At 53.2% G+C, this 57,671-nt stretch carries 49 protein-coding genes and 1 other annotated feature; of the genes, 44 read left to right on the top strand and 5 right to left on the bottom strand.

The window, feature by feature from the left end; translation table 11 throughout:
- The first annotated feature begins 304 nt into the window (after positions 1–304).
- The 12 genes from CHH67_RS11315 (at position 305) to CHH67_RS11260 (ending at position 19,402) form a co-directional block, all read left to right on the top strand.
- Positions 305–769 (top strand): type 2 periplasmic-binding domain-containing protein, encoded by a 465-nt coding sequence (locus CHH67_RS11315; RefSeq protein ID WP_244908161.1) that lies wholly within the window; start codon positions 305–307, stop codon positions 767–769.
- 157 nt (positions 770–926) lie between these two features.
- On the top strand, positions 927–1,733 hold the full coding sequence (locus CHH67_RS11310; protein ID WP_095265289.1) for a Nif3-like dinuclear metal center hexameric protein: 807 nt from the start codon (positions 927–929) through the stop codon (positions 1,731–1,733).
- 74 nt (positions 1,734–1,807) lie between these two features.
- On the top strand, positions 1,808–2,482 hold the full coding sequence (locus CHH67_RS11305) for a GntR family transcriptional regulator (protein WP_095265288.1): 675 nt from the start codon (positions 1,808–1,810) through the stop codon (positions 2,480–2,482).
- A gap of 121 nt (positions 2,483–2,603) precedes the next feature.
- Positions 2,604–4,676 (top strand): alpha-glucuronidase family glycosyl hydrolase, encoded by a 2,073-nt coding sequence (locus tag CHH67_RS11300; protein WP_095265301.1) that lies wholly within the window; start codon positions 2,604–2,606, stop codon positions 4,674–4,676.
- A gap of 424 nt (positions 4,677–5,100) precedes the next feature.
- Positions 5,101–7,401, top strand: coding sequence for a glycoside hydrolase family 3 N-terminal domain-containing protein (locus CHH67_RS11295; protein WP_095265300.1), 2,301 nt, complete (start codon positions 5,101–5,103; stop codon positions 7,399–7,401).
- Between the two features lie 18 nt (positions 7,402–7,419).
- The gene (locus CHH67_RS11290; protein ID WP_095265287.1) at positions 7,420–10,587 is read left to right on the top strand and encodes an alpha-mannosidase; all 3,168 of its coding nucleotides are present in this window, start codon (positions 7,420–7,422) and stop codon (positions 10,585–10,587) included.
- On the top strand, positions 10,580–11,899 hold the full coding sequence (locus CHH67_RS11285) for a glycoside hydrolase family 125 protein (protein ID WP_095265286.1): 1,320 nt from the start codon (positions 10,580–10,582) through the stop codon (positions 11,897–11,899). The genes CHH67_RS11290 and CHH67_RS11285 overlap by 8 nt, the downstream gene beginning before the upstream one ends.
- A gap of 72 nt (positions 11,900–11,971) precedes the next feature.
- Complete coding sequence (locus CHH67_RS11280) at positions 11,972–13,939, top strand: sensor histidine kinase (protein ID WP_230875845.1); 1,968 nt, start codon at positions 11,972–11,974, stop codon at positions 13,937–13,939.
- A complete protein-coding gene (locus CHH67_RS11275; RefSeq protein WP_095265285.1) occupies positions 13,939–15,630 on the top strand; it encodes a response regulator transcription factor in 1,692 nt (563 codons plus the stop codon). The genes CHH67_RS11280 and CHH67_RS11275 overlap by 1 nt, the downstream gene beginning before the upstream one ends.
- A gap of 161 nt (positions 15,631–15,791) precedes the next feature.
- On the top strand, positions 15,792–17,477 hold the full coding sequence (locus CHH67_RS11270) for an extracellular solute-binding protein (RefSeq protein WP_095265284.1): 1,686 nt from the start codon (positions 15,792–15,794) through the stop codon (positions 17,475–17,477).
- Positions 17,478–17,599: 122 nt separating this feature from the next.
- Positions 17,600–18,499, top strand: coding sequence for an ABC transporter permease (locus tag CHH67_RS11265; RefSeq protein WP_095265283.1), 900 nt, complete (start codon positions 17,600–17,602; stop codon positions 18,497–18,499).
- Positions 18,500–18,517: 18 nt separating this feature from the next.
- Entirely contained in the window at positions 18,518–19,402 is an 885-nt protein-coding gene (locus CHH67_RS11260) for a carbohydrate ABC transporter permease (RefSeq protein WP_095265282.1), read from the top strand.
- Positions 19,403–19,605: 203 nt separating this feature from the next.
- Here the strand turns inward: CHH67_RS11260 and CHH67_RS11255 are convergent, their stop codons facing one another.
- Positions 19,606–20,658, bottom strand: coding sequence for a LacI family DNA-binding transcriptional regulator (locus CHH67_RS11255; RefSeq protein WP_095265281.1), 1,053 nt, complete (start codon positions 20,656–20,658; stop codon positions 19,606–19,608).
- Positions 20,659–20,796: 138 nt separating this feature from the next.
- On the opposite strand from CHH67_RS11255, the gene CHH67_RS11250 reads away from it, so the two are divergent.
- The 12 genes from CHH67_RS11250 (at position 20,797) to CHH67_RS11195 (ending at position 32,837) form a co-directional block, all read left to right on the top strand.
- The gene (locus CHH67_RS11250; protein WP_144029258.1) at positions 20,797–21,036 is read left to right on the top strand and encodes a hypothetical protein; all 240 of its coding nucleotides are present in this window, start codon (positions 20,797–20,799) and stop codon (positions 21,034–21,036) included.
- Between the two features lie 23 nt (positions 21,037–21,059).
- Positions 21,060–21,515, top strand: coding sequence for a hypothetical protein (locus CHH67_RS11245; protein WP_095265279.1), 456 nt, complete (start codon positions 21,060–21,062; stop codon positions 21,513–21,515).
- 362 nt (positions 21,516–21,877) lie between these two features.
- Entirely contained in the window at positions 21,878–22,870 is a 993-nt protein-coding gene (locus CHH67_RS11240) for an ABC transporter ATP-binding protein (protein ID WP_095265278.1), read from the top strand.
- On the top strand, positions 22,867–23,868 hold the full coding sequence (locus CHH67_RS11235) for an ABC transporter ATP-binding protein (RefSeq protein ID WP_095265277.1): 1,002 nt from the start codon (positions 22,867–22,869) through the stop codon (positions 23,866–23,868). Before CHH67_RS11240 ends, CHH67_RS11235 begins: the two co-directional genes overlap by 4 nt.
- A gap of 145 nt (positions 23,869–24,013) precedes the next feature.
- Positions 24,014–25,675 (top strand): ABC transporter substrate-binding protein, encoded by a 1,662-nt coding sequence (locus CHH67_RS11230; RefSeq protein WP_095265276.1) that lies wholly within the window; start codon positions 24,014–24,016, stop codon positions 25,673–25,675.
- 39 nt (positions 25,676–25,714) lie between these two features.
- Positions 25,715–26,719: an ABC transporter permease gene (locus CHH67_RS11225; protein ID WP_095265275.1), complete on the top strand. Its 1,005-nt coding sequence runs from the start codon at positions 25,715–25,717 to the stop codon at positions 26,717–26,719.
- Between the two features lie 12 nt (positions 26,720–26,731).
- Positions 26,732–27,628 carry a nickel transporter permease gene (gene nikC, locus CHH67_RS11220; RefSeq protein ID WP_095265274.1) on the top strand — a complete coding sequence of 299 codons (897 nt, stop codon included), beginning with the start codon at positions 26,732–26,734 and terminating at the stop codon, positions 27,626–27,628.
- Between the two features lie 241 nt (positions 27,629–27,869).
- Entirely contained in the window at positions 27,870–28,844 is a 975-nt protein-coding gene (locus tag CHH67_RS11215; protein WP_095265273.1) for an L-lactate dehydrogenase, read from the top strand.
- A 198-nt stretch (positions 28,845–29,042) separates the two neighbouring features.
- Positions 29,043–29,825 (top strand): SDR family NAD(P)-dependent oxidoreductase, encoded by a 783-nt coding sequence (locus CHH67_RS11210; protein WP_095265272.1) that lies wholly within the window; start codon positions 29,043–29,045, stop codon positions 29,823–29,825.
- A 183-nt stretch (positions 29,826–30,008) separates the two neighbouring features.
- The gene (locus CHH67_RS11205) at positions 30,009–30,458 is read left to right on the top strand and encodes an Rrf2 family transcriptional regulator (protein WP_095265271.1); all 450 of its coding nucleotides are present in this window, start codon (positions 30,009–30,011) and stop codon (positions 30,456–30,458) included.
- A gap of 247 nt (positions 30,459–30,705) precedes the next feature.
- Complete coding sequence (locus CHH67_RS11200; RefSeq protein WP_095265270.1) at positions 30,706–31,563, top strand: SDR family oxidoreductase; 858 nt, start codon at positions 30,706–30,708, stop codon at positions 31,561–31,563.
- 398 nt (positions 31,564–31,961) lie between these two features.
- Complete coding sequence (locus CHH67_RS11195) at positions 31,962–32,837, top strand: sugar phosphate isomerase/epimerase family protein (RefSeq protein WP_095265269.1); 876 nt, start codon at positions 31,962–31,964, stop codon at positions 32,835–32,837.
- A 118-nt stretch (positions 32,838–32,955) separates the two neighbouring features.
- Here the strand turns inward: CHH67_RS11195 and CHH67_RS11190 are convergent, their stop codons facing one another.
- Positions 32,956–33,840 carry a LysR family transcriptional regulator gene (locus CHH67_RS11190; RefSeq protein WP_095265268.1) on the bottom strand — a complete coding sequence of 295 codons (885 nt, stop codon included), beginning with the start codon at positions 33,838–33,840 and terminating at the stop codon, positions 32,956–32,958.
- Between the two features lie 185 nt (positions 33,841–34,025).
- Here CHH67_RS11190 and zwf point away from each other — a divergent pair, with 185 nt between their 5' ends.
- From zwf to CHH67_RS11165, 6 genes are all read left to right on the top strand, one after another.
- On the top strand, positions 34,026–35,525 hold the full coding sequence (gene zwf, locus CHH67_RS11185) for a glucose-6-phosphate dehydrogenase (protein WP_095265267.1): 1,500 nt from the start codon (positions 34,026–34,028) through the stop codon (positions 35,523–35,525).
- Between the two features lie 146 nt (positions 35,526–35,671).
- Positions 35,672–37,018, top strand: a complete 1,347-nt coding sequence (locus CHH67_RS11180; protein ID WP_095265266.1) for a glucose-6-phosphate isomerase — start codon at positions 35,672–35,674, stop codon at positions 37,016–37,018.
- 76 nt (positions 37,019–37,094) lie between these two features.
- Positions 37,095–38,507, top strand: a complete 1,413-nt coding sequence (gene gndA / locus CHH67_RS11175; RefSeq protein WP_095265265.1) for an NADP-dependent phosphogluconate dehydrogenase — start codon at positions 37,095–37,097, stop codon at positions 38,505–38,507.
- A 141-nt stretch (positions 38,508–38,648) separates the two neighbouring features.
- Positions 38,649–38,693, top strand: coding sequence for an erythromycin resistance leader peptide (locus CHH67_RS27210; RefSeq protein ID WP_141235798.1), 45 nt, complete (start codon positions 38,649–38,651; stop codon positions 38,691–38,693).
- A gap of 297 nt (positions 38,694–38,990) precedes the next feature.
- On the top strand, positions 38,991–39,857 hold the full coding sequence (gene erm, locus CHH67_RS11170; protein WP_095265264.1) for a 23S ribosomal RNA methyltransferase Erm: 867 nt from the start codon (positions 38,991–38,993) through the stop codon (positions 39,855–39,857).
- A 35-nt stretch (positions 39,858–39,892) separates the two neighbouring features.
- Complete coding sequence (locus CHH67_RS11165) at positions 39,893–40,792, top strand: GNAT family N-acetyltransferase (RefSeq protein WP_095265263.1); 900 nt, start codon at positions 39,893–39,895, stop codon at positions 40,790–40,792.
- A gap of 55 nt (positions 40,793–40,847) precedes the next feature.
- On the opposite strand, the gene CHH67_RS11160 is transcribed toward CHH67_RS11165, so the two are convergent.
- Together CHH67_RS11160 and CHH67_RS11155 are read right to left on the bottom strand one after the other, a co-directional pair.
- Positions 40,848–41,942, bottom strand: a complete 1,095-nt coding sequence (locus tag CHH67_RS11160) for a glycerol dehydrogenase (protein ID WP_095265262.1) — start codon at positions 41,940–41,942, stop codon at positions 40,848–40,850.
- A gap of 138 nt (positions 41,943–42,080) precedes the next feature.
- On the bottom strand, positions 42,081–42,635 hold the full coding sequence (locus CHH67_RS11155; protein WP_095265261.1) for a recombinase family protein: 555 nt from the start codon (positions 42,633–42,635) through the stop codon (positions 42,081–42,083).
- A 172-nt stretch (positions 42,636–42,807) separates the two neighbouring features.
- Here CHH67_RS11155 and CHH67_RS11150 point away from each other — a divergent pair, with 172 nt between their 5' ends.
- The 5 genes from CHH67_RS11150 (at position 42,808) to CHH67_RS11130 (ending at position 47,632) form a co-directional block, all read left to right on the top strand.
- Complete coding sequence (locus CHH67_RS11150) at positions 42,808–44,271, top strand: SulP family inorganic anion transporter (protein WP_095265260.1); 1,464 nt, start codon at positions 42,808–42,810, stop codon at positions 44,269–44,271.
- A gap of 79 nt (positions 44,272–44,350) precedes the next feature.
- Positions 44,351–44,580: a binding site (T-box leader), on the top strand.
- A gap of 60 nt (positions 44,581–44,640) precedes the next feature.
- On the top strand, positions 44,641–45,093 hold the full coding sequence (locus CHH67_RS11145; protein ID WP_244908159.1) for an HIT family protein: 453 nt from the start codon (positions 44,641–44,643) through the stop codon (positions 45,091–45,093).
- Positions 45,080–45,868: a PP2C family serine/threonine-protein phosphatase gene (locus CHH67_RS11140; protein ID WP_095265258.1), complete on the top strand. Its 789-nt coding sequence runs from the start codon at positions 45,080–45,082 to the stop codon at positions 45,866–45,868. The genes CHH67_RS11145 and CHH67_RS11140 overlap by 14 nt, the downstream gene beginning before the upstream one ends.
- A gap of 55 nt (positions 45,869–45,923) precedes the next feature.
- The gene (locus tag CHH67_RS11135) at positions 45,924–46,451 is read left to right on the top strand and encodes a DinB family protein (RefSeq protein ID WP_095265257.1); all 528 of its coding nucleotides are present in this window, start codon (positions 45,924–45,926) and stop codon (positions 46,449–46,451) included.
- Between the two features lie 59 nt (positions 46,452–46,510).
- Complete coding sequence (locus CHH67_RS11130) at positions 46,511–47,632, top strand: NAD(P)/FAD-dependent oxidoreductase (RefSeq protein ID WP_095265256.1); 1,122 nt, start codon at positions 46,511–46,513, stop codon at positions 47,630–47,632.
- 336 nt (positions 47,633–47,968) lie between these two features.
- Here the strand turns inward: CHH67_RS11130 and CHH67_RS11125 are convergent, their stop codons facing one another.
- On the bottom strand, positions 47,969–48,574 hold the full coding sequence (locus CHH67_RS11125) for a TetR/AcrR family transcriptional regulator (RefSeq protein WP_179292100.1): 606 nt from the start codon (positions 48,572–48,574) through the stop codon (positions 47,969–47,971).
- A gap of 210 nt (positions 48,575–48,784) precedes the next feature.
- Between CHH67_RS11125 and CHH67_RS11120 the strand changes: the two genes are divergently transcribed.
- The 9 genes from CHH67_RS11120 to CHH67_RS11075 all read left to right on the top strand — a co-directional run.
- Positions 48,785–49,843, top strand: coding sequence for an NADH:flavin oxidoreductase (locus CHH67_RS11120; RefSeq protein ID WP_095265254.1), 1,059 nt, complete (start codon positions 48,785–48,787; stop codon positions 49,841–49,843).
- 193 nt (positions 49,844–50,036) lie between these two features.
- Entirely contained in the window at positions 50,037–50,636 is a 600-nt protein-coding gene (locus CHH67_RS11115; protein WP_095265253.1) for a TetR/AcrR family transcriptional regulator, read from the top strand.
- 170 nt (positions 50,637–50,806) lie between these two features.
- Positions 50,807–51,685, top strand: coding sequence for an alpha/beta hydrolase (locus tag CHH67_RS11110; protein WP_095265252.1), 879 nt, complete (start codon positions 50,807–50,809; stop codon positions 51,683–51,685).
- Between the two features lie 228 nt (positions 51,686–51,913).
- Positions 51,914–54,049: an ADP-ribosylglycohydrolase family protein gene (locus CHH67_RS11100; RefSeq protein ID WP_095265250.1), complete on the top strand. Its 2,136-nt coding sequence runs from the start codon at positions 51,914–51,916 to the stop codon at positions 54,047–54,049.
- Between the two features lie 178 nt (positions 54,050–54,227).
- Positions 54,228–54,872: an SDR family oxidoreductase gene (locus tag CHH67_RS11095; RefSeq protein WP_095265249.1), complete on the top strand. Its 645-nt coding sequence runs from the start codon at positions 54,228–54,230 to the stop codon at positions 54,870–54,872.
- A gap of 212 nt (positions 54,873–55,084) precedes the next feature.
- The gene (locus CHH67_RS11090; RefSeq protein ID WP_095265248.1) at positions 55,085–56,242 is read left to right on the top strand and encodes an AI-2E family transporter; all 1,158 of its coding nucleotides are present in this window, start codon (positions 55,085–55,087) and stop codon (positions 56,240–56,242) included.
- A gap of 188 nt (positions 56,243–56,430) precedes the next feature.
- Positions 56,431–56,766: an Imm32 family immunity protein gene (locus tag CHH67_RS11085; RefSeq protein ID WP_095265247.1), complete on the top strand. Its 336-nt coding sequence runs from the start codon at positions 56,431–56,433 to the stop codon at positions 56,764–56,766.
- A 322-nt stretch (positions 56,767–57,088) separates the two neighbouring features.
- Positions 57,089–57,310 (top strand): hypothetical protein, encoded by a 222-nt coding sequence (locus tag CHH67_RS11080; protein WP_144029257.1) that lies wholly within the window; start codon positions 57,089–57,091, stop codon positions 57,308–57,310.
- A 142-nt stretch (positions 57,311–57,452) separates the two neighbouring features.
- A partial coding sequence (locus CHH67_RS11075) for a hypothetical protein (protein WP_144029256.1) occupies positions 57,453–57,671 on the top strand: 219 nt, incomplete at its 3' end.

Raw genomic sequence — 57,671 nt, 5'->3', positions numbered from 1 at the left:
TGTCAGGAAGCTCGGCGCTGTTATTGCCGAGCTTCCTGCTTGTTGTCGCGGATATCTTTTGGACGTCAGGGAGTCGGGCCTGCCTTATCTGCCGGTATCTCACCTTTGTAAGCAAGCTGATTCACGGTTTTTCTGTGGAGATGCTTGTTTTTTTGTATTGGAGGGAGCATCGACTTCAACGGCGCAATTGTTAAAAAATGAGAACAAAACAAAAAACATATTGAAATCATGGAACATGTCAATTACAATAAATTCAACGAAACTACCATACTAGTTATACTAGTATTGCAGAAACGAGTCCAAGGTGAAGGACGGCGAGCATTTCAAAGCCATCCTGCAATTCATCGACAGGTTCTATTACAGTGACGAAGGTCAAGATTTCGCCAAATGGGGCGTGGAAGGTGAAACCTATACCAAGGCGAACGGGGTTCGCAAGCTGCTCGATGACATTAACTATAACGGACTGAATCCTACGGGCACCAAGGATCTTCGCATTGAATACGGCTTCTCCGGCGGCGTATTTGCTTATGGCGGCACAACGGAGCTGCTGCATTCCATGTTCACGGAAGAAGAGATTCGATTCCAGGAAGATATAAAAAAGACAAAGACCGTGCTTCCTCCGGATCCGCCGATTCCATACTCTGTGGAAGAGCGTAAGCGGGCGACGCTGCTCAGCACGCCGCTGAAAGACTATACGGATCAGAATACATTCAAATTTATACTGGGCAAGCGCAGCTTGTCCGAGTTCGATAATTTGTGGAGGAGCTGAGGAATCAGGGCATGGACACCTATGTAGAGCTTGCAAACCAAAAATATAAAGCGTACAAGGAGAGCAAGGACAACCAGTGATTAATAGGTTGCCGTGTAGCACTAGAAACGGCAGCCTGCTTTACTCAGGGCGAGTATATGTAAAGGGGCGGTGTCCATTGAACTATACGGTAGCACATATCATCCGCAGGCTGACGGAACCAGCGGATATAAGTCAATTGGAAGTAGACCGGCTTCTGTTCGGCCATTCGGATATGGTTGTCCACGGCGTCGCGGTCACCTTCATGGCTTCTTATGGCGCGATACGTGAAGCCCGGAATGCCGGGGCCAATTTAATACTGTCGCACGAGGGACCGTTCTACAGCCATCGGCATGCAGAACCGATAGAGGAGGAAAGCGGGTATAACAGTGTTCGCGACATGAAGCTGGAGCTGATCAGCGGCGGGGAAATAGCTATCTTCCGATTTCATGACATCCCGCATCGCTACAACCCGGATCTGATCACGCAGGCATTGCTTCAAGCTGTGCAGTGGGATCACTATTCGGTACGATACTCCCCCTATGCTGCCATCGTTCGGCTCCCGGAGCCGCTGACCGTTCAAGCTATCGGGGAAGAGGTCAAGCAGAAACTGAATCTCCCTTATGTGCGGCTTGTCGGCCGCAGACCGATGCGATGCAGCACAATTGCTGTTTCTGTCGGCTACAGGGGCGGGAGCGATCAGACCATTCCGCTGTATGAACAGAATCAAGTTGATCTGGTCATCACCGGGGAAGGGCCGGAATGGGAGACGCCCGAGTATATTCGTGATGCCCTGGACCAGGGGAAGGAACGGGCACTGCTGCTGCTCGGGCATTGCGCAAGTGAAGAACCGGGGATGCGAAGGACGGCGGCGCTAATTCGGGATGCCTTTCCAGAGCTGCCGGTGCATTTTATCGCGATGAGACCTTTGATTGAAATTATTTAAGGTCAACTATATAGTGAAGGTGGTCATAATCATAGAGAGAGAAGAAAATAGATTTTCGAAAGAAGAGGTACTGTATGTCGACAGAACAATTAATTAAAGGCTCAACCCGGGCCTACTCATATCATGTGCTGAAGGAGCAGATCCTTCAGCTGAAGCTGGAGCCGGGAACGAAAATATCCGAGAAGGAAATTGCGGAGCAGTTGAATGTTAGCCGGACGCCGGTTCGCGAAGCTTTCATGAAGCTGGCCGAGGAAGAGCTGCTGGATATCATTCCGCAGAGCGGGACCGTTGTGTCGCGAATCAATCTGGCGCATGTGGAGGAAGGTCGGTTCATTCGCGAGAAGATTGAGAAGGAAATCGTGGCGCTGGCTTGCGATTCTTTTGGCGAGGATTTTCGCTTTCGGATGGAGACGAACATCTATATGCAGGATGTGTGTTCCACCCAAAAAAACTTCAACAAGCTGTTTGAGCTGGACGAGGAGTTCCACCAAATCCTGTTTGATGCTACTGGCAAAGAACGCACCTGGAAGATGCTGCAGCAGCTGAACATTCACTTCAACCGTCTGCGGCTGCTTCGGCTTGCGAAGGATTCCAATTGGGAGGATATCATCCAGCAGCATAAGGAGCTGTACAGATTGATTGTGAATCAGGAGAAGGACCAGGCGATGAGGATTATGGAGAATCACTTGCGGCTCGTGGTATTTGACCAGGATATATTGAAGGAGAAGTTTCCTCATTATTTTATTTAAGGCAAGCGCGAGCGCAGTTAAGTTGTGGATTGAACGACCTAGGGCAGCGTGTGCGATGGTTCGCGCTCCACTCGCGTGAGCTCGGGTTTAACTTTCACAGCAGGAGAGGGGATTGAGGATGATGAGTCAAGGGGTTAGACTTCCTTATTCAACAGCAGACCGGTGCTGGCTGAGATACTCGCATCAAGCTCTACGGACCGGAATGGAGCTGTTGTCCAGCATCGTGGTGCAGCATTCGTCTGCAGTGATGGATTCAGCATTGCAGGAGCTAGTATACGGAATCAAGGAGATGAGGGGTGCAGAGCCGAATATCTGCCGCGATCCGGCGTCAGTGTCCGGAAGCTTCGTCAGACTCGCTGTACTGGACGAGGCGCTGCCGGAGGCATGGTCGCAAGCCGGACAGATTCAGGGCCTGAACGATGAAGGCTACGGCATTCATGCTGTACAGCAGGATGGGGCAGTGCAGCTCTATGTCGTGGGGCGGACGGATAGAGGCGTGCTGTACGGGGTGTTTCATCTGCTGCGCCTGCTCCAGAGCGGGGCGGACCCGGCCGCACTGCATGTCCTGGAGCAGCCGCGTAACCGGCTGCGGATGCTGAATCATTGGGACAATATGGACGGCTCGATTGAGCGGGGATATGCGGGAAACTCGATATTTTTCGAAGAGGGCCGCTTTGTCCGGGATGACAGCAGAATACGGGATTATGCAAGAATGCTTGCCTCGATCGGGATCAATAGCGTTTCCATTAACAACGTCAATGTGCACCGCACGGAGACGATGCTGATTACACCGGAATTTCTGCCTGATGTGGCACGGGTGGCGGATATCTTTCGCAGCTATGGGATTACGACCTATCTGAGCATCAATTATGCCAGTCCGATCACCATCGGGGACCTGGATACAGCCGATCCGCTGGACGATCGCGTGCGGGCATGGTGGAAGGAGAGGGCGAGTGACATTTACAGCTATATTCCGGATTTTGGCGGATTTGTCGTGAAGGCGGATTCGGAGCATCGTCCGGGGCCGTTTACGTACAATCGGACGCATGCGGAAGGGGCGAACATGCTGGGCGAGGCGCTCCGGCCGTACGGAGGTGTCGTCATCTGGAGATGCTTCGTATACAACTGCCTGCAGGACTGGCGGGATCGGAAGACCGACCGGGCACGGGCAGCTTACGATCACTTCAAGCCGCTTGACGGGCAATTTATGGAGAATGTCATTTTGCAAATTAAAAACGGTCCGATGGACTTCCAGGTGCGCGAGGCGGTATCTCCGCTGCTTGGGGCGATGCCCAAGACCAATCAGATGCTGGAGTTCCAGATCACGCAGGAATATACCGGGCAGCAGAAGCATCTGTGTTACCTGGTTCCGCAATGGAAGGAGATTCTCGACTTTGATACGTATGCCGCAGGCGAAGGTGCAACCGTCAAACGTGCGGTATCCGGGGAGCTGTATCGATACGCTTACAGCGGCATCACCGCAGTTGTGAATGTGGGCAGCGATGATAATTGGACCGGTCACACGCTGGCACAGGCCAATCTGTATGGCTATGGACGCCTGACCTGGAATCCGGATCTGACCGAGGAGGAGATCACATCGGAATGGATCCATCTGACCTTCGGGGCAAGTGCAGACATCCACCGTGAGCTCGGAGCGATGCTGGCTGAATCCTGGCGAATCTATGAGAGCTACACGTCGCCGCTCGGTGTTGGATGGATGGTGAATCCCGGGCATCATTATGGGCCGAATGTGGACGGGTATGAGTATTCGGTATGGGGCACGTATCATTATGCCGACTGTCACGGAATTGGGGTAAACCGGACGGTAAAAGACGGAACCGGCTATACCGCCCAATACTTTCCAGAGAATGCGGATCTGTACGAGTCGCTGGATGCCTGCCCGGATGAACTGCTGTTATTTTTCCACCATGTGCCGTATACGCATGTGCTTCGTTCCGGCCAAACGGTGATTCAGCATATTTACGATTCCCATTTTGAAGGCGTGGAGAAGGTGCAGGAGCTGATATCGCGCTGGAGCAAGCTGGAAGGACAGATGGATCACGAACGTTACGCCGGGGTGATGAGCCGGCTTGAGCATCAGCTCGAGCATGCGAAGGAATGGCGGGATGTGATCAACACGTATTTTTACCGCAAATCCGGCATACCGGATCAGCAGGGGCGCACAATCTATTGAGCTGCTGTGCTGAGGGCATCCTAACAACATAACAAAATGCAAGACCGACAGACCTGAGCACACCTGTGGATCATAAGGGGACGTGCTTGTCATTCAGACAGGTGAACGCTTTGTCCGGCAATCCATTAGAATACCTAAGTGGGAGCGACATCCCGATCATTCCAATCCCTGGAATGATCGGGATGTTTTTGTGTGCATAATGGCCGCTTGCGATGTTGCGCGGGGCAGCCAAAATTGTGCATTGACGATGGATTTAAAAGAAAGTAGACTAGTTCGTAATAACGTTATTATATTTAACATAACGAAAATAACATCATTCCAGCTTCATCCTGCAAGCTCCAGAATGAGTGACCCGATGCGCAATGCCTGCAACAAGCTTGCTGACATGATTTCATTGAAAATAAGTGAAAAGGAAGGGTATGCCATGGATTACAAAAACGCCTCACTCTCACCCAAACAGCGCACGGAGGACCTGCTCAAGCGCATGACCGCTGAAGAGAAGATCGGTCAGCTGGTGCAGCCTTTCGGCTGGAAGACGTATACGAAAAATGAAGACAACACGATTGAAGTTACCGATGAATTCAAGGCGCAGATCGCTCAAGGCGGAATCGGCTCCCTGTACGGCACGTTGCGGGCCGATCCGTGGACGGAGGTGACGCTGGAGAACGGTCTGTCTCCGAAAGAAGGAGCCGAGGCCATCAACACGATTCAGCGTTATGTCCTTGAAAACTCCAGGCTCGGCATTCCGATTCTGTTCGGCGAAGAATGCTCTCACGGGCATATGGCGATCGGGGCAACGGTGTTCCCGGTGCCGCTGACAATCGGCAGCACATGGAACACCGAGCTGTACCGCGAGATGTGCCGCGCTGTTGCAGCCGAAACCCGGAGCCAGGGCGGGGCGGCGACTTATTCGCCGGTGCTGGACGTTGTGCGCGATCCGCGCTGGGGCCGGACGGAGGAGACGTTCGGCGAGGATCCTCATCTGGTGGCCGAATTCGCAGTCGCCTCGATTCAAGGCCTGCAAGGCGAGCGCCTTGACGGGGAGGACAGCCTTCTCGCTACGCTGAAGCATTTTGTAGCTTATGGCGCTTCGGAAGGCGGACGCAACGGCGCACCTGTCCATATGGGCCTGCGAGAATTGCATGAGGTGGACCTGCATCCGTTCAAGAAAGCGGTGGAGGCCGGCGCAATGTCGGTCATGCCTGCCTATAACGAGATTGACGGCGTCCCGTGCACGAATAACAAATATTTGCTCCATGACGTGCTGCGTGAGCAATGGGGCTTCGACGGATTCATCATTACCGACTGCGGAGCTATTAACATGCTGGTTAGCGGTCACAATACCGCGGCAACCGGGGAAGAGGCCGCAGCCCAAGCGCTTAAAGCGGGAATCGACATGGAGATGTCCGGAACGATGTTCCGCACTTATCTGTTAAAGGCGCTGGAAGCGGGGCTTGTAACTGAAGAAGAGCTGGATCTGGCGGCAGGCCGAGTGCTTGAAATGAAATTCCGCCTCGGGCTGTTTGACCGTCCATACACGGATCCAGAGCGCGCCGAACAGATCATTGGCAGCCAGGCACATGCTGATCTTGCCCGTCAGGTGGCAGCTGAAGGGGTGATCCTGCTTAAAAATGAAGGCGCAACCCTTCCGCTCCGCGCGGACATGGGCAAAATCGCGGTCATTGGCCCGAATGCGAATACGCCGTACAATCAGCTCGGCGATTACACGTCTCCGCAAGCACCAGGACAAATCGTCACCGTGCTGGAGGGCATTCGCAGTCGGTTTGGAGACGATGCGGATCACCGCGTCCTGTATGCGCCGGGCTGCCGGATCAAAGGCGATTCCCGCGAAGGCTTTGCCTACGCGCTGGAGTGTGCTTCCCAGGCCGATGTGGTGGTGATGGCCATCGGCGGCTCGAGCGCCAGAGACTTTGGCGAAGGCACGATTGACTTACGGACCGGAGCCTCGGTCGTTACCGAGCATTCCTGGAGCGATATGGAATGCGGGGAAGGTATTGACCGCGCTACCCTGCAGCTGATGGGCGTGCAGCTGGAACTCGTACAGGAGATCCACAAGCTAGGCAAGCCGGTGGTCGTAGTGTACATCAACGGCCGGCCGATTACAGAGCCGTGGATTGACGAGCATGCGCATGCCATCGTAGAGGCCTGGTACCCGGGACAGGAGGGCGGCCATGCGATTGCCGATATTCTGTTCGGGGATGTGAATCCGTCCGGGCGGCTGACGGTGTCCATTCCGAAGGAAGTCGGCCAGCTGCCGGTCAATTATAATGCCAAGCGGACGCGCGGCAAACGTTACCTGGAGACCGATCTTGAGCCAAGATATCCGTTTGGGTACGGGCTGAGCTATACCCGCTTCGAATACAGCAATCTGACCGTAGAGCCGGCAGTCATTCCGGTTGACGGCGAAACGACCGTCCGCATTGATGTCACGAATGCCGGGGACCGGGAAGGTGCGGAGGTCGTGCAGCTGTACATTTCCGATCTGGCAGCTTCCGTTACGCGTCCGGAGAAGGCGCTCAAGGGCTTCAGGAAAATCCGGCTTGGGGCCGGTGAAACCAGGACGGTGTCATTCACCATCGGCCGTGAGCAGCTGGAATTGATCGGAATGGACTTGAAGCCGGTCGTGGAACCAGGCGAATTCCGCATCATGGTCGGTCCGGACTCGACAAGAGGCGAGACGGCAAGCCTGCGGGTTCAAGAATAGAGAGGACGGTGGCCGAGCTTGAGCAGAATTCAACGATTTATTAAATTTTTGGCGCAGTATGAATGGCGGGAAGAGATTCCGCTGCCCGAATGGGAAGTCCAGAGAGCTGAGTATATCCAGCCTGGCGAATATCGGTATGAAACGGAGAGCTCCAGCGTGGAAAATGTAGAGCGTCTCCGCAGCACGTACGGCACGACCTATTTCCTTCGCTTGCAGCCGGAAATTCCGGCGGCGTGGGGAGCCGATGAAACGGCGCTTGTATTCGAAGCGGGGGGAGAAGGCCTGCTTCGATTGAACGGCGAGGCGTATCACGGACTGGATCGCAATCATACGTATGTGCCATTGCCCATAGCTGCGGCAGGCAGAACCCCGCTGCTCGAAATCGAGCTGTATGATCCGATCCCTGAGCCTTGGGACCCGCTGAATCGCCAGGCGGTGATCAACCCGCCGATCAGCGGGATCAGCAGTAAGCTGGTTCGTGTGAACTACCCGGTGCAGCGGCTTAAGCACAGCGTGACGGTCGCGGCCATGGCCGCCCGGCTGCTGCCGGAAGGAGATATGCGCCGCATCCGCACAGAGCAGGCGCTGGAACAAGCGATGGACGCGCTGTACGGCTCGGACCCTTCACGGCTGGAATCCGAAGAGCTCGTAAGCGGCGTGGAGCAGCAGCTGTCCGAGGCCGTTGCGAGCCAGATGCCAGCAGATGCAATTCCAGGCACGATGCACATGGTGGGACAGTCGCATATCGACATCGCCTGGCTGTGGCCAGTAAGGGAAACCGTACGCAAAGTGAGCCGCACCTTCTCGACGGTGTGCGCGTTAATGGACCGATACCCGGACTTCAAGTATTCTCAGAGCCAGCCGATCCTGTATGCCTTTGTGAAAGACAACAATCCGGAGCTGTATGAGCGGATCAAGCAGAGAATTGCCGAAGGCCGCTGGGAGCTGGTTGGCGGCATGTGGGTTGAGCCTGACCTGAATATTCCGAGCGGGGAGTCGCTCGTTCGTCAGATGCTGTATGGGCAAAGGTTCTTCGAGCGAGAGTTCGGCAAGCGCTCCGCGATTGAGTGGCTGCCGGATACGTTCGGTTACTGCGCATCGCTGCCGCAGCTGCTCAAGCTGGCCGGCATTGACTATTTCATGACAACCAAGCTCGGATGGAATGACACGAACAAGTTCCCTTATGATCTGTTCCACTGGGTCGGGATCGACGGAACCTCCATCGTGGCCTATCAGAATCATGGTGTAAACGAGCATACGCATCCGAAGGATGTGCACGAACACTGGGCCTCGTTCCGTCAGAAGGACGAGATCAATGAACTGATGCTGCTGTACGGACATGGCGACGGCGGCGGCGGTGTGACCCATGAGATGGTGGAGTATGTGGAGCGCGCGCATCTGATGCCTGGACAGCCGCTGAGCCGGTTTGCTACCGCCGCGGATTTCTTCGGCGCGATCGCTAAGCGCAATCCCGATCTGCCGCAGTGGCACGGGGATCTGTACTTGGAGCTGCATCGCGGAACCTATACGACCCATGCGCGGAACAAGCGGAATAACCGCAAGGCCGAGGCGCTGTATCGCGAAGCGGAAATATGGAGCGCCCTTGCCATCGGGGATGAGCAGCAAGGAATGCGGACCAAACAGGCGCTCGACAAGGGCTGGGAGCTGATGCTGCTCAATCAGTTCCACGACATAATTCCGGGCACCTCGATTCCTGAAGTGTACTTCACTTCGGCCAAGGAATATGAGCGGATCTTCGACATTGGACAAGCCGAGCTGGATCAAACGCTCAGCGCTGTGGTGACGAAGATGACCGGCGGACAGCATGAAGGCGAGCCCTATGTCGTGTTCAACAGCCTCGGCTGGGAACGCGAGGAGATTGTTATATTGGATGCTGAGCAGTGGAGAGGGCGGGCGCCTTACGATGCTGCCGGGCCGATGCAGTATGATCTGCTGCCGCCCGAGACGGAGGATGGCGCCGGGCGGCTTGCTGTTCGCGTCACCGGCATTCCGGCGTTTGGCAGCAAGACCTTCTGGCTCAGAGAGACTGAAGAAGTAACGGAGAAGGCTTTGACGGGCGCTGAGGGCACGATCTCCGCGAATGCCCCGGTTCCAGAACAATGGGAGACGGCGCATTATCTCCTGAAATTCAACGCGTGGGGAGAAATCACAAGCTGGTACGACAAGGCCGCAGGGCGTGAGCTGATTGCGCCTGGTGGCAAAGGGAATGAGCTTCAATTCTTCCATGACACGCCGACCTACTGGGATGCGTGGGATATCGATCCGCGCTACGAGAGCCAGCCGGCCGGGACCGCGGAATTGCTGGAAAGCGAAGTGATGCAGCGCGGCTCGGTCATGGATGTGCTCCGTTTTCGCTGGAAGCTGAACGCGTCCATCATTGACCAGGAAATTATGCTGTACCATCATCGGCGCCGCGTGGACTTCCGCACCAAGGTCGACTGGCACGAGAGTCACAAGCTGCTTAAAGTGGCGTTTCCGGTTGACATCGTGGCCTCGAAGGCCACGTATGAGATTCCGTTTGGCGCTTTGGAGCGTCCGACGCACCGCAATACAAGCTGGGATCAGGCTCAATTCGAGGTGTGCGGCCATCGCTGGGCAGATCTGTCCGAGGGCGGCTACGGGGTCAGTCTGCTGAATGATTGCAAGTACGGGTATGACATCAAAGACGGCGTCATGCGCCTGTCCCTGCTCCGGGCTCCGAAATGGCCGGATCAAGGAGCCGATCAAGGGAAGCACGAGTTCGCCTATTCGCTGCTGCCGCATGAGAAGGATTGGCGGGAAGCCCATGTCGTAAGGGAAGCGGCCGAGCTGAATCAGGCGGTGGTTGCCGTGCAGGCACCGTCCGGGCAATCAGGCCGATTGCCAGCCGAGCACAGCTGGCTTCATCTGGAGAGCACGCATGTCATTTTGGACACGATCAAGAGAGCGGAGGACGGCAGCGGGACCATCCTGCGGTTGTATGAGTCCTCCGGCGGACGGGAGACCGTGACAATCAAGTGGCCGACACATCCGATCGACGTATCGGTTGTCAATCTGCTGGAGGACGAGATGGAGGACATCGCCACCGTGAACGGTGAAATCAGCCTGTCTTTCCGGCCTTATGAAGTGAAATCCATCAAAATCAAACCGCAAGATCAGCATAAGGAGGTTTCATCAATTGGATAATTTCAAGCTGCCCCAAATCCCGATTCCCGACTTTGAGCTGCCGCAAGCGGTGCGCGAGGTGCTGGAAGAAGCAAAAGTAAAGCTGGCGCATCGCCCGAAGCTGCTGCAGCAGTTTCTGAACTGTTTCCCCAATACCCTTGAGACAACAACAAAGCTGATGGACGACGGCACCACCTTTGTCATCACCGGGGATATCCCGGCGATGTGGCTTCGTGACTCGGTGGAGCAGGTGATTCACTATGTGCCGCTGGCAGAGAAGGATGCGGATTTGCAGCGCATCATCGGCGGGCTCGTGAAACGGCATATGATGTATGCCAGCCTTGATCTGTATGCCAATGCGTTCAACGAAACCGCGAACGGCTGGCATTGGGACGCCAATGACGAGACCGACATGTCGGCATGGGTATGGGAGCGCAAGTTCGAGCTGGATTCGCTCTGCTTTACGATTCGGCTGGCCTATGCCTACTGGAAGGCAACCGGACGGAGCGACATATTTGACGAGCGGTTCAAAGGGGTACTGGAGGGCATCATCCGGCTGTGGCAGACCGAACAGCGGCATGCCGAGCAATCGGATTACCGGTTCCAGCGCCGGAATTGCCCTGCGATCGACACGCTTCGGAATCAAGGCCTCGGGATGCCGGTTAACTACACCGGCATGATCTGGTCCGGGTTTAGGCCAAGTGATGATGCCTGCGAGCTTCACTATAATATCCCGGCGAACATGTTTGCAGTCGTCAGTCTGCGTCAGATGAAGGAAATCGCCAAATGGGTGTTCCGGGATGAAGCGCTGGTGCGCACGATCGGTCAGCTGGAGGATGAGGTGCAGCACGGCATCCAGCTGTACGGAACGTATCGCCATCCGGAATTCGGGGTGATCTATGCCTATGAGACGGACGGCTATGGCAACTACTGCCTGATGGATGATGCGGGAACGCCAAGTCTGCTCTCGATTCCGTACCTCGGATATGTTGACAAGGATGATGAGATTTACCAGAACACGCGCCGGTTTATTCTGAGTAAACACAACCCGTACTACTACGAGGGTGCGGTGGCGAAGGGAATCGGAAGCCCGCATACGCCGCCAGGCTACATCTGGCATATGGCATTGTCGATGCAGGGGCTGACGGCCTCTACGGACGAGGAAAAACGCGAGATGATCGATCTGTTGGAAGCGACGGATGCAGGAACCGGGTTCATGCACGAAGGCTTCCATGCTGATAATCCGGAGATATACACGCGCCCTTGGTTCGCCTGGTCCAACAGCTTGTTTTCCCAGCTTGTCTATGAAGGCATGAAGAAAGGCATCGTCTGATCCGCCTCAATCCAGGTGGGGAAGAAGCAGAGATAAGATGAGCCTGAGAACGAGGACGGGGAAAGGTCGCACATGGATCGTAAAGTGATTTTCGGGCGGCCTGACGCTGTCCGTCATGGTGCTGGCTCAACCTTAGATAACAGATTTGGCTTGAAGCGGACACGCCCAGGCTTCCTTCCTATTCGGCAGCAGTACCGAATAAGGACGGGGGCAGCGGGACTGTCCGCTTTACCTGTATTTGAGAAGATCATCGCGCAGGAGGAGATGAAAGTGGGGGCAAGAAGCATGAAGAAGCGGCTATGGGTCAAGTCGATCTATCCGAAAATCGTGATCGGTTTTCTGCTGGCGATTGTGCCTGTATACGCCGCTGCCTTATACATGAACGAATCCGGCTCGGAAAGTGTGGAGCAGGAAATTACACAATCGCTGAATGCGCGCACCAACTTTTTTGTCCGCACACTGGAGCAGGAATTGCGGACAACCGTGCTGCTGATGAACGATCTGTCCCAGGATTCCGATCTGCAGAAGCTAAGCACTATCGCCCCGGCCATGACCAGGTACGAGTACTTTCAGTCCATCAATCGCCTGCAGGGCAAAATGCGGCTGCTGCAAAGCTCCAATCAATATATCCAGGAAGCTAAGGCTTATGTCCCGCTCATTGACAAGACGATCCAGCAGGTATCGTATGAGACAGCGATGCCGGTTGATCAGATGGAGGTGATGCTGAGAAAGCCGGATCGTGTCATCTACAAATGGGGGGATAAGCTTCAGCTCGGCATGGTGTATCCCGATCATCTTCGGGCAGGAAAACAGCCTAACTTTGTCATTGTGACCGAGCTGTCCATGCCCAGAATGCAGAAGGCGCTGGAGCAGCTGGCGACCGGCAACGGCAGCTCGGTACTTATCGGCTCGGATGGCAGCTGGTCTGTCATGCCGGAGGGGGCGGGGAATATCGGTCACAGACTGATGGAGAACATCGATGTGGAAGCGCTGTCAAAGTCGGAGTTCTACAAGGAGCCTTACAACACAAAGGTCACGGTGGATGGCAGCAATTATTGGGTTAGCGTGGAGCGCTCGTCATTTCTGAATGCCGATCTGGTTGTTTATGTGCCGGAGGCGGAGTTTTTGGGGCCGCTGGCGAAATACCGGCTGCTGTTTTTCGGCCTTTCCGGCTTCTCGCTGCTGGTGGTCATTCTGTTCTCGGGCTGGATCTATCGACGGATTCATCAGCCGCTGCATCGGATGGTCCGGGCCTTTCGCAAGATGGACGTATCCAGTCCCCAGGCGGAGCTGCGCCACCGGCATAATGACGAGTTTCATTACCTGTATGAGCATTTCAACCTGATGGTGAAGCGGCTGCAGCTGCTCATTCAGGAGGTGTTTGAGCAGAAGATCCGATCCCAGCGCTCCGAGCTGAAGCAGCTGCAGTCGCAGATCAATCCGCATTTTTTATATAACAGCTTTTTCACGCTGCATCAGATGGGCCAGATGCAGGACTATGATAACATTGTGCGTTTCACCAAGCATCTGGGCGACTACTTCCGGTTCATCACGCGCAACAGTGCAGATGAGGTGCCGCTCGAAGCTGAGGTTGGACATGCCAAAGCTTACGTTGAAATTCAGAGCATCCGCTTCCATAACCGGATTTCGGCGCAGTGGGATGAGATCCCCACTTCCTGGAAGGGCTTGGCGGTGCCGCTGCTCATATTGCAGCCGCTGATTGAGAATGCGTATGAGCACGGACTTGAAGACAAGGAAGCGGATGGCCGGATTCGAATTCGAATGGACGGCAGTGAAGCGGATATGCTGCGCATCATAGTGGAGGATAACGGGGAACAGCTGACGGACGAGAAGCTGCTGGAGCTTCAGTCCATCACGTCGAGCCCGGATAACAAAGGCGAGATTACCGGCTTGTCCAACGTCCACCGCAGATTGCAACTGAAATTTGGTTCTGACAGCGGACTGGTATTCACAAGAAGCCATCTGGGCGGATTGAAAATCGAAATGAGATTGCCTCGAATGAGAAAGGAGCAACCGTGATGAACAGTATGTATCGCATCTTAATTGTGGATGATGAGCCTTTTATTGTGAACGGTCTGGCAGACCTGTGCGAGCGCTCGGAGCATCTCAATCTGGAAATTCACAAGGCATACTCCGCGAGTGAGGCGCTGAGCTGGCTGAAGCGGACGAAGATGGACATCGTGCTGTCGGATATTAAAATGCCCGGCATGAGCGGGCTTGCGCTGCAGAAGGAAATCGTCAAACTATGGCCGCACTGCAAAGTCATCTTTTTGACCGGATACGATGATTTCAGTTACATCCAGGAAGCGATTCGGGAAGGCAGCGTCGACTATATTCTGAAGACGGAGGGAAATGACGCGGTTCTGAAAGCTATTGAGAAGACGATGGTGCTGCTTGATCAGGAGCTGGCGGCGGACAGCCTGATTGCGCGGGCGCGGGAAAATCTGCGGATGGCGCTGCCGTTCCTGCAGCAGCAATATATGCTGGAGCTGTTGCAGCGAGCGCCTGGACGCACCCGGAGAGAGGAGCTGGAGCAGCGATTTCGGGAGCTGGATATGAAGCTTGTGGCCGACAAGCCTTGCCTGGTGCTGCTGTGCCGGGTCGACAGCTGGAGTCACCTCGGCGGCCCAGCTGCGCAGCCGCTCCTGCTGTACGCCGTGCAAAATATTACGAGTGAGCTGCTGGCTCCGATGACAGTGAGCATGTCCGTGGAGTACGGGCGATCCAAATTGATCTGGATGCTGCAGTACAAAGGGGATCAGAGCGCACATCGCCTTACGCGCGAGAACGAGCCGATTGAGGACCGGGTAAAGCGGTTCGTACACGGCATGCTGGAGCAGATCCAGGAGACCTGCAAATCGCTGCTGAAACTGAAAACCTCTTTCGCTCTCGCCGGGGAATGGACGCCATGGGAGCATCTCTCCGATAAATTTGAGGATCTGAAATATTTGATGGACAGCGGGCTTGGCATCGGCCATGAGGTGCTGTTGACGGAGACGATGACGATCAATCGTCCGGAAAGTCAGCGGGATATCGGACGCTCGCGCATGCATTTGAAGCGAATGGACCTTCTACGCGGGTGTCTGGAGAACGGAGACAAGGAGGAATTTCTGAAGCTGTTTCGGGAGGTGACGGATGCCTCTTGTTTTCCGCCAGAATATGAGCATCTGCTCAAGATGGAGGTCTATTACGGTCTCGTGTCTGTGTTCATGCCGCCCATCGTGGAGCTGGAATCGATCTGCCAGGTTGTGGAGGGAGGAGAAACCGTGGATTATATCCGGCTCACGCATCTGGAGGAGCATGATTCCTGGACAGAGGCGATCAGCTATTTCACCCGCCTGGCTGAAGTGATCTTCGGACAGAAGGAGCAGGGCAAGCAGGATCAGCAGCATGAGGTGATTGCCAAGGTCAAGGCCTATATCGAGGAGCATCTGGCGGGGGACTTGTCCTTGACACAGATCGGGGAGGCTGTTGGACATAACCCGTCCTACCTGTCTCGATTGTACAAGCAGGTGACCGGCGAGGGGTTGTCGGAGTCCATTAACGCAGCCAGATTGGCGAAGGCGAAGCAGCTGCTGGCAGAAACATCGGAGAAGATCCATGTCATCGCAGCAGCGGTAGGGTTCAGTTCACCGCCGTATTTTTATCGTTTTTTCAAAAAAACAACGCATCTGACCCCTCAGGAATACAGGGAACTGCAAAACAGGTAAAGAGAAGATACTAAAGTAAAAACCTTAAAGTAGATAGCCTTTTTCGCCTCACTTATACTGATTTCAAAGCAGCAGCAGCTTGCAGCACTCAGCAAAGACTGCTTGGGATAAACACCTGATGATCAGCAGAAATACGAAATGTATTCGAGGAGGTCGCAAACGTGAAACAAAGAAAGAGCATGTCCAAATGGTTGTTAAGTGTGATGATGCTGGCGCTTGTGCTCAGTGCGTGCAGCACCGGAAACAACGGAAGCGGCGGGGACAGCCCATCCAATGCCGACAATCCGGGTGCCGCCGTCAGCGAGCCGGGGGATCCGTTCGGAACGTATGATCCGCCGATTACGATTGACGCTGTCCGCTATGTCGGTGAGGAAGTGAAATTCCCGGCGGGGCAAGACATTAAAGACAATGTGTGGACGGAGCTCTACAAAGAGATGGGCATCAATCTGAACTACAAATGGATTGTGACGGGCTCAGAGCAGTATGAGTCCAAGCTGAATATTGCGATTGCTTCCAACGATCTGCCTGACATTATGCAGGTGAACGCGACCCAGCTGAGACAGCTGGCGGACGCGGGACAGCTGGAAGACCTGACCGCAGCCTTCGATAATTACGCAAGCGAAGATTTGAAGATGGTCATGGACATCGAGAAGAATGCGCTTCCGTCAGCGACATTTGACGGCAAGCTGTTGGCCATTCCTTCCACACAGCCGGTCATCGGCGGCTCGGCGCCGCTCGTGTGGGTTCGGGAGGATTGGATGGAGAAGCTGAATCTTCCGGAGCCGAGCTCCATGGATGATCTGATTGCGATCGCCGAGGCGTTTGCGAAGCAGGATCCGGATGGCAACGGCAAGGCGGACACCTACGGGCTGGCGCTGACCAAGGATATCGGATTGAACGCTTCCTCGGTCGGATTCTTTAACGGGTTTGGCGGGTTTCCGCAGATCTGGGTAGAGGATGCAGCAGGCAATCTGCAATTTGGCAGCATCCAGCCGGAGATGAAGGAAGCGTTGGGCAAGCTTCAGGAGATGTTCCAGAACAAACTGATTGATCCGGAATTTGGGGTCAAGGACACGGTCAAAGTGTTCGAATCGGTTACCACGAATAAAATCGGCATGATCATCGGACCGAGCTGGTATCCGGCATGGCCGTTATGGGACATGGTGAAAGAGGATGAAAATGTGAAATGGAAGTCGTATCCTGTTCCTTCAGTGGATGGCGGGGCAGCGACGGTGCAAATGCCGTTTGCCGTATCGCAATACTACGTTGTGAAGAAGGGATACAGCAATCCGGAAGTGATCGTGAAGCTGGCCAACCTGTATTATGAGAAGCTGTACAGTGAGAATGCGGAGTTTGACAAGTACGGTCAGGTGGTTGAAGGAGATACGTCCATCGGTGTCAATAAATATTCCCTTGTGGAAGTCGTGAACCCGAACAAGGACCTGATCCGTCAGGAGGAGCTGGAGAAAGCGCTCGAGAGCGGCAGCGATGCGGAGATTTCAAGCGCTGAGACGGTCATTATGTACAAGGAGTTCCAGGAATATCTGGCGGGCAACAATCCGCTTGGCTGGTCGGGGTATGCGGCTAACGGGCCTGACGGTTCCATGAAGCAGCTGCGTCTGCTGAACGACGAAGGCAAAGTGACGACAAACGCCTATGTCGGCGCGCCAACCGAAACGATGGCGGACCGTAAAGCGACGCTGGATCGGCTGGAACAGGAAACGTTCATCAAAATCATTCTCGGCGAGGCAAGCCTAGACAGCTTCGATGAGTTCGTGGCCAACTGGAAAAAGCTTGGCGGCGACCAAATTACGGAAGAGGTCAACGCGTGGAAAGCAGCTAGATAATGGAAACGAACAGCTAACGCGTCAACTCGGGTCAAAGGAGGAGGGCACGGGCATCGACCGGCCCTCTTTCCTATTCATGGCTGCGGCCAGGCGGATGTTATATGAAAGACAGGAGGATCGCCATGTTAGACAAAAAATTTCGGCGGCAATGGCCGCTTCATCTGATGATCTTGCCCGGCGTCATCATTGTGCTGATCTACAGCTATTGGCCGATGGTCGGAATTGCCATGGCTTTTCAGAAATTTGTTCCCTTCAAAGGATTGTTTGGTTCCGAGTGGATCGGTCTGGATAACTTCCGCTACGTGTTTGACCTGCCGGAGACCGGACAGATTATATGGAACACCGTGTTTATTGCGTTTATGAAAATTATCGGGGGCCTGATCGTTCCGATCGTCGTCTCGCTGCTGCTGAACGAGCTGCGCAATGAGCTGATCAAGCGCGGCGTGCAGACGCTCGTGTATTTGCCGCATTTTCTGTCCTGGGTTATTCTCGGCGGGATTTTTATCGATATCCTGTCGCCGACCAGCGGCATTGTCAATCAGGTGCTGGGGCTGTTCGGCATAGAACCGATCTTTTTCCTAGGCAGCAATAAATGGTTCCCGTACACGCTTGTCATTACGGATATATGGAAGGAGTTCGGCTTCAGCACAATCGTTTACCTGGCAGCGCTCACGTCGATCAATCCGGCACTGTATGAAGCGGCGACGGTGGACGGGGCGAACCGGTGGAAGCAGACATGGCATATTACGCTTCCGGGCATGCTGCCGATCATTATCCTGCTGGCGACTTTGTCCCTTGGCAACGTGCTGAACGCAGGCTTTGACCAGGTATTCAACCTGTACAGCCCGCAGGTGTATGAGAGCGGGGACATTCTGGACACCTTCATTTACCGGATCGGGATGCAGGGCGCGCAGTACGGGGTCGCTACCGCAATCGGATTGTTCAAGTCCATCATTTCATTTGTGTTTATCGTGGTGTCCTATTCGCTCGCCTCGAAATTTGCCAATTATCGAATATTCTAGGAAGGAGTTGTGCCGATCATGCTGCATAAACCGTCACTCAGTCGCAAAATATTTCTGGGCTTCAACTATGTGATTCTGATTGGTTTGGGGCTGCTGTGCTTCCTTCCTATCGTTCATATTCTGGCAGTATCACTCAGCTCCAAATGGGCGGCAACGGCCGGGGTGGTCAAGCTGTGGCCAGTAGACTTTACACTGGCATCCTATCAATATGTACTGAACAAGCCGCAATTTATGGTGGCAATGTGGATCACGGTTCAGCGGGTGGTACTTGGAACGGCCATCAGCATGCTGCTGACGCTGCTTATTGCCTACCCGCTGTCCAAGGAGCCGAAGGACTTCAAATTCCGGACGCAGTATGCCTGGTTCTTCGTATTCACCACTTTGTTCTCCGGCGGGCTGATCCCGAGGTATATGACGATTCGCGATACCGGTCTGATCGATACGCTCTGGGCGCTGATCATTCCGGGAGCGGTCGCGGTGTTCAACGTCATCCTGCTGTTGAACTTCTTCCGCGGCCTGCCTAAAGAGCTGGAGGAATCCTGCTTTATCGACGGCGGCGGTTATATCACAAGCTTGTGGAACATATACGCGCCGCTGTCGCTGCCGGCGATGGCTACGGTGACGCTGTTCACGATTGTCGGACAGTGGAACGAGTGGTTTGACGGGCTGCTGCTTATGAACTCGCCGGAGAAATATCCGCTATCGAGTTACTTGCAGACGATTATCGTACAGACCAATCTGACCAACATTACGGCCGACGATGCCGCCGCGCTGGCGGATGTCTCCAACCGGACCTTTAAGGCTGCACAGATCTTTATCGGCTCATTGCCGATTCTGCTGCTGTACCCGTTTCTGCAGCGGTTCTTCGTCAAGGGAATTGTGCTTGGCAGTGTGAAGGAATAAGGGGATGTGGCGGTTGCCGAACAGGGCAACCGGGAGCGGGCATGTCTGAGAAAGGCCGAATCGATTGCTGAAGAGGAAGCGCAGCAAGGTGAACACGTAAAGAGGGATTATCCCCATGTAAAGGGATGAATCACCTTGTTATTAGCGGTACGGCTATTCGATGAGCATCGACGGAGGGGGAGGGCCATAGCGGCCCATCCCCCTTACGTGCTGGCTCTAGGAATTAAGCGGGTGGAGAGATGGATGGATTCCATCGGCGCGCCCGGCCGTTCAATCCGGCGCAGCAGCGCTTCGATCGCCCGTCCGCCCAGCTCTTCCTTGCACAGGTTGACCGTTGTGAGCTGCGGTGAAACGAGTGTTGAAGCCTCCACATTATCGATGCCCGCAATGCGGGCAGATTCCGGGATGCTGATGCCTTCGGTCTGAAGCTTTCGCATCCAGCGGATAGCAATATCGTCATTGGCTCCGATCCAGGCATCCGGACGCTTGTCCGGCTCGGTATGGACAAATTGCTGGTACAAGGCGTTCTCCCAGCCCGGTTCGCCATAAGGAATTCGCCATTCGGTCAGTCTGGCCTCTGTCCCGTGAGGGCTGTCCATGGCAGACCTCGCGCCGGCCAGGCGGTCGGCGAAGCTGGCAGACCAGGCCTTGTCGGTAATAAAGCCAAGATGTGTACAGTGCAATGACAATAGATGTCGGGTGATAATGGACCCGGCCTCAATATTGTCATTATTTATTTTGTCACAGGATATGAGCGGATCGACATGATCTACGAGCACATACGGGCGTTCCGCACGGGCGACAAGACCCAAGATCGAATGGGGAAAAGTGCCCATGACCACGATTCCGCCACAGCGAGTCCAATCCAGATGCGGAGCCAGCATATGCTGCGGGGATTCCGGCTCGCCAGTGAGTTTCGCAGCTTCCAGCTCCGGCGATACAATGACATAGGGCAGCCCCTGCTGGTCACAGCTCATCAGCATGCCATTTAAGACCCGCTGCCAATAGGAGTGGTTGCCTGAATGGATATGGCGCATGCAGATCAGGATGAACGGAGAGGGGGCGTCCGGCTCCCGCCCGGTTTCCGAAGGCTGTGAGAATGAAGCCTTCTGATAGCCAAGTGATTTGGCCAGTTCAATCACGCGCTGCCGCGTCGCTTCACTTACCCCCGATTTCCCGCTTAACGCGCGAGAAACCGCATATTTGGACAGGCCCAGCTCGTCGGCCAGTACTTGAATTGATACTTTTCGTGCCATAGCAGCTCCTTCTTGGATCGATCACGCATCCTAATGTGTTATCCTAATAAAAATAACATGTTGATCCTCGAATCACAAGCATTGAAGGATCGGGGACGCTGCTTCATAATGGATTTAGGAAGGAGGGATTTGGCAATCGTGAGAAGATATGCAAAAGTAATGCTGGCTTTGACGGTGTTAGTGCTCCTCGTGCTCATGATTCATACGGGGCTGGATATTCAGGCCAGGGATAGTGCGTATTTGGTGTTCACGGAACACGCAGATGAGTCTCTTCTACAGCGATTGGAAGAGAGCCGCATTCCTTATGTCATAGATGAAGCTGGAAGATTGATGATCAAAGCCAAGGATAGTGAACAGGTGCTTGGATGCTGCACATGACACCGGATTCAGGGGAGGGCCGAATGAAGAGTAAGCATTGGAACATGTTATGGATTGTAGTAGCGGGGATTATTGTTACCGGTATGATTGCCGCGGCTGTTCAATCCAGGACGACGTTTAAAGCGCTTGTTCATGATGCCATAGGGGACCCGGAGAATACCTATTCAATCGTCATGCATAAGTACGCTTTCGGGAAGCTGGAACCAGGGATAGAAATCACGGACAGGGAACGGATCAACCAGGTCTTTGAGCAGCTGTCTGATCTGGAATTAAGAGCTGCCGAGAGCCGGGGGATTGACGAACGATACGTTCTGTGGTTCAGACCTAGTAGCGGTCCGACCATTCATGTGACGTTTCACGAGAATAGGGTGCAAATCAGCAACAGCTTAAGCAGGCATAAAAAATATGCTTCAACCTATGAAATCGTAAATGAATTTGATTTTAACGAGGTAAAAGCGTTGTTTGAGAACAGTCAATAGAATCGAACAATCGTATAAGCCGCATGACAGCTTCCCCATAGGGACGCTGTTTTTTTGTGCTTCCAAAAGAGACTGAGCTATAGCACCTCTGGCCCTTCATTACGCTGGTTTGGTAATTTTATATAGGTTACATAATAATCCCATAAATATAACATAAAAGAAATTATGTCTTGTCTACCCATTCAAAATATTGTAAAGTAACTTATCAAACAGGGAATTATTCTCTCAATTGTTAGGAAATATAACAAATTAATGATTGGTTCGAGGGAGGTTGTCGGACATTGACGAAATTCGAGAGAAGAAGCAGAAGTCTGGCGAATAACGGCATGAATCTATCCTTCATATGAAAAGGGGCCTGTACTATGACTCAACCCATTCTGCAGATCGAAGATTTACGCACCCATTTCTTCACCGATCGCGGGGAAATTCCTGCTGTGGATGGTGTGAGCCTCCATGTGCATGCCGGTGAGGTCCTCGGCGTTGTCGGGGAATCAGGCTGTGGCAAAAGCGTCACCTCGCTTTCGGTGCTAAGGCTTATCCCTTCGCCGCCAGGCAAAATTGTAGGCGGAGCCATTCGCTTCAAAGAGCGGGATATTCTCCGCTTAAAGGAACGGGAGATGCGCGGAATCCGCGGCAATGCAATATCCATGATCTTTCAGGAGCCGATGACCTCGCTGAATCCGCTGTTCACAGTCGGTCAGCAAATAAGGGAAGCGGTTTCTGCCCATCGGGGACTTGGCAAAAAGGAAGCGAGAGCCCACACGGTGGACATGCTGAGGAAAGTCGGCATCCCAAGGCCGGAGTCCATCATTGATGAATATCCTCATCAATTGTCCGGGGGCATGCGGCAGCGGGTCATGATTGCGATGGCGATATCCTGCGGCCCGGAGCTGCTGATTGCAGATGAGCCGACGACGGCGCTGGATGTCACCATTCAAGCGCAGATTCTTGATTTGATTCGTCGTCTGAACGAAGAGAATGGCACGGCGGTCATGATGATTACGCATGATCTTGGCGTTGTCGCCGAGATGTGCGACCGCGTCGCGGTCATGTATGCCGGGAAGGTTGTGGAAGAGGGAACGGTGCGGCATATATTCAAAAATCCGCTGCATCCCTATACCCAAGGGCTGATCCAGTCGGTGCCGAGAATGAACGAGCAGCGCCGCCGCCTGTTCTCGATTCCTGGCCATGTGCCGATTCTGCATACGCAGATGAGGGGCTGCCGATTCGCGGATCGCTGCCAGCATGTGATGCCGGCATGCTATGAGCAGCTTCCCGAGCTCGTGGAGCTTGAAGCAGGTCATCGTTCCCGGTGCCTGCTCCACGAAGTCAAGTTCAAGGAGGACGTCGTATGAGTGAGCCGCTGCTCCAGGTCGAGCATCTGAAGAAATATTATCCGATCGAACGCAAGTGGTTCGGAAAGCAGGGGGCCGTGGTCAAGGCGGTGGACGACATTTCTTTTTCCGTGATGCAAGGAGAGACATTCGGCCTTGTCGGGGAGAGCGGCTGCGGCAAATCGACGACAGGCCGGGCGCTGCTGCGGCTGATCGAGCCGACAGGAGGCCAGGTGCGGTTTGACGGAACGGAGCTGACAGCACTGTCTGCGAAGGAGCTCCGAATGAAGCGCAGGGATATGCAGATCGTGTTCCAGGACCCGTTCTCTTCGCTGGACCCGCGGCATACGGTGCAGCGAATCCTGGAGGAACCGCTGATCGTCCATGGAATTGGGGACCGGCAAGAACGGCAGCGGATGATCCGCGAGCTTACCGATGTGGTCGGACTTGCGCAAAGTCATCTGCAGCGATATCCGCATCAGTTCTCCGGCGGGCAGCGACAGCGGATCGGCATTGCGCGGGCGCTGTCGCTGCGTCCGAAGCTGATCGTAGCCGACGAGCCGGTGTCGGCGCTGGATGTGTCGATTCAGTCGCAGGTGATCAACCTGCTGCAGGATCTGCAGGAGGAATTCGGATTAACGTATCTTTTTATCGCGCATGACCTCAGTGTCGTCAAGCATATTTCTGATCGGATAGCGGTGATGTATCTCGGCCGCATCGTCGAGATTGCGGAGAAGGACAAGCTGTACTCTGCTCCCCGCCACCCGTATACCCAGGCGCTGCTGTCGGCGGTGCCGGAGCCTGATCCGGATATGAGGCGGGCGCGCATCCTTTTGCAAGGAGAGGTGCCGAGCCCGGCCGACGCGCCGGTCGGCTGTGCGTTTCATACGCGCTGCCCGAAGGTGATGGACATCTGCCGGGCCCGTAGGCCGGAGCTGGCCGAAACCGGGGAAGGGCATCTGGCGGCATGCCATCTGTATCCGGATACGTTGCAGGAAGATGAACGAATTCATTCTTGAAGCATTGATTCAGTTTCTCTTAACAACGAATAATCACCATTTTATGAAGAGGTCTAGAGACTTCGGATTGCGGTTTATCGACCGGACCTGCGGTCCGGCCTTATATAAACAACATTCTATTTTGTTATAAGAAGGGAGCCATAATATGAAAGCAAAGAGATGGAGCAGCAGCCTGTTATTGTTGATGCTTGGCATCATTGTAGCCCTCGCCGGCTGCAGCGGCGGAGGCAGTGGAAGCAGCGAAGCGCAGGAGCCGGATACCGGTCAGCAAGCCGAAGGTGAAGTGCCGGCATCTTCCGCGCAGGATACGTTGATTGTCGGCCGCGGAGGGGACTCAGCCGCTCTTGACCCGGCGATCGTGACAGATGGGGAATCGCTGAAGATCGGGCATCAAGTTTTTGATTCTTTGCTGGAATATAAGGAAGGAACGACAGAGATTCAGGGATCCTTGGCCGAGAGCTGGGACGTTTCAGAGGATGGGCTTGAGTATACGTTCAAGCTTCGCCAAGGCGTGAAGTTTCATGATGGGACAGATTTCAACGCCGATGCTGTGGTGTTCAACTTCACGCGCTGGTCTGACCCGAACAGTGAATATAAGTTTAGCGGGGAATCCTTCTATTATTATGACTCCATGTTCGGGCCCGAAGGCAGCAGAGTGATCAAGGAGGTTAAAGCTCTGGACGAATTCACGGTCGTGTTCACATTGAACCAGCCGCAGGGACCTTTTCTGCAGAACCTCGCGATGACCTCCTTCGGAATCGCCAGTCCGACCGCGCTGCAGGAGAAGGGGGAGAACTTTAAGAATGAGCCGGTTGGCACAGGGCCGTTTGTATTTAAAGAGTGGCGACGCAACGACTCCATCACCCTGGAGAAGAATCCGGAGTACTGGAGAGAAGGGCTGCCGAAGCTGAACCGCGTCATCGTGCGCTCCATTCCCGACAACTCCGCCAGATTCAATGCGCTGCAAAGCGGGGAGATTGACCTGATGGAGGATTTGAGTCCGGATGATCTGGCCGTGCTGGAGAGCAATCCGAATCTGCAGAAGATTGAACGTCCGTCCAACAACGTTGGTTACCTGGGATTCAACTTGAAGAAGGAGCCGTTCAATGATCCGAAGGTCCGGCTGGCGCTCAGTCATGCTGTGAACAAGCAGGGAATTATCGACGCATTCTTTGCCGGACAAGCCGTTCCGGCGGTGAATCCAATACCGCCATCGATGTGGGGATATAACGACAGCATTCAGGACTATGAGTATGATCTGAATAAAGCGAATCAGCTGCTGGCGGAAGCGGGGTATCCGGACGGGCTCCCTGGCGAATACGTCTTCTATGCGATGCCGGTGCCTCGCCCGTATATGCCGGACGGCAAAAAGGTTGCCGAGGTCATCCAGGCGGATTTTGAGAAGATTGGGGTAAAGGTAACCATCGAGTCTCCGGAATGGGCGACTTACCTGGATGAGGTCAGGGAAGGCGAGAAGGATGATATGTACATGCTCGGCTGGACCGGGGACAACGGCGACCCGGATAACTTCCTGTACACACTGCTCGACAAGGATGCGATTCCTTCCAATAACTACAGCTATTACGCCAGTGACGAGCTGCATGAAATTCTGATTGCGGCCCAGCGGGAGAATGACCAGGACAAGCGTGCCGAGCTGTACGAGCAGGCGCAGGTCATCATTAAGGCCGATGCGCCATGGGTGCCGATTGTGCATACGACCCCGCTTCTGGCTGCCCAGGCCAATGTAAAAGGGTATGTTCCCGCACCGACCGGGTCTGAGTACTATTACAACATTTACTTTGAATAACGGGCGGCACGATAGCGCCGATGGCAGGTGGTCCTCTTCATGAAATCTTATCTATTGAAGCGTCTGTTCGTGATGGTCCCGGTCCTGATCGGAATGACGATCATCGTGTTCTCCATTATTCATGCGATTCCTGGCGATCCGGCTGAGACGATACTGGGGCAGAAGGCAACAGAGCAGTCGAAGGAAGAGCTGCGAGAGCAGCTCGGGCTTAACAACCCGTGGTACCAGCAGTATTTCACGTACCTCGGAGATCTGTTGAAGGGAGATCTGGGGCAGTCGATCCGCACGAAAGTGCCGATTGCCCAAGAGATCATGCCGTATTTGGCGGCAACGGCAGAGCTAACGATCGCGGCGATGGCATTTGCCGTGTTCTTCGGTGTCAACGCAGGCATCATCAGCGCCTGGAAGCAAAACTCGTGGTTTGATTATATCAGCATGCTGGTTTCGCTTGTTGGCGTGTCGATGCCGATATTCTGGCTCGGGTTAATGGAGCAGTGGCTGTTCTCCCTGAAGCTCGGCTGGCTGCCATCCATTGGCCGGATGGACCAGCGCAATCCGGTGGAGGCTGTCACCCATCTATATTTGATTGACAGTATGCTGGCAGGCAGATGGGATCAGCTGTGGACGGTCGTCAAACATCTGATTCTGCCCAGCGTGGCGCTCGGCACCATTCCGATGGCGATCATCGCCCGGATGACCCGTTCGAGCATGCTTGAGGTGATGAATTCCGATTATGTCCGCACGGCGAAAGCGAAGGGGCTTTCCCAATTCTTCGTTGTGTACAAGCATGCGCTGAAGAATGCATTCATTCCGGTGCTGACGGTCATCGGGCTTCAGACGGGCGCGCTGCTTGGCGGTGCGGTGCTGACAGAGACCATCTTCGCCTGGCCGGGGGTCGGACGTTACATCTATGAGGCGATCAGCTCACGCGATTATCCGGTTATCCAATCCGGCATTCTGATCATCGCTTTCCTGTTTGTCATGATCAATCTGATGGTGGATTTACTGTATGCAGCCGTGGATCCGCGCATTCGCTATCGGTAAAGGAGGGGAAGCATGGGACATATTACTGCAAATACGAGTGGCGGCCCTGTCGTGACGGCGGACAAGCCGTCCGGACCTTGGCGAGATGCATGGCGGGCTTTCCGCAAAAATAAAATGGCGATGCTCGGACTGTCCATGATTCTGCTGTTTGTTCTAATCGCGCTTCTCGCCCCCGTTCTGTCCCCTTATGACTACAAGGCGCAGGAGCTGAGCAACCGGCTCCAGCCACCTTCAGCCGCCCATTGGTTCGGGACGGATGATTTGGGGCGCGATATCCTGAGCCGGGTGCTGCACGGAGCACGTATCTCGCTGTGGGTCGGCACGTTCTCAGTTGTCGGCTCCATCATCCTCGGCACCCTGCTTGGCATACTGGCCGGTTTTTTTGGCAGATGGCTCGATATGATCATCTCGCGGCTGTTCGACATTCTGCTGGCCTTTCCAAGCATCCTGCTGGCGATTGCCATCGTAGCCATTCTGGGACCGTCATTGCAAAATGCGCTGCTGGCGATCGCCATCGTCAACATACCGACATACGGCCGCCTCGTGCGGGCCAAGGTGCTCAGTCTGAAAAACGAGGAGTACATTACGGCCGCCCGGGCGATCGGAATGAAGAACAGCGGCATCTTGCTGCATCATATTATGCCGAATAGTCTGACGCCCATCATCGTTCAAGGCACGCTCGGTATTGCTACAGCCATAATTGAAGCAGCTGCGCTCGGCTTTCTCGGCCTTGGCGCCCAGCCTCCGGCCCCGGAGTGGGGCAAGATGCTGTCGGATTCGCGTCAATTTATCGCCACAGCGCCGTGGACGGTCATGTTTCCCGGCCTATCGATCATGTTTACCGTGCTGGCATTCAATCTGATGGGGGACGGATTGCGCGATGCGCTTGATCCGAGAATGAAAAGTTAATTTTTGCAAATGCTACTGCCGGGTGAAGACTGCCCGGCAGTTTTTGTGTCGCTCTGAAAGAGATGCTATCCGAGGAATCAGGACCGTTATGAAATGCTATGATATGAAATGAAATGTTCATTTCCTAAACTTCCCTAAGATGAATGTGTGAAATAAATGTTAATTATCGTCACGTAATCATCATTTGCTGTTATAATTTATAACATATATATTGGGATAGGGTAGATGGAGGAGATGTATAATGGCAATCAAGTCAAGAAAGGTGACAATTGTAGGCTCCGGACTCGTCGGCGCGGCCTGCGCGTATTCGATGATCAATCAATCGGTATGTGATGAGATTATGATGGTGGACCGGACGTATGACCGCGCAGTAGCCCAGGCGCTGGATCTGTCACATTGTATGGATTTTACTTCAACGCGCACCAAGGTGTACGCCGGGCGGCTGGAGGACTGCCGCGATGTGGATGTCGTTGTCCTGACGGCCGGAGCCAATCCGAAGCCGGGACAGACGCGACTCGATGTGCTGGAGGAAGCGGATCAAATTACGCGAGATCTCGTGAGCAAAGTGGTGGCGGGCGGATTCAACGGTGTATTTGTGGTTGCCGCCAATCCGGTCGATATTGTTACCCATATTGTGCAAGAAGTGTCGGGCTTCCCGCGCAGCCGGGTGATCGGAACCGGCACGTCCATTGATTCCGCCAGGCTGAAAACGCTGCTGTCCGAGGTGTTCTCGATTGATCCCCGCAGCGTCAACGGATATGCGATGGGGGAGCATGGCGACTCCCAGTTTGTAGCCTGGTCGCATGTCACGATTGGCGGCAAGCCGCTGCTGCACATTCTTGATCAGCATAAGGAGCGTTTCCGTGACGTGAATCTGGATGAAATTGCGCGCAAGACGAAGGATGCCGGATGGGAGATCTTTACGCGCAAAGGCAACACGCAATTTGGCATCGGCAATGCACTGGCTTACATCGTTCGTTCTATATTAAATGACGAGCACCGGATTATCGCGGTATCTGCCGTGCTGGAGGGTGAATATGGCCAGCGCGAAGTGTGCACCGGCGTACCGGCAATCATTGGGGATGTCGGCATTGAAGAGGTCATCGAGCTGAATCTGAGCGAGGAGGAGCTGGAGAAATTCAACCATTCCTGCAATATTCTGCGGAATGCAATGAACGGGCTGCGTACTCGAAATGAAGGAAAGTCTATGGCGTGATGTCCTGTGACAGCTGCTGATTCATCACTGAAGCTGAGAAATATAGTCTGGCCGTAAAGCGTCAGATCGCCGCTTTCGCTCACACTCCAGACGATCGGCCTGCCGAGGCACGAAAAGAGCCATGCCGGTTGGCGATATCGAGGAATATGGGTAAAGTTAAAGTAGTTCAATTATCCAAATGTGAAGGGAGCGGATGAAATGGATCTGGGGCTTGCAGGGAAAACGGTGCTGATTACCGGCGGGAGCAAAGGCATCGGGCTTGAAACCGCGGTGACATTCGCGGCAGAAGGGGCCAAGGTTGCGATTAGCGCCCGGAATGAAGAGCAGCTCAGAACGGCGGCGCTGCATATCCAGCAGTCTACCGGCAGCACTGTGCTGACGATTGTGGCGGATGTGACGAAGCCGGAGGATTGTGAGAGGATGGTGGCCGAGACGGCGGAGCGTTATGGCCAGCTGGATATCGTTGTAAACAACGCCGGGACAGCGGCTGCAGGGCCGTTTGAACATATCAGCGATGAGCAGTGGATGTCGGACCTGGACCTCAAGCTGCTGGCGGCCATCCGGGTGTCCCGCGCTGCCCTTCCGCATCTGCGCCAGGCAGGCGGCGGTTCGATCATCAACATCACCACTTCATGGGCGAAAACACCGCCGGCATCTTCGATGCCGAGCAGTGTCAGCCGGGCCGCCGGACAGGCGCTGACCAAGGCGATGAGCCGCGATCTGGCTTCGGACGGGATTCGGGTTAACACCGTGTGCATCGGCACGATTCGCAGCGGTCAGCTGGAGGAGCGGTGGAAGCGGGAGGCCCCTCATCTCAGCTGGGAGGCGTATGCGCGTGACCCGCGCCACAATATCCCGCTGGGGCGCATTGGCGACACAGAGGAGGCCGCGCGGGTGATCGTCTTTATGGCTTCGGATGCGGCCTCTTATGTGACGGGAACTTCGATCCACATTGATGGCGGTTCAGCGCCAGCGCTGTAACACAGCTTCAGCTCAAGGAAATGTCTGAACCATCTGCAGCTGCGAAAACGGTTAGAGCGACCAAGAGCTTGCAGCAGTCCTGCTACGGATAGCTGCGGGCTCTTGTTGTCACTTGCGGGAATGTGCGGAGATGTGTTTACACAGATGCTCGGCACTTGACATACGCCATAGGTTAGAACTAGAATGGTTACAACGGTGGTGATGACATTGAAGCAGATCAGTACGCGTTTTTCCATAGCGGTCCATACCTTGAGCTTAATTGCGGTCAGTCCTGCTAATGACTGCACCGGAGATTACATAGCCGGAAGCGTCAATACGAATCCTGTCATTATCCGGAGAATTATCGGCATGCTGAAGAAGGCAGGGCTGGTGGACGTTCGACCGGGAGTGGGCGGCGCGTCCCTGCTCAAGAGACCGGAGGAGATTACGCTGCTGGATGTATACCGTGCCGTTCATGCTGCGGAGGAGAAGCAGCTGTTCCGGATTCATGAAGATTCGAACATCGATTGTCCCGTCGGACGAAATATTGAACAGTCGCTCCAGACGGAACTGCTGGCCGCTCAAGTGGCGATGGAGCAGAGGCTGGCGCAGACCACACTTGAACGGTTGATTCAATCTTTTCATGATCAGTAGAGGACGAGGAAGCGGGTTAAAGGAACCTGTTCACCTGTGGCAGACTCCCTCGAGATTTGACCAACGTATCAGGAGGGCAGATCCGCTATTGACTGTACCGGGAACAGTGCTGCTTGTTGATTTCTGGCGGCCAGATGATGAACGGGAGATAAGTTTTCAGCGAAGCTGAAGCTTTCTTATACACTCGTTGTAACAGGAATTGTTATAACAAAAGTGGGTACAACTATACCGAATGGAGGAGAATAGGATGAAATATTTAGTAACGGGAGCAACAGGACAGCTCGGTTCCAAAGTGGTGGAGGCGCTGTTAACATCCGTACCTGCTGAGCAGGTGGCGGTCAGTGTGCGCAATCCGGCGAAGGCCGAAGGACTTCGCGCCCGCGGGGTGGATGTCCGGCAGGCGGATTTTGACGATCCGAGCTCGCTTGACCAGGCTTTTGCAGGGGTTGACCGCCTGCTCATCATCTCGGCGGACGGAGACAATGAGACACGTATCCGTCAACATAAGAATGCCGTGGAGGCCGCAGCCCGAGCGAAGGTGGGCTTTATTGCCTACACGAGTCTGGCCAATGCAGCGAACAGCCATTTGCAGCTTGCGCCGCCGCATCAGGCAGCGGAGAAAGCCATTCTTGACACCGGAATTCCATATACGATCCTTCGCAACAACTGGTATTTGGAGAACGAGCTGTCCACCATTCAAGCCGTGCAGGCGGGCGCGCCTTGGGTCACATCGGCGGGAGAGGGTAGGGTTGGCTGGGCCTTGCGTCAAGATTATGCGGATGCCGCTGCAGCCGTGCTGACAGGAAGCGGCCATGAGAACATGATTTATGAGCTGTCCGGGAAGCTGCTGTCTCAGGAAGAGCTGGCTGCGGCAGTTGGAGCTGTGCTTGGCAAGGAAGTGAAGGTTCAGCAAGTCGACGATGCTGCCTACGCAGACATCATGAAAGGCGCAGGCGTGCCGGAGTTCATCATTCCGATGCTGGTCGGCATTCAGCAGGGGATTCGCGACGGGGAGCTTGCGGTGGAAAGTCAGGATTTCGAGAAGGTTCTCGGTCGCCCTGCAACGCCGCTCCATACCGCGCTCGAACAACTGATCAACCGCTAATGGACTGAATCAGAAGAGAAGTATAACAGAAGAATAGTAGAACAGAAGAACAAAAGAACGGGAACGGCCTTCCACAGCGGGAGGCTGTTTTTTTTATTCCCAAGGAAAGGAGGGATGACGCTGGAAGGGCTCGCCGTCATGGGGAAGGGATGGATGTCGATAGATTGAAGGATACGTATGTTTTGTACCGCTTTAGGTGCCAAAGCTGTTATTTTCGGGAAATATTTTACAGAGTGTTTACCCGGCTCTGACGTAAAGAACAAATGCTGCTGTTACAATGGAGAAAAGTTCTTTTGCCAGCTTCGCTTATCGAGATATCATCACCCCTCAGCACCAGCGACCCTGCCGGTTTCACGGGCAGACAGACATGACATCTTAGCTTAAGGAGAGACTTAACCATGGACCGTGATCATTATTCCGTATCCACATATGCATATATTGATACTCCTCTTATCGAAACGGTTAGCATTCTATCGGCAGCCGGCTGGAAGCAGATCGAAATCATGTGCGAAGGCGGACATGAGGAGGTGCTTGCCTGGCCGGAGGAGCGAATTGCCGAACTGGAGCAAATGGGCCGGGAGCGCGGCATCCGCTTCAGCGTTCATGCGCCGTTTACCGGCTGCAACCCTGCGGCCGAGGACCCGGAAGAGCGCAAGCGCTCGGAGCTCGTTGTGCTGAACACCATCCGGGTAGCTGAGCTGCTGAATTCCAGCTTTATCGTCCTCCATCCCGGGCGCGGATCGGGTGGCTGGTCTCCGGCCCATGCCCGAGGGGCTTCCGGAGCAGCGGCAGAGCAGCTTCATGAGGCCAAACGCCGCGTCAGCCATTTTCTGGCCCGGATTCTGGAGATGACCGCAGAGTCGGACATCGTCATAGCTCTGGAGAATGCTCCGCCTTATCCGGGACTGTACGGGGTGGAGATGTCATTTCTTCGGGACATCGTCGATACACTGGACTCCCCGCGCGTCGGCATTGTTTTTGATGCCGGTCATGCTCATATGACGGGGGAAGGGCGCTGTCTGCTGATGCTGCAGCAAGCCACGCCGCGGCTCGTTGCGCTCCATCTCAGCGACAATGCCGGACAATCTGATGAGCACTTGGGACTTGGGGCAGGCACGGTGCCGCTGGAAGCGATGACCGCTTGGCTGATGGCCAACCGATACAACGGGCATTGGGTGCTGGAATTGCGCCGTGCCGATGACCTCCAGCCTTCGGCGGCCCGGCTTCATCATCTGCGGAGCTGCTACCAGCAGCTAGGCAGGCATGTGCTGTAGCCGTTCAGCTGCTGCCAGGCTATGATGCTATAAAGATGCTATGATGATGCCTGAAGAACGAATTCAGCCCTATATGGCTGCCTCGCAGGCTCATATAGGGCTGGCTGATCCGCTGCGGTTAGCGGATATATTCGACAAAGGTTTTGGCAGCGCTGGACAGCGGCACATTGCGCATCGTCATCACGCCGACTCGGGAAGGCGGCAGATGCACATCCAATTGAATTTCGAACAGCGTTCCTTCGTCGAGCTCTTTAGAGAGAAACTCTCGGGTGACATAGGAGATGCCAAGACCTTTTTTGGCAAATTCAATCAACAGGTCAACACTGCCCACTTCAATCTCGGGCTTGATGTCATAACCGTAGTCATGGAATAATTCCGTAATGGCCATCCGTGCGCGGCTGTTGCGTGAAAATAAAATGATCGGATACTCCATAAGCTGCTCGAGTGTGAGCACCTTCCCTTTCAGCTCGGCAAAATGGGCCCCCGCCACAAAGCAATCCTGCAGCTCTATGCCTTCCTTCACTTCAAGCTGGGGATCGACAATCGGCAGGCGCACGACCCCCAGATCAATCCTTCCCTCCTTCAGATAGGTGATTACCTCAGGCGTCGTCCCGTGGATCAGGGAAAGTCCGATGAAAGGATACTGCTTGTGGTATTTCTCAAGGTACGGAAGCAGATAGTGCTTGAACAGCGAATCACTTCCCCCGATTTTCAGCTCCCCGGCTTCCAGGTTTTTCAGCTCGGCCATTTTTTTCTCCGCAAGGGAAATCAGAATGTTGGACTGCTCGATATAGGAGTACAGAATCGCACCTTCCTGCGTTAGGGCAACCCCTTTGGAATTCCGGTAAAACAGCGTGATGCCAAAGCTGTCCTCAAGCTGCTTGATGGCGTGGCTGACACTCGGCTGCGTAATGTACAGCGCTTTGGCCGCCTGGGTCAAGCTTCCAGTTTTGGCCGCCAAGTAGAAAACTTTATACAATTCGTGGTTTATCATAGACTCCATCTATATCTCCCCCGAAATATATTAATTACCTGTATAGATATGATCTGTATTATAGTTGAACAAAGATGAAGAATCTAGTGCTTGCGAATTTTTCGTAGGCTTAGGTCTGTCTTTGGATTTATTAGGCCGCGAACCAGGCGGCTCATCGAATAGACATAATGGTCAGAAGTCGGAGGGAGAGAACCATGGAGCCTGTAACCTTTGTATTATTTGGAGCGACAGGGGATTTGGCAAAACGTAAAATTTACCCTGCGCTATATAATCTGTATATCGAACAGAAGCTGCCGCCCTACTTTCACGTAATTGGATTGGGGAGACGGGAGTGGACCGATGATATTTTCAAATCGAATGTGGAGCAATCGATCGCCGATTTCTCCCGGCGTAAGGTCAAGGACCCGGTATTGCTGAAAAGCTTCCTGAACATGTTTCAATATCAGACGCTGGACATCGGCCGCCAGGAGGATTACGAGCGTCTGCTGGAGCGCATAGAGAAGCGGGAGAACGGGCTGTCATTGACCCCGAACCGGATGTTCTATCTGTCGGTTGGGCCAGAGTTTTTTGCACCGATTGCCGCCAATATCAAAGGAAGCGGCCTGGGCTCGGCCGCGGGCTGGAAGCGGCTGCTCATCGAGAAGCCGTTCGGGCATGATCTGGCATCGGCGCGTGAACTGAATCAGCAGCTGAGCGAAGCGTTTGAGGAGCACGAGATTTTCCGGATCGATCATTATCTTGGCAAGCCGACCGTGCAGAAGCTGGTGGACCTGCACCAGCAGCATCCGGAGCTGCAAGCGATGTGGTCCGAGCGGGAAATTGCCAATGTGCAAATTACCGCCAATGAAATCGTCGGCGTCGAGGATCGGGCCGGTTACTATGATCATTCGGGCGCGGTCAGGGACATGTTCCAGAATCATATGCTGCAGCTGCTCATGATGGTGGCCATTCTGCCGAAGAAGGTCACACCGGAAGAGGTGCCGCTCATGAAGCGTGCCTTGATGAAGTCCCTCGTTCCGCTGGATCTGCAGCAAGTCGGCGAGCGCGTCATTCGCGGACAATATACAGCTGGCAGCATTCAGGGCAAGCCTGTGCAGGGCTATACATCGGAGCCGAATATCGCTGCCGAATCGCTTAACGACACCTTTATTGCGGCGAAGCTGCTGATGGAGGATGACTACTGGAGCGGCGTTCCTTTCTATATCCGGACAGGGAAAAGATTGAAAGAGAAATCGACCCGCATCGTGGTTGAGTTCAAGCCCCACGCTGCAGATGCCGGAAGCGGGAAGCCGGCGCCTCGCCTGCTCGTCATCGAGATGAGCCCGCAGGAAGGAATCAGCCTGCAGTTCAGTCCGGACCAGGCGCGACATCACGAGCAGCTGTCGCCGGTTCAGCTGGACGTTCACGCCAGCGGGCAGGAGCTGCCGGAGGCGTATGAAAATCTGCTGCATGACGCACTGCTTGGCAAGCCGACCTTCTTCGCCCATTGGGAAGAGGTGGAGCTGGCCTGGCAATGGGTAGAGCCAGTGCTGCAAGCCTTTGAACGGAATGATGTGCCGCTGCGGACGTATGCGGCCGGCTCTTACGGCCCTGCCGAATCGGACGCGCTGGTTGCGAATGACGGTTACCACTGGTGGTTCGATGCGAAAGAGACAGCCGCGGATGAGTCGCGGGTTCTTCACCCGAGCCGCTGATGCGTTTGCTTTAACCTGGTGAAATACCGGATCTTCTTGTGGAGATGGTAGACGAGACCGACAGGGAGATCATATTGAACCGGCGATTGATATAGAAATTCATGAAGGATAAGCCAACCTACTGGCTTGAAGGGAGAGAATCATCGATGGCAATCTCATTTGATTACAGCAGTGCGCTTTCATTTCTGAAGCAGCATGAGGTGGACTATTTCGGGGAATTTGTGAAGACAGGTCACCGGATGCTCCACGAGAAAAAAGGTCCGGGCTCGGACTATTTGGGCTGGATCGAACTTCCGCATCAGTATGACCGCGAGGAGTTTGCAAGAATTAAGGATGCGGCACAGCGCATCCGCAGCCACTCGGACGCCTTGGTTGTGATTGGCATCGGGGGCTCATACTTAGGTGCGAGATCGGCGATTGAGGCGCTGTCCCATACGTTTCACAATCAAATGAGCGGAACGACCGAGGTGTATTATGCCGGTCAAAATATCAGCTCAACCTATGTGGCTCATTTGCTGGAGCTGCTCGAGGGCAAGGATATTTCGGTGAACGTCATTTCCAAATCCGGCACGACAACCGAGCCTGCGATTGCTTTCCGGATATTCCGCGATTATATGGAGAAGAAGTACGGGAAGGAAGGGGCGAAGGAGCGGATCTTTGCCACGACAGACCGTTCGAAAGGCGCACTCAAGAAGCTGGCGGATGAAGAGGGCTATGAAACCTTCGTCATCCCTGATGATGTCGGCGGCCGATATTCCGTGCTGACTGCCGTAGGCCTGCTGCCGATTGCCGTTGCCGGACTGGATATCGATCAGATGATGGCCGGTGCTGCAGCTGCGGCAGACCGGTACAGTAATGACGATCTGGCCGTCAATGAAAGCTATCAGTATGCGGCGGTTCGAAACGCACTGTACCGCAAGGGCAAAACGATCGAGCTGCTGGCCAACTTCGAGCCTTCCCTGCATTATGTAGCGGAATGGTGGAAGCAGCTGTTCGGCGAAAGCGAGGGCAAGGATCAGAAAGGGCTGTATCCGGCCTCGGTCGATTTTACAACCGATCTGCACTCCATGGGCCAATACGTCCAGGAAGGGCGGCGCGATCTGATCGAGACCGTGCTGGCGGTGAAGAAGCCGCGCGTGGAATGGATCATTCAGGAAGACAAGGACAATCTGGACGGCTTGAACTTCCTGGCAGGCAAGTCGATGGACGACGTGAACAAAAGCGCGGCGCAAGGCACACGTCTGGCGCATGTGGACGGGGGCGTACCGAACCTGATCGTCGAGCTGGATCAGCTGAGCGAATATACCTACGGCGAGATGGTGTATTTCTTCGAGAAGGCATGCGGCATGAGCGGTCTCTTGCTCGGCGTGAACCCGTTCGATCAGCCGGGGGTTGAGGCCTACAAAGCCAACATGTTTGCGCTGCTTGGCAAACCGGGATATGAAGCGCAGAAAGCGGAGCTGCTGAAGCGGCTGTCTGCACAGAACGTGTAATTCGCGATAATTCAAAGCGAGCAATGAATGAGGATAGATTCAACAGCGGGGGAACCGCTTCACAGGAGGTTATCTGATGAAGAAGCAACAAATTGGCGTGATCGGCCTGGCCGTCATGGGCAAGAACCTGGCATTTAACATCGAAAGTAAAGGCTTCTCGGTTGCCGTATTCAACCGTTCGTCTGAGAAAACAAAAGAGCTGCTGGCCGAGGCAGAAGGCAGAAACTTCGTTGGCGCATTCAGCCTGGAGGAGTTTGTACAGTCGCTTGAGACGCCTCGCAAAATCCTGATCATGGTAAAAGCGGGCAAACCAACCGATGACACCATCAATCAGCTGATTCCTTACTTGGATCCGGGCGATATTCTGATTGACGGCGGCAACGCCTTCTTCCTGGATACCCAGCGGAGAAACAAGGAGCTTCAGGAGAAAGGATTCCGCTTCATCGGCGCAGGTGTGTCCGGCGGCGAGGAGGGTGCGCTGCGCGGGCCGGCTATCATGCCGGGCGGGCAGAAGGATGCCTATGAGCTGGTGGAGCCTATCCTGACTGCGATCTCTGCCAAAGTGAACGGTGATCCTTGTTCGACCTATATCGGCGAGGACGGGGCAGGCCATTACGTGAAGATGGTCCATAACGGGATCGAGTATGGGGACATGCAGCTGATCGGGGAAGCTTATCATATGCTGAAGGATGTGCTCGGGTTAAGCACAAGCGAGCTCCATGATATCTTCTCCGAGTGGAATCGCGGGGAGCTGGACAGCTATTTGATCGAGATTACGGCGGATATTTTCTCCAAAATCGATCCGGAGACGGGCAAACCGATGGTTGATGTCATCCTTGACACAGCCGGGCAGAAAGGAACCGGGAAATGGACAAGCCAGAGCGCGCTGGACCTTGGCGTTCCGCTGTCCATTATTACGGAATCGGTATTCGCACGCTTCATCTCTGCGATGAAGGAGGAGCGGGTGGCGGCAAGCAAGCTGCTCAATGGTCCGTCGGCCGGCAGCTATGACGGCGATCGGGCGGAATTCATCGAGGCTGTGCGCAAAGCGCTGTACGCAAGCAAAATCGCCTCTTACGCACAAGGTTTTGCCCAGATGAAAGCTGCTTCCGAAGCTTACAACTGGAACCTGAATTACGGTGCGATCGCGATGATCTTCCGCGGGGGATGCATTATCCGGGCGCGCTTCCTGCAGAACATCAAGGATGCCTATGACCGCAATCCAGAATTGAAAAACCTGCTCCTGGACGACTATTTCAAACAGATCGTGGAGAACTATCAATCGGCGTGGAGACAGGTGGTTTCCATTGCGGTCACAAGAGGAATTCCGGTTCCGGCCTTTGCCTCGGCACTGGCTTACTATGACAGCTATCGCTCGGAGCGTCTGCCAGCTAATTTGCTGCAAGCACAGCGTGACTATTTCGGCGCTCACACCTTTGAGCGGGTGGACAAGGAAGGCAGCTTCCATCATCAGTGGTCTGCTGAATAATCGAACAGCAGTGTTACCCTATACAGCCCGGGAACCTTGTATGGCAAGGTTTGCCGGGCTGTATCATTGACTTGCTCATATCCAGCCACTATAATACGGGATGTAATATGAACTTAACGAATATTGGAGGATTATTAAAAAATGACACATTCGATGAGACTGCGTTTCCCAGCCTTGAACCGTTAATTAAATACGTTCAAGGGCTCTGTTGTTTGGTGTAAACAGAGTAACGGGATCAGTCTGTCCTTTTTTAATAATCTTCACTCGGATTAGAAAGGCGGATCGTTCTGCCTTTCTTTATTTATGTCTACATTTCCTCTGCGCGGCAACGTGCGGAGTCTGTTCGCTGTGCGATACTGGCTTCTGCTGCGCTTGGCGTCAGTCCAATTAAATAAGGATCGGTCTGCTTCCCTTTACTCTGCTGAAATCACAGGCAATTGGCCTGTGATTTTTTTTATTTTCATTCGAGAGGAAGAGATGACAATGACCAGAAGAAAGCATAAGTATAGCGGGACTAAACTGAGCAGAGGCGAGCCTCCCAATTTCTCGGGACAGCATTTCCTGCATAAGCCTGGCCTGATCCGGGAGATTGTGGACCGGGCACAAATTGGCAGCGAGGATACGGTGCTGGAACTCGGGGCGGGAGCCGGGGCGTTGACAACGCTACTGAGTGAGCGGGCTGGCAAAGTGCTGGCCGTGGAGTATGATGAGAAACTGATTGACACGCTGAAGCGCAAAACAGCGGCGTATGGCAACACCGTCATCATACATCAGAACATTCTCAATTTGCGCCTGCCCAAGGGGAAATTTCATGTTGTTGCCAACATTCCATACGCAATTACAACCCCGATCATGAAGCTGCTGCTCAATCGGCCGACGAGCGGATTTCAACGCGGCGTAATTGTGATGGAGAAAGGCGCGGCCAAACGATTTACATCACCTTATGTGAAAAATGCGTATGTGCTCGTGTGGAAAATGTGGTTCGACCTCCGATTGATCAAGGAGATTTCAAGGGAGTGCTTCTCCCCGCCGCCGAAGGTGGAATCCGCTATGGTGATGATCACCCGCAGACCGAAGCCGATTATCGGCAATCAGGATCGGATGGCCTTCATCGGGCTGGCAGAGTATGCACTGAAGGTGGCGACGGCGCCGGCGGATGACGTGCTGCGCGGCATTTTCACACCGATTCAGATCAAGCATCTCAAGCGAAGCTCGGATATACGAGGCGATCAATCGATCGGCTCGCTGACGGTCCAGCAGTGGGGAGTTGTATTTCATACGATGACCCGGCATGTGCCGCGTCCATACTGGCCGCGTTTGTCCAAGAAGCAGCTTGAACAATATCAATAACCCTAATTTTGGATTTTTGTCCCGGACAGGCTATAATGATCAAGAAATGGGGGATGAAGATGGAGCAGAGAACAGCACTTGATATGGAGAAGATCGCTCGGTTTATATCGAGATTGAACGTTGAAGCCAAACATCATGTTGGCTATGTCGGAACCCAGAAGGATGAGATTGAAGCGTCGATCCGGGAAGAGTTCGTTCAAGACGGGAACGCGGATCAGCTCATAACGGTGGCTTACGAGAACGATGATATCATTGGCGTTTTGGGACTCAATGCGGATGATGAAAGTAATGTCGCTGAAATCTGGGGTCCGTATGTGGATGGAGAGGAAGAAGCATATCTGCGGGTGGCACCCCGCTTATGGGAAGAAGGGGTTCGCAAGCTGGCAGGCAATGTTAAAGCTTTTCACGGATTCTATAACCGGGAGAACAAGAACGCGCAGAAGCTTATGGCATCACTGGGTGCAGAGAAGCGAAATGCGCATATGATTTTAAAGCGATCAAGGCCGGATCGCCCATATCCTTCCGATGGCTCGGTGTCGGCGTTCAGGACCGAATACATGAGGGATTTTGTACAGCTGCATGACGCGGTGTTCCCGAATACGTATTATAGCGGAGCGGAGATTATAAGTCGATTAAACGAGAATAACAAGCTGTTCATCTATAGGAAAGACGACAAGCTTGGCGGGTATTGTTATGTCGAAGGGAACCCGGAGCATCAAGAAGGCAGTGTCGAGTATATTGCGGTGTCGGATTCATTTCGAGCTCAAGGTATCGGAAAATCGTTGTTGCATGCCGGCTTGAATCATTTGTTTATGGAGCTGAATACAGCCGAGATTTCCATCTGTGTAGAACTGGGGAATGAGCGTGCCATTGGATTGTATCAGGCCGCAGGGTTTGAGGAGGAGCATGTGCTGTATTTGTATCATGTAAAATAATAAGCGAACACAGCAACCAGCCCGCCGGAATCTCCGGCGGGCTGGTTGACATGGGCTACTGTTGCTGGCTTAATACGTCAACGGCTAATATTGCGTTGGCTACTTGCTCGGCTGTAATCTCTGGGGACAGATTGCCCATCGTTTCATTGGTGCTGGTGGCGGCGGCACCGACCTTCAGCAAGTCCTCATCGGTCGCTTCCTTCAGGTGGAGCTCCTCCAATGTTGTCGGTAGGCCAAGCTCCCGGAAAAAGCGGATGTATTTCAGGATCTCCTGTTCCGGATGCAGCTCCAGGACGAGCTGAACCAAGGTTCCGTATGCCACTTTCTCGCCGTGGGTGAGGTGGTGGATGTCACCGGAGAGCACCGTCATGCCGTTGTGGATGGCATGTGCCGCGGCTAGACCGCCGCTCTCAAATCCGAGGCCGGACAGCAGCGTATTCGCCTCCACAACGGCCTCCACATGACGGGTAACCAGCCCTTGCTGTACTGCTTTATAGGCGGGAATCCCGTATTGAAACAGCGTTTCCTCGCATGCTCTAGCAATGGCCTGGGCAGCGATGCTCGGCTTGCCGCCGGACATGGCGTTCCCTCCGCTTTTCAGCGTAGCTCGCACTTCAATCCATGTCGCCATGGCATCAGCGATGCCGGAAGCGAACAGGCGGGCAGGGGCTTTGGCAACAATCGCGGTATCGACAAGCACCAGATCGGGATTCCGGTTATAGAAGCGATAGGACTCAAACACGCCTTCATCGCTGTAAATAACGGAGAGGGCGCTTGTGGGCGCATCCGTCGATGCAGTTGTAGGGACAATCACCACTTTCGACTTCAACTCATCTGCCACGGCTTTTGCCGTATCCAGCGTCTTGCCGCCGCCGACTCCAATGACGTAATCGACGGACTGTGACTGGCCTTCCTCTGCAATCCGGCGCACTTCGTTAACGGAAGCCTCGCCTTTAAACAGGACGAAGTGGTACGCCATATTTTCCGCTCCCAAGCTTTGAGTAATGGCATCCTCCGTAATACCCCAAACCACTTCGTCAGCGAGAATCAGCGGTTTGCGGCCCATGTCCTTGATATGCTGCCCAATCTCCCGCAAGGCACCCTGACCTTGAATATATTTGCTTGGCGAAATAAAAACAATGTTAGCCATCGATATAACCTCCTGAACCGTGTCAGTTTCTATGGATAATCTCGCCAAAGCGATGGCGGATTATACAGACTATAAACAGTTACAGGTTGTTATAAACCGGACCGACTTGAAAGAAAGGGTCGTTGTACACCTGTCTGTCTAATAGGTGCCTTCGCTTTCGAGGTAACGGTAGAGCGTTGATTTGCTGATGCCGGTTTCCTCTTTAATCTGAGCCAACGTATAGCGTTTGCTCTGATACATCAGAATCGCCCGCTTTACATTCTCATCCGGTTTGCGGGGTCTGCCGGGCGTGTTTCCTTTTTGCTTTGCTTCATATAGTCCTCTTTTTGTTTTCTCGCTAATGACATCACTTTGAAATTCCACCAGATGCTTGATGATGTGATGAAAAGGATAGCCCTCAGGCAGGCTGGTGTCGATCTGCTCCGATAGGGACAGCAGGAAAGCCTCTTTCTCATGGATAGCTTCAAGCAGCTCTGCCAGATGCCGGGTAGAATCGGCAATGGCGAACAGTTTATAAACCACAATCTTATCTCCTGGCGCTAGCTGCGTCAGAAGCTGGTTGAGCTCCGAACGCCGCTTCGCCGAGGAATGCTCTTCTCGAAGGATCTGCTCACAAGGTAGCTGCTCCAGGGCTGCCTTCTGATCGAGGCATTCCCAATCATCGTGATAAGGTCTCATATATCCAATCAGCATCGCGTATCTCCTAGGGGATTGTATTTACAACATCATACCATAATTGATGGTCTCAAAAAGGTTCCATTTCGGATCAAATGGTGGTACACTGTTGCTGTTGATTCTCGAACAGGGCGGATGAGAGCAAGGGTTCAAAGTCAAATAATAGATCAATATGAGGTGTGGAAGAGAAGTGATAGAGACTATCAAGAGAAATTGGTTTTCCAATGTCAGAGGGGACGTGCTGTCCGGTATTGTGGTGGCATTGGCATTGATCCCGGAAGCGATTGCCTTCTCGATTATTGCGGGTGTGGACCCCATGGTTGGATTGTACGCCTCCTTCTGTATCGCGGTCATTATTTCGTTTGTGGGCGGCCGCCCCGGGATGATATCAGCAGCAACAGGTGCTATGGCCTTGTTAATGCTCCCGCTGGTCAAAGAGCACGGGCTCCAATACTTGCTGGCGGCTACGATTTTGACGGGAATCATTCAGTTGATCTTTGGCGTGTTGAAGGTGGCTAGGCTGATGAAGTTTATTCCGCGAGCGGTGATGATCGGATTTGTAAATGCGCTGGCGATCTTGATCTTTATGGCGCAAATCCCGCACGTATGGGGTATTTCGGGCATGACTTATGTATTTGTTGGCATCACACTGGCGATTGTGTATATTGTGCCCCGATTCTTCAAGGCCGTCCCGGCGCCGTTGATCGCCATTGTGGTGCTGTCAGCCGTCGCGATCTCGTCGGACCTCGGGCTGCGCACGGTGGGTGACCTGGGCAATATCCAGCAATCGCTGCCTATGTTCCTGATTCCGGATGTTCCACTCAATTGGGAAACGCTGCGCATTATTTTTCCATATTCCTTCGCGCTTGCCATTGTCGGCCTGCTGGAGTCGCTGCTTACGTCATCCATTGTCGATGATATGACCAAGACAGGCAGTGACAAAAACCGTGAAGCCAGAGGGCAAGGCATCGCGAATATCGTGAACGGATTTTTTGGCGGCATGGCAGGCTGTGCCATGATCGGGCAGTCAGTCATCAATATCAAGTCGGGGGGACGGACCCGTCTATCCACTTTGGTTGCCGGGGCGTTCCTCATGTTTCTCATTCTGGTGCTCGGAGATTGGGTTGTGCTCATCCCGATGCCTGTGCTTGCCGGTATTATGATCATGGTCTGCATCGGCACGTTCGATTGGTCTTCGTTCAACTATTTGAGGAAAGCGCCTAAATCGGATGCTCTCGTCATGCTGGCGACAGTGATTATCGTGGTGGCTACTCATGATCTGTCCAAAGGTGTTATTGCCGGTGTCATCCTCAGCGCTATTTTCTTTGTAGCGAAAATGTCCAAGCTGGAGGTTCGCAAGCGCATGAATGGCGATGAGGCGGTATTTACGGTAAAAGGACAGTTGTTTTTTGCTTCGAGCAACAGCTTTGTTGACGCCTTCGATTATTCGCTGCGCTCGGCGGCCATTGTCATTGATTTCTCGGCGGCTCATATCTGGGATGATTCCGCTGTGGGGGCTCTGGATAAGGTGATCGAGAAATATCATGAGAACGGCAATCGCGTGACCGTTACCGGTCTGGACACGTCAAGTCAAAGCATGGTGGACAGGCTGGCGGTAACTCAAGGGGCGAGTGCCAAAGCGAGCGCGCATTAATCGGATGCTGAGATGAAGTTACTGAGTTGAAGTTGCACTTGACACGAACCGAGGTTGCTTCTATGCTATTAACAAAATTCGAAACACAAAGACCGGGAACAGTAAGGAACCGCCTATTGCCCAGCGAGCTGTCGTGTGGTGTGAGACAGTCTGTAGGCGCCTGAAGCTCGCCCGTGAGTGTCAAGACTGAAGCGATGCAGTAGGTCTTGCCGGTTCCCCGCCGTTAACCGGGCCAGAAGATGGAGCATTGCGGCTCGCCATGCATCCAAGAAGAGTGGTACCGCGATCGGGTAACCTATCGCCTCTTTGCAGGCGGTAGGTTTTTTTGTTGTTGTGTTAATCCATTGGTGAGGAAATGGAGTGATGGGCATGGAAACAGCGGATTGTTTTATTTGTCGTAAACATCGGGGAGAGATTCATGTTGCTGGCGGATGTATCTATGAGGATGACTATGTCTATGTCGGTCATATCGGCTCAAGCGGTTCAGCGGTCTACGTGGGATATGTGATGGTCGATCTGAAGCGGCATGTTGCCGGCTATGGCGATATGACAGAGGACGAGGCGAGCGCGGTTGGATCGGTGCTGAACCGGATCGGCAAGGCGCTTAAAGAAACGGAAGGGGCAGAGCATGTGTATTCCTTTGTGCAGGGGGATGCCTTTCCGCATTTCCATGTTCATCTCATTCCTCGTTATCCCGGCACGCCGGAGGAATACTGGCATCCCACGAGCATCCGGGGCTATGAGGCCGCTTATGGAACCGCGAATGAGGTTGAAACCTTGTGCGTCAGGCTGAAGGAGGTCCTTCATCATGAAGCGGGTTGAGTCCGTGAGCTGCTTATGGACCGGGGATCAGCAGGCCTATCTCGATCAACCCAGCAGCAAGCGAATCCGGCATGTGACGGTTGGCCGTTATGGCGGATGCACGGAGGGCGGTGCCTGTAAAAATGAGGACGGATTCCTGCTGTGGCTGGATGAGGCTGAGGCCTGGGAGTTCGCCGTGATTGTGGACGCGCACAGCTCCTGTCAAAGCGCGGTATTGATTCTGGAGACGCTTCAGCATCACGAAAGCTCCGTCCGCGACATACTCCGTCAGCCGCTGAGAAAGGCGGTAGACAGGATCGAGCGATGGGTGCTGGATATCTTTCAATCGGATGGTTTCTTAGTGAAATGCCGAGCTGTGCAAGGCGAAGCCTCTTGTCTGATCTGTCTGCGTATCGAAAATATGCTGTGGTGGTTCTCCGTAGGAGATTGCCAGCTGTTCCTCTTCCATGATGAACTGGAGTCCTGGGGGCAGAACTCGATGAATCAGCGAAATTTCTATGAATGGATCGGGCAGGTGAACACATTCGAGCAGGCGGTCCCGAGCTACTCGCTTGGACGGAGGCAGCTCCGAACCGGACGGAGCGGGATCATGGTGATGACGGACGGTTATTTGGAAGCAGAAGGCTGTGTGAGTGCGATGCCTGACCTGGGCAGGGGACAGATGTCGGGCGATGAATTCTTAGCCAGGCTGGTTCGCCATAGAACGGTAGACAGCACGACCTTCATACGCTGGTCGGTTCACAACGCGTATCCGGCGGCGCTGCCATCGAGTTGACGAAGAGGCTCCGATTGAGATGAAATATAAAGCAAGGAGAGGAGGAGTGTTCCAGATGAATTTTAGTATGGAGGAAGCGATAGAGGTGCTTGAACGGACGCCCAAGGTGCTGGAAACTCTATTCACAGGCCTGTCGGACGCATGGCTCGTGTGCAATGAGGGGGAGGGCACATGGAATGCCTCGCAAGTACTGGATCATCTGATCGAAGGGGAGAAAAGCAACTGGATCCCGCGGCTAGATATGATTCTGTCCGGCGGTGAAGGTAAGCCATTCCCTGAATTCGACCGTTTCGCCCATTTGAATCACGCCGCAGCACCGCTGTCTGACAGGTTAAGCGAGTTTAAGAAGCTTAGAGGAGACAATATTCTCAAGCTGCAGCAGCTGGTTCAGCATGAGAGCCAGCTTGAATGCACAGGGATGCATCCTGCATTCGGCTCGGTGAAGGCAAGCGAGCTAATCGCTACCTGGGTCGTTCATGATATGACACATCTGAGTCAAATCGTTCGTGTGATGGCTGGAAGGTACCGGGAGGATGTCGGCCCCTGGATCGCCTTCTTGAGCGTATTGCAACCCCATCGTTAAAGTGGGCGAAATGATATAATAGGCGTCAAGTACGAGTGTCAGTGTGAAAGGGTGTAACGATGAAGAAAGTGATTGTGATCGGGGCAGGAATACTGGGGGCTTCGACCGCTTACCAGTTAGCCAAAATGGGAGCAGAAGTTACGATTATGGATCGTCAGGATGCCGGTCAGGCTACGGATGCGGCAGCGGGAATTATCTGTCCCTGGATATCCCAGCGGCGGAATAAAGCTTGGTATCGGCTTGTGAAGGCGGGTGCGCGCTTCTACCCGGAATTGATTGCGGAGCTGGAACGCGAGGGGGAGATGGAGACCGGTTATGCCCAGGTCGGGGCGCTCAGCATTCATCACGACGAGGAGAAAATCACGAGAATCGAAGAGCGGGCGCAGGACCGAATGGCCGATGCGCCCGAAATGGGCGAGATCACCCGGCTGGACGAGCATCAGACCAAGGCGTTGTTCCCTCTGCTTGGAGAAGGGTATCAGGCTGTACATATTAGCGGAGCCGCGAGAGTGGACGGCCGTGCCCTGCGGGATGCCTTGATCCGATCTGCCCAGCGAAAGGGAGCTGTTCTGATCCAAGGGGACGCCGTGCTGGAATATGATTCGAATCGTGTCACGGGGGCTTCTGTCCATGGAGGATATATCGCTGCTGACCGTATCGTCGTCTGTGCCGGAGCCTGGGCGAGACAGCTGCTGGAGCCGCTCGGCATCCGCTTCAACGTCAGCTATCAGAAGGCTCAAATTATGCATGTGAAGCTTGAAGGACATCAGGCTACAGCCGCCTGGCCAGTGGTGATGCCGCCTTCCGATCAGTATTTGCTGGCCTTTGATCATCAGAGGATCGTCATCGGGACGACGCATGAGAATGACGTAGACGGCTATGATCCAAGGGTGACGGCTGGGGGGATGCAGGAGGTGCTGAACAAAGGGCTGTCCCTTGCGCCGGACCTTGCGGACAGCACGTTCCTGGAAATGCGGGTAGGCTTTCGTCCGTTCACGCCCGGATTTCTGCCGGTCATTGGATCGATTCCGGGCTGGGAAGGACTCTTTACGGCCAACGGACTCGGTTCTTCGGGATTAACGGCTGGGCCGTATTTGGGATATCAGCTGGCCAAGCTGGCGCTTGGGCTGCCTGTAGATCTGGATATAAATGATTATGACATCGGGCAGGCGCTGGATTAAATCCACTATAGAACCAGATGGATATTCAAGGACATAAATCCAATAAAATACTATTATAATATTTTTTGATTTTAAGATAGTGTGATAGGGGGATTTTAGTGTCATTGTACCATGACCATATCCTGATTCAAGCACTAGGCGTGGACGGTGTATCGATGGCCAGTACTTCGTTAAATATTCATTCGGAGATGGATACGGATTACACTGAATAATATCACTTGAAGAAGACCTGCACTATAGCGATTGAAAGTGCAGGTCTTACTGTGTCATCCGAACGATGCCTTCCACGAATAACGCCTCACCTTGATGAGAAGTCATATTTATCGAGCTTGAGCTTCAGCAGACCGGTTGCGGATTCGAATTCAAGGCCGAGACACCGTTCATCATAATGGGCAATATTCGCGCTGCCAACTGTTCCGGAGATTCGGTTCTGCCGTCGAGGTTCCATTGATACGTGACGCCATAGATGGACCAGCTCATCGAAGTCGCCGCCGATTTCAACAGGGCGGGGTCTTGGCCATTCGCGCCATGGGTCACTAGCTGCGTTATAAAGCTCTCCAGCTGCTGCTTGATATTTTTTTCGACCACAGGGGCGACGGAAGTGTAGTTTTTCATGCATTTGTTGTTCAAAGTCTGATGATAATCGCAAAGCGCATGTATCAGCTGCCGGATGGTTTCCTCCGTCAATGGAGCGTCAGGCCGGATGCGTTGTAACAGAAACGAAGTGAACCCATCCGCCCACAATGCGTCAAGCAGCTCATATTTGTCCTGATAATGCGCATAGAACGTAGCGCGATTGATTGTGGCTTTGCTCGTGATATCGCTAATTGTAATCTGATGAAAGTCCTTATGTCTTAACAGTTCCGTAAACGCGTCCTGAATGAACTGGCGGGTCCGGACGACGCGCGGATCCGTGCGCTTGGAGGATTGGAAATCCGACACTTGCATGAACACCCCTTACCTGGAAGCTATGATTGGTTATATAATACACAACTGTTGTTTTCCTAACAAGTGTATATTAGATACAATATGCCGATTCTGTTGTTTAAGCAAAAGAATGGGCATATTGTTGGTTGAATCAGGTACGCCTAGCTTTTATCATCATAGACGTACCCAAGGTACAACAAAAGCTGAACTGGAGGTCTTGATGAAATGAATACTTCTCAATCTGTACAGGCCCTGTTTCAACCTGTGACGATAGGCAATATGAAACTTCCAAGCCGCATTGTGATGGCACCCATGACGCGCGGATTTTCTCCCGGCGGCATTCCCGGTCCGGATGTAGCGGCATATTACCGGCGGCGGGCGGAGAATGGCGTAGGCCTTATCGTGACGGAGGGGACCATTGTTAATCATCCTGAAGCCCATCAACAGCCGGGTGTGGCTGTCCCTCATTTCTATGGCGAGCAGGCGCTGGCGGGCTGGTCAAAGGTTGTGTCTGAGGTCCATGAGGCAGGCGGCAAGGTGATTCCACAGCTGTGGCACATGGGACTGAACCCGGACCGGAGCGTGAACGAGCTGACTGAAGCGGAGATTCGGGATATCGTTGAGGCATTTGCCCAGGCGGCCGCGGATGCGAAGCGCATAGGATTTGACGGGATTGAGCTTCACGGTGCGCACGGGTATTTGATCGATCAATTCTTCTGGGAGAAGACGAACCAGCGCACAGACCGCTATGGTGGTGATATCGTGGCTCGGACACGCTTCGCAGTTGAAGTGATCGAAGCTTGCCGACAGGCGGTAGGCCCGGATTACCCGATTGTGCTGCGCATATCGCAATGGAAGGGCAGCGATTATTCAGCCAAGCTGGCTGAGACGCCGGAACAGCTGGGGCAATTTCTTGCACCGCTGGTTGAAGCAGGTGTCGATATCTTTCACTGCTCGACCCGCCGTTTCTGGCAGCCGGAGTTTGACGGTTCTGAGCTCAACCTCGCCGGCTGGGTCAAGCAGCTAACTGGCAAACCGACCATTACCGTCGGCTCTATCGGACTGGACAGCGAAGTGACGAGCTATTTCTCTGAAGGGAAAGGAGCGGAAGCGGAGTCCACGAGCATTGACAAGCTGATCTCAAAGCTGGATCGGCAGGAGTTCGATCTGGTGGCGGTAGGCAGGGCGCTGCTGGTGGATCCGGCCTGGGCCGCGAAGCTTCGCGATGGCCGCTGGAGCGAGATGACACCATTTACATCGGAAGCAGCGAAGGTGCTGTATTAAGCTTGATGTAGCCATATGAAAATGATGGAGCATGTTCGGCAGATTCTTTCTCTGCCAAGCATGCTCTTTTTGTTCGGAAACAGAAGTGGATAGCAGCGCTTGCCCCCAGGTGGTTCTTGTGCTAAACTTCGTTTGAGACCGATCGGTTTCTTTTTTTTGGATGCGGTGAACATACATACAGGAGGAAGCGTGCATGCGTAAAGGCGAGAAGACCCGGGAGTTTATTGTGCAGCAGGCAGCCGAGCTGTTTAACCAGCAAGGGTATTTCGGTTCCTCGATGTCCGATATTATGCGGGTGACAGGGCTGCGCAAGGGCGGGATTTACAACCATTTTGAGAGCAAGGACGAATTGGCGCTTGAAGCGTTCGACTATGCCATTGGCGTACTGAGCAGACGTTATTATGAAGCGATCAGGGGGAAATCGTCGGCGGCCGAGCAGCTGATTTCGGTGGTGTCGATCTATGAGAATGTCATTGAGAATCCTCCGCTTAAAGGAGGCTGTCCGCTGCTGAATACGGCTGTGGAAAGCGACGATGCTCATCCTGTACTCCGTGAGAAAGCAGCAGATGCGATGGATCAGTTCTTGAAGTTTATACAGATGATCATAAACCGCGGGATGCGTAAAGGAGAACTTAAAGCGTCGATTCACCCTGAATCAGCGGCGATATTCATTACGTCCGCGATGGAGGGTGCAGTCATGATGAGCAAGCTGTACCGAGACAGCCGCTATATGCAGCAGGCCCTGGAGCACCTGTCCTCCTATATTCATAGTTTGCAGAAATCGTCCGACTAATTTTTTTTGCTTCAAAAAAAGACCGATTGGTCCTTTATTCGGGTTTGCTTTCATCTCGAAGTGACGTGCTGTATCACATGGGTTGCTGCAATGCGATCCGCGGTCGCTTGGTTCATGAGCAATCCCGTTAACCTGTTCGGAAAAGTACAATAGTATGGAGGGGAAGCAGGATGATTTACATAGTCATAGGGATAGGGATCGCACTGTTGGTGTTTGTCAGCGTCTTGTGGAAACTGGCCGTTAAGGGGCAGACACCCAAAAGGGTGATCAACGTGCAGAAGCCCGCTCAGTATTATGAGGAAGTGTCATTTCAGAGTGGGGATGCGGTTGTTCATGGCTGGTATATTCCAGCCAAGGCCAGCGACGATGAGCCCAAACCGCTCATCATCGTCGTACACGGCTGGGCGTCGGCGAAAAGCCGAGTCATGCGTTATGTGGATCCGCTTCATCAAGCCGGGTATTCGCTGCTGTTGTTTGATGCCAGAGGTCATGGGGACAGCGAGGGGATCAAGGCCCCCACCATCAAAAGTTTCCGGGATGACGTGAAGGCCGCAGTCCGGTATGCTCAGCGCCGAGAAGATGTAGCTCCTGGGCGGATTGGTCTGCTTGGTCACTCCTTCGGGGGCATGGGGAGTCTGCTTGCGAGTCGGGAGAAGATTGGCATCAAGGCACTGGTCACTGATTCGATGCCTGCCCGTTTTCGGACGATCATGGAAGCCTTGTTACGTGAATATAAGATGCCATATGCTCCGCTCGGACCTCTGCTAACCCGGATGATGTTTATGAGGGCGGGGATCTCTTCGACGGAGTTGAGAGAAGAACTTAGCCTGCCTGCCGCACTTGAGCATAGAAAGTCTCCCGTGCTGCTGGTGCATTCAAGAAAGGATCGGTATATTCCTTCGGAGGAACTGGATTACCTGATGCGTGGTTTGAAGAACAGACGTGAGGATGTCGAGTGTCTGTATGTTGACACGGACGGGCATCGAAGTTCGGAGAAGGACTCCAGGTTCTGGAAGAACGTGCTGTCTTTTTATCAAAAGTATGTGTAATGGAAGCCCGAGCGCTTGCTGCCCAAACGCCTATTTAGCAGCCATTTCCTGGGAAACAGGTTTGGTGAATTAACCGACATTTATGAGTATCCCGGAAATGACAAGCTCTTTATGATGCCGATCGTGGAATGCTGGTTTGAATCTGCGGCCCCGCTGCTGTATTTTATAAGTACGGTGAAACTTGCCGGACATCTTGAGTGTGGCAATTCATAGACAGGAGTGACAGCGATGACATTTACGATTCCGGAAGATTATGTAGAGCGGGTGTATGCCGGATGGCTTGGCAAAGTGATTGGGGTTCGTCACGGAGGGAACATCGAGCAATGGACGTATGAACAAATTGAAAAGGCTTACGGAGAAATAACCACCTACCTGCATGAGTTCAAAAACTTTGCAGCGGATGATGATACAAACGGTCCAATGTTCTTTCTCCGGGCACTGGAGGATTATACCCATACAGATCAGCTGACGGCGGAGCAGATCGGGCTGACCTGGCTGAATTATGCGCCGGACGGCCATGCATTTTTCTGGTGGGGAGGTTATGGGGTATCGACAGAGCATACCGCATACGAGAATCTGAAGCATGGCATTATGGCACCGAGATCAGGATCTATCGAGCAGAATGGCGCGGCGGTTGCCGAGCAGATTGGAGGCCAGATCTTCATTGACACCTGGGGCCTGATTGCGCCAGGCAACCCGAAGCTTGCCGCTGAGTACGCAGCGAAAGCCGCGAGTGTATCCCATGACGGGAATGGCAAATACGGGGGGATGTTCGTTGCTGCTTGCATTGCGGCGGCTTTTGTCATGAAAGATATGGCGGATATTATCGAGGCCGGGCTAGGGGTCATTCCGCACAATTCTGAATTCCACCGGATGGCGCTGGACGTGATTGAGTATCACAGCAGGCAGCCGGAATCGTGGCGTGATGCGTATGCTTATGTGAAAGCGCATTATGGCTACCATCTGTATCCGGGCAATTGCCATATCATACCGAATGCGGCGGTGATCATCCTGTCACTGCTATACGGAGAAGGTGACTTCTCGAAGTCAATCAACATATGCAATATGTGCGGCTGGGATACGGATTGCAATGTGGCGAATGTGGGCACAATTCTCGGCGTTCTGAATGGTTTGCAAGGGATCGATGCTTCGTGGCGGACGCCGATCAATGATTTTCTATGCTGCTCAAGCGTTATCGGCTCGCTGAACATCCTGGATCTGCCATGGTGCGCTTCGTATATCGCTCGTTTCGGCTATAAGATCGCCGGGGTGCAGCCTCCAGACCAATGGGAAGCTGTGCTGAATGGCAGCTCGCCGAGATTCCATTTTGAATATCCGGGTTCAACGCATGCGTTCCGTACGGATCACGATGATCCTTCCCGCAATGTTACGGCTCGGGTTGAGAATAGTGAGGCAGAGGCTTATTCCGGAGAGCGCTCGTTAAAAGTAATGTTCGACAGAGTGAGAGGGGGCTACGGCTACCGGGTATATCACCAAACGTATTACGGTCCGTCCGATTTCAATGACAGCCGCTATGATCCGGCCTTCTCCCCACTGCTATATCCGGGTCAGAAGGTGGAAGCGCGCGTGAAACTGCCAGATACCGGTCCGGGTCTGAAAGCAAGAATGTTCGTGAAGGATGGCAATCAGGACAGGCTATATTACGGGGAGAGTGTAAACGTTCCAGCAGGGGAGTGGATTCATCTGACGATGGATATTCCGGTGCTGGATAACGCCTGCATTGAACAGGCCGGAATTGAATGGATCCCGTTAGCCGACTGGCAAGAAAGCCTGATCGCTTATGTGGACGATATGCATTATAGTGGTTCTCCGCATTACTCGATTGATTTCAGCCAGGAGCGTCTGGAAATGTGGAATCCGATTCACGTTGAGGTCCGTCAGTGCACCTATCTGCGAGGTCATTGGACACTGGACAATGGAGCTCTTAGCGGCAGCGGCTCGCAACTGCCTGCCGAGTGTTATACCGGTGATTATGCGTGGAAGGATTACAAATACGAAGCGGTGTTAACGCCGGTGGTCGGTGAGGAGCATCTGATTCAGGTGCGGGTGCAGGGCGGCATTCGGTCTTATGCAGCCGGCCTGGCGAAGGACAACCAACTCGTGTTGTACAAAAATGATCATGGTTATCGGGCTGTGGCCTCGGCCGATTTCGCATGGGAGCCAGGTAAAGACTATCGGGTGGAGATAAGTGCGGAACATAACCGCTTGACGGTTAGTGTGGACGGAACACAGCTGCTGGCCTATACGGATCAGGATGCTCCTTATCTGCATGGCCAGATCGGTTTTGCCAATAGAAACGGAAGCCGGACGCTCTACAAGCGATATGCGGTTTCCCCATTGTAATCGCATCGGCCTGCACCCTTGATCCAGGCGACAGCCGGGCATGGATGCGCCGAACATCACCTATCCCGTCAGGCATAAGGGTGCTGGCTGCACCTGATTGGGCCTGCGGGATGTTTTTTTATATAATAATAGCTAAAGATAAAGGATATCCACATTGCCGAAAGTGAGGAGCGACCACATGAACGTATTGATTATTGGAGCGAACGGACAGATTGGACAGCATCTCGTCCGCCAAATGCAGCAGTCGGCCGAGCTGAACCCGATTGCGATGGTGCGAAAGGAAGAGCAGAAGGCGAAGTATGAACAACAGGGCGTTCAGACTGCCCTGGTTGACCTTGAAGGAAGCATAGATCATATCGCCAGCGCGGCTCAAGGTGCGGATGCTATTGTATTTACTGCGGGTTCGGGCGGACATACCGGTGCCGATAAAACGATGCTGATCGACTTGGATGGGGCTATCAAATCGATGGAAGCTGCCAAGCAGGCTGGAATTCAGCGGTTTGTGATGGTTAGCGCAATCGGTGTTCATCATCGGGAGAAGTGGATGGCAAGCGCGCCGCACTACAGTGCAGCCAAGTATTACGCAGACATGTGGCTTATGAGAAGCGGGCTGGATTACACCATTATCCGACCAGGCGGACTAACGAACGAACCGGGAACCGGAAAAGTGAAGGCTGCAGCAGATGTAGAGCGCGGGAACATCCCGCGTGAAGATGTGGCTTCCACGATCCTCGCTGCGCTTGCCGATCCGTCTACGATGGGAAAGGCTTTTGACCTGATCAGCGGGGACACGCCGATTGAACAGGCGCTGAAGTTGGTGTAGGGGGACAGGGGGGCGAACCTCTCCAAAGCGAGTAAGGATAACGGGAAGAACGAGCGCGGCTGCCGATGATCCGGCAGCTGTTTTTTTATGTTGCTGTGTGGCGGTACGATTGGCAGATTCGTGACGCAACTGGACACAGGCATTTTTCAAACATTATAGTATAGAGATAGAGTCATTTGCGATACATATCAGACTAGTAAGGGAGGACATCCATGGAGCCAACCCGAATTTGGCCAGATCGCTTTAAGCGATTTTTTCTAAATAACAAGTTTGTGCTGCTCTTGTTCGTGTTGTTGTTGGTAGGAATCAACATACTGGTGCTCAGCAAAATTTCGTTCGTCTGGCACCCTGTTGCTGTACTGATCAAAACAATTATATTGCCGATTATCCTATCCGGTATTCTGTTCTATCTGCTTAATCCACTCGTGAATGTGATGGAAAAATGGAGGATCAAGCGGGGCTGGTCGATCCTGATTCTATATTTGGCGATCGCCGGTATTCTGACGGTGGTTGTGCTCGCGGTCATTCCGGTGGTTCGTAATCAGATTATGAGTTTGATCATCAACTTTCCGGTTTACAGTGAAAATCTGAGACAACAGTTTGAGAATCTGACCGGAACCGAACTGTACAATCAAATTCAGTCGACGATTAACTTGAATTCGGAGGAATGGTGGGGGACCGTTACCCAGCAAGCAACAGATATTCTGAACACGACCTGGTCCAAGGTTGGCGGATTCCTGGGCGCGTTCACGGAAGTTGTGCTGTCGATTATTACGGTTCCGTTCGTGCTCTTCTACATGCTGAAGGATGGCAAGAAGCTGCCTGAGAAGCTGCTCTCTTTCCTGCCGACCCGGAGCCGCACGGGTGCTCTGCATGTGCTTCAGGACATGAACCATCAGATCAGCTCGTTCATCCGCGGCCAGATTATTGTCAGCTTCTGTATCGGTATCCTGCTGTACATCGGTTACATGATCATCGGGCTGGATTACGCGCTAATACTGGCCATTATTGCGTCATTCACCAATGTGGTGCCATATCTGGGTCCCGCGATTGCGATTACGCCCGCTCTTATCGTTGCGCTTGTAACCTCGCCGATCATGCTGCTGAAGATGGTGGCGGTATGGACGATTGTTCAGCTTATTGAAGGCAAGCTGATCTCGCCGCAAATTATGGGCAAGACCCTCAAGATTCATCCAATCACAATTATTTTTGTTATTCTGACATCCGGCAATCTGTTCGGGGTAGTCGGCGTTCTGCTGGCCGTTCCTGGTTACGCGATGCTGAAGGTGTGCGCTACGCACATTTTCCAGTGGTTCAAAAACACCTCGGGGCTGTATGAGTCGCCGGTGGAGCATCATGAGAAAGTATGAGCGAAAACTCCCGTCTTTCGGCAATTTGCTGAGGGCGGGAGTTTTTATGTAGTTAATAGGCATATCCAACTATTTTTTTGCTGGAGAAATTTGTCGAGAGATGGAGGGAGTATGGAATTAATGCGTGCGAAAGGTAGTTGCGAGAGTGGAAAAATCATTGATAGATTTTAGAAAGGAGGATAAATGTTATGAAATATTTGATTGATATAGAAAACGATGAAAGTGATGACTTTGAAAGATTGGCAGATAATGTTGGTGTGTTACAGGTTTTTGATAGCAATGGAAACGAAATAACAAAGTCATCAAAAGTATCCTTATTTCTGAGCAAAAATGCACTAATAGGTTTAGGAACTGAATTGATAAGGTTGGCTCATAATTATAAAGAAGGAAAGCATTATCATATAGAGCCAGCAAGCAAAGAAATGATGGTTCAAACATTAGGGGTTTTTCTGACACCGGATAGTTGTGAATTAATTGTGGGCTGTAGTGACGAAAAAGTTATTGATGATTATTTTAAAGAATAGGGGATTTTAAATTTACACAAATCACTAAACCTTGATTGGCTACATGCCTTTCAAGGTTCTTTACTTTAAATGAAGACGGATAGGGAAAGAGAGACGTATCACATTCAAGTGGAAGAGTATGTGATATCAAACAGATCGAAGTGAAACAAGAGACGATTAGAATGTATAATTTCGTGTAGGGATTATTACACGTATTTTGTCAGCGAACTGAAATTATGGACCCCACAACTGCAGCGGCGGAGGCGGAAGAGGCCTAACCAGAGGTAGCCTGGGAGGCAGCAGCAACGGGGCATTCATCGCGCGAGGTCCTGGCGGCGGGCGAATGAAGCGTTCTTCGAGTAAGGCTGGGACTGAGGGGACGGGTAATGGTAAGATACTATGGGCTTCTTGGAATGATTATAAAAAGGTTAATGTTAATTTGCAAACATATGGCAAAGAGGGAAATAGACTATATTCTAAACATGCAGTTGATAGAATGCAGCCAAGTGGAAAAAGTTATGGAAGTCCAACTCAAGCAGGTGGGGATTATGGTAGAAGTGTATAACCGTCTTTTACGGAAAATAATACAAAAAATACCAATTCAGTAGTTCAACAGAATGGAAATCTTTCTTATACCTCAGGAACTTTTCAAGCATAACTAATAAGCAGGAAGCAGTTGTTACCATAATTACAAAGTAGGTGGTTACATGGGAGATAGAAGTCATATAAAGCAATTATGCAGTAAGTTTAAAGGTAAGGAATATGAGTTAATTGAATTTCAAAATAGGTTAGAAACAGCAATATTTCCTCCCGAATTAGAGGGATTTAAATATTCAGTACTAAATGAAATAGAAGAAATCCGATTTACAAAATTAGAAGAGAATTTTCATCATTTAGGATTAAAAGTGGTAGAGAAAATATTAAAG

Source organism: Paenibacillus campinasensis, assembly GCF_002272015.1.
Classification (GTDB): Bacteria; Bacillota; Bacilli; order Paenibacillales; family Paenibacillaceae; genus Paenibacillus_AQ; species Paenibacillus_AQ campinasensis.
The sequence above is the reverse complement of the archived record's forward strand: the minus strand, read 5'-3'. Positions and strand labels throughout refer to the sequence as shown.

Excerpts from the sequence above, each read along its gene's own strand:
- CHH67_RS11305 (WP_095265288.1), top strand. The coding sequence starts at position 1,808 with ATGTCGACAGAACAATTAATTAAAGGCTCAACCCGGGCCTACTCATAT.
- CHH67_RS11300 (WP_095265301.1), top strand. The coding sequence starts at position 2,604 with ATGAGTCAAGGGGTTAGACTTCCTTATTCAACAGCAGACCGGTGCTGG.
- CHH67_RS11295 (WP_095265300.1), top strand. The coding sequence starts at position 5,101 with ATGGATTACAAAAACGCCTCACTCTCACCCAAACAGCGCACGGAGGAC.
- CHH67_RS11280 (WP_230875845.1), top strand. The coding sequence starts at position 11,972 with ATGGATCGTAAAGTGATTTTCGGGCGGCCTGACGCTGTCCGTCATGGT.
- CHH67_RS11275 (WP_095265285.1), top strand. The coding sequence starts at position 13,939 with ATGAACAGTATGTATCGCATCTTAATTGTGGATGATGAGCCTTTTATT.
- CHH67_RS11265 (WP_095265283.1), top strand. The coding sequence starts at position 17,600 with ATGTTAGACAAAAAATTTCGGCGGCAATGGCCGCTTCATCTGATGATC.
- CHH67_RS11260 (WP_095265282.1), top strand. The coding sequence starts at position 18,518 with ATGCTGCATAAACCGTCACTCAGTCGCAAAATATTTCTGGGCTTCAAC.
- CHH67_RS11255 (WP_095265281.1), bottom strand. The coding sequence starts at position 20,658 with ATGGCACGAAAAGTATCAATTCAAGTACTGGCCGACGAGCTGGGCCTG.
- CHH67_RS11245 (WP_095265279.1), top strand. The coding sequence starts at position 21,060 with ATGAAGAGTAAGCATTGGAACATGTTATGGATTGTAGTAGCGGGGATT.
- CHH67_RS11240 (WP_095265278.1), top strand. The coding sequence starts at position 21,878 with ATGACTCAACCCATTCTGCAGATCGAAGATTTACGCACCCATTTCTTC.
- CHH67_RS11235 (WP_095265277.1), top strand. The coding sequence starts at position 22,867 with ATGAGTGAGCCGCTGCTCCAGGTCGAGCATCTGAAGAAATATTATCCG.
- CHH67_RS11230 (WP_095265276.1), top strand. The coding sequence starts at position 24,014 with ATGAAAGCAAAGAGATGGAGCAGCAGCCTGTTATTGTTGATGCTTGGC.
- CHH67_RS11225 (WP_095265275.1), top strand. The coding sequence starts at position 25,715 with ATGAAATCTTATCTATTGAAGCGTCTGTTCGTGATGGTCCCGGTCCTG.
- nikC (WP_095265274.1), top strand. The coding sequence starts at position 26,732 with ATGGGACATATTACTGCAAATACGAGTGGCGGCCCTGTCGTGACGGCG.
- CHH67_RS11215 (WP_095265273.1), top strand. The coding sequence starts at position 27,870 with ATGGCAATCAAGTCAAGAAAGGTGACAATTGTAGGCTCCGGACTCGTC.
- CHH67_RS11210 (WP_095265272.1), top strand. The coding sequence starts at position 29,043 with ATGGATCTGGGGCTTGCAGGGAAAACGGTGCTGATTACCGGCGGGAGC.
- CHH67_RS11205 (WP_095265271.1), top strand. The coding sequence starts at position 30,009 with ATGGTTACAACGGTGGTGATGACATTGAAGCAGATCAGTACGCGTTTT.
- CHH67_RS11200 (WP_095265270.1), top strand. The coding sequence starts at position 30,706 with ATGAAATATTTAGTAACGGGAGCAACAGGACAGCTCGGTTCCAAAGTG.
- CHH67_RS11195 (WP_095265269.1), top strand. The coding sequence starts at position 31,962 with ATGGACCGTGATCATTATTCCGTATCCACATATGCATATATTGATACT.
- CHH67_RS11190 (WP_095265268.1), bottom strand. The coding sequence starts at position 33,840 with ATGGAGTCTATGATAAACCACGAATTGTATAAAGTTTTCTACTTGGCG.
- zwf (WP_095265267.1), top strand. The coding sequence starts at position 34,026 with ATGGAGCCTGTAACCTTTGTATTATTTGGAGCGACAGGGGATTTGGCA.
- CHH67_RS11180 (WP_095265266.1), top strand. The coding sequence starts at position 35,672 with ATGGCAATCTCATTTGATTACAGCAGTGCGCTTTCATTTCTGAAGCAG.
- gndA (WP_095265265.1), top strand. The coding sequence starts at position 37,095 with ATGAAGAAGCAACAAATTGGCGTGATCGGCCTGGCCGTCATGGGCAAG.
- erm (WP_095265264.1), top strand. The coding sequence starts at position 38,991 with ATGACCAGAAGAAAGCATAAGTATAGCGGGACTAAACTGAGCAGAGGC.
- CHH67_RS11165 (WP_095265263.1), top strand. The coding sequence starts at position 39,893 with ATGATCAAGAAATGGGGGATGAAGATGGAGCAGAGAACAGCACTTGAT.
- CHH67_RS11160 (WP_095265262.1), bottom strand. The coding sequence starts at position 41,942 with ATGGCTAACATTGTTTTTATTTCGCCAAGCAAATATATTCAAGGTCAG.
- CHH67_RS11155 (WP_095265261.1), bottom strand. The coding sequence starts at position 42,635 with ATGCTGATTGGATATATGAGACCTTATCACGATGATTGGGAATGCCTC.
- CHH67_RS11145 (WP_244908159.1), top strand. The coding sequence starts at position 44,641 with ATGGAAACAGCGGATTGTTTTATTTGTCGTAAACATCGGGGAGAGATT.
- CHH67_RS11140 (WP_095265258.1), top strand. The coding sequence starts at position 45,080 with ATGAAGCGGGTTGAGTCCGTGAGCTGCTTATGGACCGGGGATCAGCAG.
- CHH67_RS11135 (WP_095265257.1), top strand. The coding sequence starts at position 45,924 with ATGAATTTTAGTATGGAGGAAGCGATAGAGGTGCTTGAACGGACGCCC.
- CHH67_RS11130 (WP_095265256.1), top strand. The coding sequence starts at position 46,511 with ATGAAGAAAGTGATTGTGATCGGGGCAGGAATACTGGGGGCTTCGACC.
- CHH67_RS11120 (WP_095265254.1), top strand. The coding sequence starts at position 48,785 with ATGAATACTTCTCAATCTGTACAGGCCCTGTTTCAACCTGTGACGATA.
- CHH67_RS11115 (WP_095265253.1), top strand. The coding sequence starts at position 50,037 with ATGCGTAAAGGCGAGAAGACCCGGGAGTTTATTGTGCAGCAGGCAGCC.
- CHH67_RS11110 (WP_095265252.1), top strand. The coding sequence starts at position 50,807 with ATGATTTACATAGTCATAGGGATAGGGATCGCACTGTTGGTGTTTGTC.
- CHH67_RS11100 (WP_095265250.1), top strand. The coding sequence starts at position 51,914 with ATGACATTTACGATTCCGGAAGATTATGTAGAGCGGGTGTATGCCGGA.
- CHH67_RS11095 (WP_095265249.1), top strand. The coding sequence starts at position 54,228 with ATGAACGTATTGATTATTGGAGCGAACGGACAGATTGGACAGCATCTC.
- CHH67_RS11090 (WP_095265248.1), top strand. The coding sequence starts at position 55,085 with ATGGAGCCAACCCGAATTTGGCCAGATCGCTTTAAGCGATTTTTTCTA.
- CHH67_RS11085 (WP_095265247.1), top strand. The coding sequence starts at position 56,431 with ATGAAATATTTGATTGATATAGAAAACGATGAAAGTGATGACTTTGAA.
- CHH67_RS11080 (WP_144029257.1), top strand. The coding sequence starts at position 57,089 with ATGAAGCGTTCTTCGAGTAAGGCTGGGACTGAGGGGACGGGTAATGGT.